The 57,086-nt window shown below is 62.2% G+C and carries 50 protein-coding genes and 1 pseudogene (1 of these 51 running past the window's edge); 34 read left to right on the forward strand and 17 right to left on the reverse strand.

The genetic code is table 11. The features are described from left to right. Window positions 1-154 precede the first annotated feature (154 nt). The 5 genes from BMI01S_RS17120 to BMI01S_RS17140 all read right to left on the reverse strand — a co-directional run bounded on the left by BMI01S_RS17120 (window position 155) and on the right by BMI01S_RS17140 (window position 5,031). A complete protein-coding gene (locus BMI01S_RS17120) occupies window positions 155-481 on the reverse strand; it encodes a cupin domain-containing protein (RefSeq protein ID WP_244145245.1) in 327 nt (108 codons plus the stop codon). Between the two features lie 94 nt (window positions 482-575). Then, entirely contained in the window at window positions 576-1,412 is an 837-nt protein-coding gene (locus BMI01S_RS17125) for an ABC transporter permease (RefSeq protein WP_028231182.1), read from the reverse strand. A 20-nt stretch (window positions 1,413-1,432) separates the two neighbouring features. Further along, window positions 1,433-2,695, reverse strand: coding sequence for an ABC transporter permease (locus BMI01S_RS17130; protein ID WP_028231183.1), 1,263 nt, complete (start codon window positions 2,693-2,695; stop codon window positions 1,433-1,435). Between the two features lie 132 nt (window positions 2,696-2,827). Then, on the reverse strand, window positions 2,828-3,874 hold the full coding sequence (locus BMI01S_RS17135; protein ID WP_028231184.1) for an ABC transporter substrate-binding protein: 1,047 nt from the start codon (window positions 3,872-3,874) through the stop codon (window positions 2,828-2,830). Window positions 3,875-3,936: 62 nt separating this feature from the next. Next, window positions 3,937-5,031 (reverse strand): ABC transporter ATP-binding protein, encoded by a 1,095-nt coding sequence (locus tag BMI01S_RS17140; RefSeq protein WP_028231185.1) that lies wholly within the window; start codon window positions 5,029-5,031, stop codon window positions 3,937-3,939. A 485-nt stretch (window positions 5,032-5,516) separates the two neighbouring features. On the opposite strand from BMI01S_RS17140, the gene BMI01S_RS17145 reads away from it, so the two are divergent. The 4 genes and pseudogenes from BMI01S_RS17145 to BMI01S_RS40860 form a co-directional block, all read left to right on the forward strand. Beyond that, window positions 5,517-6,140, forward strand: coding sequence for a helix-turn-helix domain-containing protein (locus BMI01S_RS17145; RefSeq protein ID WP_028231186.1), 624 nt, complete (start codon window positions 5,517-5,519; stop codon window positions 6,138-6,140). Window positions 6,141-6,499: 359 nt separating this feature from the next. Beyond that, complete coding sequence (locus BMI01S_RS17150) at window positions 6,500-6,853, forward strand: ethanolamine utilization protein EutQ (RefSeq protein WP_028231187.1); 354 nt, start codon at window positions 6,500-6,502, stop codon at window positions 6,851-6,853. 70 nt (window positions 6,854-6,923) lie between these two features. Then, window positions 6,924-8,906: an oxidoreductase gene (locus BMI01S_RS17155; protein WP_028231188.1), complete on the forward strand. Its 1,983-nt coding sequence runs from the start codon at window positions 6,924-6,926 to the stop codon at window positions 8,904-8,906. Window positions 8,907-8,919: 13 nt separating this feature from the next. Beyond that, window positions 8,920-9,027 (forward strand): annotated as a pseudogene (locus BMI01S_RS40860) (electron transfer flavoprotein subunit beta/FixA family protein); the annotation flags it as partial. 113 nt (window positions 9,028-9,140) lie between these two features. On the opposite strand, the gene BMI01S_RS17160 reads toward BMI01S_RS40860, so the two are convergent. Both BMI01S_RS17160 and BMI01S_RS17165 read right to left on the reverse strand, forming a co-directional pair. Next, window positions 9,141-9,686: a hypothetical protein gene (locus BMI01S_RS17160; protein WP_028231189.1), complete on the reverse strand. Its 546-nt coding sequence runs from the start codon at window positions 9,684-9,686 to the stop codon at window positions 9,141-9,143. A gap of 78 nt (window positions 9,687-9,764) precedes the next feature. Then, the gene (locus tag BMI01S_RS17165) at window positions 9,765-10,982 is read right to left on the reverse strand and encodes a hypothetical protein (protein ID WP_028231190.1); all 1,218 of its coding nucleotides are present in this window, start codon (window positions 10,980-10,982) and stop codon (window positions 9,765-9,767) included. A 480-nt stretch (window positions 10,983-11,462) separates the two neighbouring features. On the opposite strand from BMI01S_RS17165, the gene BMI01S_RS43035 reads away from it, so the two are divergent. Then, the gene (locus BMI01S_RS43035) at window positions 11,463-11,900 is read left to right on the forward strand and encodes a helix-turn-helix domain-containing protein (protein WP_028231191.1); all 438 of its coding nucleotides are present in this window, start codon (window positions 11,463-11,465) and stop codon (window positions 11,898-11,900) included. Window positions 11,901-12,054: 154 nt separating this feature from the next. On the opposite strand, the gene BMI01S_RS17175 is transcribed toward BMI01S_RS43035, so the two are convergent. Next, window positions 12,055-12,348, reverse strand: a complete 294-nt coding sequence (locus BMI01S_RS17175; RefSeq protein ID WP_028212329.1) for a BON domain-containing protein — start codon at window positions 12,346-12,348, stop codon at window positions 12,055-12,057. Between the two features lie 771 nt (window positions 12,349-13,119). On the opposite strand from BMI01S_RS17175, the gene BMI01S_RS17180 reads away from it, so the two are divergent. The 7 genes from BMI01S_RS17180 (at window position 13,120) to BMI01S_RS17210 (ending at window position 21,609) form a co-directional block, all read left to right on the forward strand. Then, window positions 13,120-14,274, forward strand: a complete 1,155-nt coding sequence (locus BMI01S_RS17180) for a porin (protein WP_028212330.1) — start codon at window positions 13,120-13,122, stop codon at window positions 14,272-14,274. Between the two features lie 230 nt (window positions 14,275-14,504). After that, window positions 14,505-15,596, forward strand: a complete 1,092-nt coding sequence (locus BMI01S_RS17185) for a LacI family DNA-binding transcriptional regulator (RefSeq protein ID WP_028212331.1) — start codon at window positions 14,505-14,507, stop codon at window positions 15,594-15,596. A 166-nt stretch (window positions 15,597-15,762) separates the two neighbouring features. Then, a complete protein-coding gene (locus BMI01S_RS17190; RefSeq protein WP_028212332.1) occupies window positions 15,763-17,010 on the forward strand; it encodes an ABC transporter substrate-binding protein in 1,248 nt (415 codons plus the stop codon). Window positions 17,011-17,157: 147 nt separating this feature from the next. Continuing rightward, window positions 17,158-18,135, forward strand: a complete 978-nt coding sequence (locus BMI01S_RS17195; protein ID WP_244145247.1) for a carbohydrate ABC transporter permease — start codon at window positions 17,158-17,160, stop codon at window positions 18,133-18,135. Next, a complete protein-coding gene (locus BMI01S_RS17200; protein WP_028212334.1) occupies window positions 18,132-18,962 on the forward strand; it encodes a carbohydrate ABC transporter permease in 831 nt (276 codons plus the stop codon). Before BMI01S_RS17195 ends, BMI01S_RS17200 begins: the two co-directional genes overlap by 4 nt. 66 nt (window positions 18,963-19,028) lie before the next feature. Next, window positions 19,029-20,366, forward strand: a complete 1,338-nt coding sequence (locus tag BMI01S_RS17205) for a GH1 family beta-glucosidase (protein ID WP_028231193.1) — start codon at window positions 19,029-19,031, stop codon at window positions 20,364-20,366. A gap of 112 nt (window positions 20,367-20,478) precedes the next feature. Then, on the forward strand, window positions 20,479-21,609 hold the full coding sequence (locus tag BMI01S_RS17210; RefSeq protein ID WP_028212336.1) for an ABC transporter ATP-binding protein: 1,131 nt from the start codon (window positions 20,479-20,481) through the stop codon (window positions 21,607-21,609). Window positions 21,610-22,431: 822 nt separating this feature from the next. Here the strand turns inward: BMI01S_RS17210 and BMI01S_RS41960 are convergent. Continuing rightward, the gene (locus tag BMI01S_RS41960; protein WP_162175028.1) at window positions 22,432-22,587 is read right to left on the reverse strand and encodes a hypothetical protein; all 156 of its coding nucleotides are present in this window, start codon (window positions 22,585-22,587) and stop codon (window positions 22,432-22,434) included. Here BMI01S_RS41960 and BMI01S_RS17220 point away from each other — a divergent pair. Both BMI01S_RS17220 and BMI01S_RS17225 read left to right on the forward strand, forming a co-directional pair. Beyond that, entirely contained in the window at window positions 22,586-22,816 is a 231-nt protein-coding gene (locus BMI01S_RS17220; protein WP_028212338.1) for a type II toxin-antitoxin system Phd/YefM family antitoxin, read from the forward strand. The genes BMI01S_RS41960 and BMI01S_RS17220 overlap by 2 nt on opposite strands. Then, a complete protein-coding gene (locus BMI01S_RS17225; protein ID WP_028231194.1) occupies window positions 22,816-23,205 on the forward strand; it encodes a type II toxin-antitoxin system VapC family toxin in 390 nt (129 codons plus the stop codon). The genes BMI01S_RS17220 and BMI01S_RS17225 overlap by 1 nt, the downstream gene beginning before the upstream one ends. On the opposite strand, the gene BMI01S_RS17230 is transcribed toward BMI01S_RS17225, so the two are convergent. Continuing rightward, window positions 23,184-24,233 carry a LacI family DNA-binding transcriptional regulator gene (locus BMI01S_RS17230; RefSeq protein WP_028231195.1) on the reverse strand — a complete coding sequence of 350 codons (1,050 nt, stop codon included), beginning with the start codon at window positions 24,231-24,233 and terminating at the stop codon, window positions 23,184-23,186. The genes BMI01S_RS17225 and BMI01S_RS17230 overlap by 22 nt on opposite strands. Window positions 24,234-24,510: 277 nt before the next feature. Between BMI01S_RS17230 and BMI01S_RS17235 the strand changes: the two genes are divergently transcribed. The 7 genes from BMI01S_RS17235 to BMI01S_RS17265 all read left to right on the forward strand — a co-directional run bounded on the left by BMI01S_RS17235 (window position 24,511) and on the right by BMI01S_RS17265 (window position 33,084). Then, on the forward strand, window positions 24,511-25,806 hold the full coding sequence (locus BMI01S_RS17235; RefSeq protein WP_036045132.1) for an extracellular solute-binding protein: 1,296 nt from the start codon (window positions 24,511-24,513) through the stop codon (window positions 25,804-25,806). Window positions 25,807-25,866: 60 nt separating this feature from the next. Next, window positions 25,867-26,784, forward strand: coding sequence for a carbohydrate ABC transporter permease (locus BMI01S_RS17240; RefSeq protein ID WP_028231197.1), 918 nt, complete (start codon window positions 25,867-25,869; stop codon window positions 26,782-26,784). A gap of 3 nt (window positions 26,785-26,787) precedes the next feature. After that, on the forward strand, window positions 26,788-27,618 hold the full coding sequence (locus tag BMI01S_RS17245) for a carbohydrate ABC transporter permease (protein ID WP_028212343.1): 831 nt from the start codon (window positions 26,788-26,790) through the stop codon (window positions 27,616-27,618). An 80-nt stretch (window positions 27,619-27,698) separates the two neighbouring features. Beyond that, window positions 27,699-28,829 (forward strand): ABC transporter ATP-binding protein, encoded by a 1,131-nt coding sequence (locus tag BMI01S_RS17250; RefSeq protein ID WP_028231198.1) that lies wholly within the window; start codon window positions 27,699-27,701, stop codon window positions 28,827-28,829. 109 nt (window positions 28,830-28,938) lie between these two features. Beyond that, window positions 28,939-31,347, forward strand: a complete 2,409-nt coding sequence (locus BMI01S_RS17255) for a glycoside hydrolase family 3 N-terminal domain-containing protein (protein WP_028231199.1) — start codon at window positions 28,939-28,941, stop codon at window positions 31,345-31,347. 82 nt (window positions 31,348-31,429) lie between these two features. Beyond that, the gene (locus BMI01S_RS17260; RefSeq protein WP_028231200.1) at window positions 31,430-32,197 is read left to right on the forward strand and encodes an SDR family NAD(P)-dependent oxidoreductase; all 768 of its coding nucleotides are present in this window, start codon (window positions 31,430-31,432) and stop codon (window positions 32,195-32,197) included. Further along, window positions 32,194-33,084: an SMP-30/gluconolactonase/LRE family protein gene (locus BMI01S_RS17265; protein WP_028231201.1), complete on the forward strand. Its 891-nt coding sequence runs from the start codon at window positions 32,194-32,196 to the stop codon at window positions 33,082-33,084. The genes BMI01S_RS17260 and BMI01S_RS17265 overlap by 4 nt, the downstream gene beginning before the upstream one ends. Before the next feature lie 33 nt (window positions 33,085-33,117). Here the strand turns inward: BMI01S_RS17265 and BMI01S_RS17270 are convergent, their stop codons facing one another. After that, window positions 33,118-33,708 carry a dimethylsulfonioproprionate lyase family protein gene (locus tag BMI01S_RS17270; protein ID WP_028231202.1) on the reverse strand — a complete coding sequence of 197 codons (591 nt, stop codon included), beginning with the start codon at window positions 33,706-33,708 and terminating at the stop codon, window positions 33,118-33,120. Between the two features lie 620 nt (window positions 33,709-34,328). Between BMI01S_RS17270 and BMI01S_RS17275 the strand changes: the two genes are divergently transcribed. From BMI01S_RS17275 to BMI01S_RS17315, 9 genes are all read left to right on the forward strand, one after another. Then, window positions 34,329-35,618 (forward strand): quaternary amine ABC transporter ATP-binding protein, encoded by a 1,290-nt coding sequence (locus tag BMI01S_RS17275; protein WP_028231203.1) that lies wholly within the window; start codon window positions 34,329-34,331, stop codon window positions 35,616-35,618. Then, window positions 35,615-36,496 carry an ABC transporter permease gene (locus BMI01S_RS17280; RefSeq protein WP_028212350.1) on the forward strand — a complete coding sequence of 294 codons (882 nt, stop codon included), beginning with the start codon at window positions 35,615-35,617 and terminating at the stop codon, window positions 36,494-36,496. The genes BMI01S_RS17275 and BMI01S_RS17280 overlap by 4 nt, the downstream gene beginning before the upstream one ends. A gap of 82 nt (window positions 36,497-36,578) precedes the next feature. After that, the gene (locus tag BMI01S_RS17285; protein ID WP_028231204.1) at window positions 36,579-37,460 is read left to right on the forward strand and encodes a glycine betaine ABC transporter substrate-binding protein; all 882 of its coding nucleotides are present in this window, start codon (window positions 36,579-36,581) and stop codon (window positions 37,458-37,460) included. Between the two features lie 98 nt (window positions 37,461-37,558). Next, on the forward strand, window positions 37,559-38,854 hold the full coding sequence (glyA, locus tag BMI01S_RS17290) for a serine hydroxymethyltransferase (RefSeq protein ID WP_028231205.1): 1,296 nt from the start codon (window positions 37,559-37,561) through the stop codon (window positions 38,852-38,854). 74 nt (window positions 38,855-38,928) lie between these two features. Continuing rightward, window positions 38,929-39,816: a dihydrodipicolinate synthase family protein gene (locus BMI01S_RS17295; RefSeq protein WP_028212353.1), complete on the forward strand. Its 888-nt coding sequence runs from the start codon at window positions 38,929-38,931 to the stop codon at window positions 39,814-39,816. Between the two features lie 22 nt (window positions 39,817-39,838). Further along, window positions 39,839-41,170, forward strand: coding sequence for an NAD(P)/FAD-dependent oxidoreductase (locus BMI01S_RS17300; RefSeq protein WP_028231206.1), 1,332 nt, complete (start codon window positions 39,839-39,841; stop codon window positions 41,168-41,170). Between the two features lie 18 nt (window positions 41,171-41,188). Further along, a complete protein-coding gene (locus BMI01S_RS17305; RefSeq protein WP_028231207.1) occupies window positions 41,189-42,682 on the forward strand; it encodes an aldehyde dehydrogenase in 1,494 nt (497 codons plus the stop codon). A 355-nt stretch (window positions 42,683-43,037) separates the two neighbouring features. Continuing rightward, window positions 43,038-44,042 (forward strand): LysR substrate-binding domain-containing protein, encoded by a 1,005-nt coding sequence (locus tag BMI01S_RS17310; RefSeq protein ID WP_028231208.1) that lies wholly within the window; start codon window positions 43,038-43,040, stop codon window positions 44,040-44,042. 63 nt (window positions 44,043-44,105) lie between these two features. Continuing rightward, window positions 44,106-45,212 (forward strand): GlxA family transcriptional regulator, encoded by a 1,107-nt coding sequence (locus BMI01S_RS17315; protein WP_081723428.1) that lies wholly within the window; start codon window positions 44,106-44,108, stop codon window positions 45,210-45,212. Between the two features lie 20 nt (window positions 45,213-45,232). Here the strand turns inward: BMI01S_RS17315 and fghA are convergent, their stop codons facing one another. Genes fghA through frmR form a run of 3 tightly spaced genes read right to left on the reverse strand, consistent with a single transcriptional unit; the run spans window position 45,233 to window position 47,535 of the window. Next, entirely contained in the window at window positions 45,233-46,087 is an 855-nt protein-coding gene (fghA, locus tag BMI01S_RS17320) for an S-formylglutathione hydrolase (RefSeq protein WP_028231209.1), read from the reverse strand. Window positions 46,088-46,115: 28 nt separating this feature from the next. Next, window positions 46,116-47,225: an S-(hydroxymethyl)glutathione dehydrogenase/class III alcohol dehydrogenase gene (locus BMI01S_RS17325; protein WP_028212358.1), complete on the reverse strand. Its 1,110-nt coding sequence runs from the start codon at window positions 47,223-47,225 to the stop codon at window positions 46,116-46,118. Between the two features lie 37 nt (window positions 47,226-47,262). Next, window positions 47,263-47,535, reverse strand: a complete 273-nt coding sequence (gene frmR / locus BMI01S_RS17330; RefSeq protein ID WP_028212359.1) for a formaldehyde-responsive transcriptional repressor FrmR — start codon at window positions 47,533-47,535, stop codon at window positions 47,263-47,265. A gap of 167 nt (window positions 47,536-47,702) precedes the next feature. Between frmR and BMI01S_RS17335 the strand changes: the two genes are divergently transcribed. From BMI01S_RS17335 to BMI01S_RS17345, 3 genes are all read left to right on the forward strand, one after another. Further along, window positions 47,703-51,137 carry an adenylate/guanylate cyclase domain-containing protein gene (locus tag BMI01S_RS17335; RefSeq protein WP_036045136.1) on the forward strand — a complete coding sequence of 1,145 codons (3,435 nt, stop codon included), beginning with the start codon at window positions 47,703-47,705 and terminating at the stop codon, window positions 51,135-51,137. An 87-nt stretch (window positions 51,138-51,224) separates the two neighbouring features. Next, the gene (locus tag BMI01S_RS17340) at window positions 51,225-52,283 is read left to right on the forward strand and encodes a patatin-like phospholipase family protein (protein WP_028231211.1); all 1,059 of its coding nucleotides are present in this window, start codon (window positions 51,225-51,227) and stop codon (window positions 52,281-52,283) included. A 61-nt stretch (window positions 52,284-52,344) separates the two neighbouring features. Further along, entirely contained in the window at window positions 52,345-52,959 is a 615-nt protein-coding gene (locus BMI01S_RS17345) for an HD domain-containing protein (protein WP_028231212.1), read from the forward strand. Window positions 52,960-53,020: 61 nt separating this feature from the next. On the opposite strand, the gene BMI01S_RS17350 is transcribed toward BMI01S_RS17345, so the two are convergent. Together BMI01S_RS17350 and mhpT are read right to left on the reverse strand one after the other, a co-directional pair. Then, window positions 53,021-54,163, reverse strand: coding sequence for a porin (locus BMI01S_RS17350; RefSeq protein ID WP_028212363.1), 1,143 nt, complete (start codon window positions 54,161-54,163; stop codon window positions 53,021-53,023). A gap of 68 nt (window positions 54,164-54,231) precedes the next feature. After that, on the reverse strand, window positions 54,232-55,476 hold the full coding sequence (gene mhpT / locus BMI01S_RS17355; protein WP_028231213.1) for a 3-(3-hydroxy-phenyl)propionate transporter MhpT: 1,245 nt from the start codon (window positions 55,474-55,476) through the stop codon (window positions 54,232-54,234). A 325-nt stretch (window positions 55,477-55,801) separates the two neighbouring features. Here mhpT and BMI01S_RS17360 point away from each other — a divergent pair, with 325 nt between their 5' ends. Further along, on the forward strand, window positions 55,802-56,296 hold the full coding sequence (locus BMI01S_RS17360; protein ID WP_028231214.1) for a MarR family winged helix-turn-helix transcriptional regulator: 495 nt from the start codon (window positions 55,802-55,804) through the stop codon (window positions 56,294-56,296). Between the two features lie 18 nt (window positions 56,297-56,314). Here BMI01S_RS17360 and BMI01S_RS17365 read toward each other — a convergent pair whose 3' ends face one another. After that, on the reverse strand, window positions 56,315-57,086 hold the 3' portion of the coding sequence (locus BMI01S_RS17365; RefSeq protein ID WP_028231215.1) for an amidohydrolase family protein. The gene runs 113 nt beyond the window's last position; 772 of the gene's 885 nt are visible here — the last part of the coding sequence; the start codon falls outside the window, past its right edge; its stop codon occupies window positions 56,315-56,317.

A 57,086-nucleotide genomic window follows, 5' to 3' on the forward strand; every position in this document is an offset into this window, starting at 1 on the left:
TGCGACCGTTCCGGTTGGATCCTCTCCTTTTACGCGAGCGCCCCGCAATGCCCACGGGCTGCCGCAACGGTGCTTCCGCCGCTCGCCAATGAACGGCCGACGCCGCCCGAGCCCGCTTACGGTCGAGCTCTGCCCCCGCGGCCCGGCGCAGCCGTCACGCGCCAAGGCGCGCGCCGTACCGGATCCCTATCTCGACCAGCTTCGAAACGTCGGGTGGCATCGCGGTGACTTCGCGATCGATCGTCGTGAACAGGTTCGCCGCCTGACTGGTGTGACTGGTAATTGACAGCATCTCAACACCGCCGGGGCCGCAGCGGAAGCTGTGAACCGTGCCGGCCGGAACATGAACGAACGAGCCCTTGGTCGCGACCGAGGTAATGCCGTCGTAAGTGATTTCGACGCTGCCGTCGATCACGTAGAATGATTCGTCCCAGTCATGGGCGTGCAGAGGCGGCCCGCTACCTTCCGGACCGTGCTGCAAGGAAGACCTCGTAGACTCGCGTGGTCGCATGGTCGGCAAGGACCGTGACGTTTGCGGGTTTCTCGTTGCTTCCACTTCGACTGCACACACGCAATTATCGCGTTGCTTGCGCCGCATTCCTTCCGCGCAGCCACTCGAGCGCGAGCAGCAGACAGGTGGAGAACACGACCAAAATGGTCGCCAGCGCGGCGATCGTCGGGCTGATGTTCTCGCGAATGCCCGTGAACATCTGACGCGGCAAGGTCGTCTGGTCCGCGCCCGCGAGGAACAACGTGACGACCACTTCATCGAACGAGGTTGCGAACGCGAACAACGCACCCGAGATCACGCCCGGCGCGATCACGGGCAGCGTGATGCTGAAAAACGTCTTCACAGGGTTTGCGCCTAGCGACAGGCTCGCGCGCACGAGGTTGTAGTTGAAGCCCTGCAGCGTGGCCGCGACGGTCGTCACGACGAAGGGCACACCCAGCGACGCATGCGCCATGATCAGCCCGATATAGGTATTGGCGAGGCCCAGCGGCGCAAAGAACAGGTACATGCCGACGCCGACCACCACCACGGGCACGATCATCGGCGAGATCAGGATCGCCATCAGCAGCGCCTTGCCTTTGAAGTTCGCCTTCGTGAGGCCGATCGCCGCAAGCGTGCCGAGCACTGTGGCCAGCACCGTGGCGGACGGCGCGACGATGAAGCTGTTCCTGGCGGCCATCCGCCATTCGTCGGAGGCGATCAGGTTCTGGTACCAGCGCAGCGACCAGCCCGGAATCGGATAGACGAGGAACGTGCTGGACGAAAACGACAGCGGCACGATAGCAAGGACGGGCAGGATCAGATACAGCAGCGTCATCACGGCCATGCCGCGCAACACGAAATACCACACGCGCTCGATCGGCGACGTGTGCGGCGGAAACAGCGGTTCGGCGAATTTCATTCAATAAGCTCCAAACGCGTTCAACCAAGACTCAGTGATGTACGCGTAAAACGCCCGTAGATGATGTACAGCATGATCGTCGCCGCGAGCAGCAGACCGCCGAGCGCGCACGCCATGCCCCAGTTGACCGTCACATTCGTGAAGTAAGCGACGTAATAGCTGATCATCTGGTCGTCGGGTCCGCCAAGGAGCGCCGGCGTGATGTAGTACCCGATCGCAAGGATGAACACGAGCAGCGCGCCCGCGCCGACGCCCGGCCAGGTCTGCGGCACATATACGTGCCAGAACGCCGCGAACGGATGTGAGCCGAGCGAAAGCGCCGCGCTGTGATAGCTGGGCGGAATAGACTTCATCACGCTATACAGCGGCAAAATCATGAACGGCAGCAGAATGTGCGTCATCGAGATATAGACGCCGACCCGATTGAACAGCAACGCCAACGGGTCATGAATCAAACCGGTGCCGAGCAGCGCCTTGTTGACGAGCCCCTCTGTTTGCAGAATCACGATCCACGCGGCGACGCGCACGAGGATCGAGGTCCAGAAAGGAATCAGCACGAGGATCATCACGAGATTCGCGCGCCGTTCGCTCAGCGTCGAGATCCAGTAGGCAAGCGGGTAGCCGAGTAGCAACGCCAACGCCGTCACCGCAAAGCCGATCACGAAGGTGCGGCTGAGGACGGCGAGATAGATCTGCTGATCGGGGTCGGTGGGAATGATGTGACCGAACGCATCCTGCTTGTGATCGAGCGCGGCGAGCAGGTAGAACTGCGAATACGTGCTGCCGTTCTTCGCGATTGCCTGCCAGTACTTCGCGTCGCCCCAGCGTTCGTCCACTTCGAGAATCTTTGCTTTGACCTGCGCGGGCGGCAGCGCGTGGCCCGCGTCGTCGTTCATCGGCATCGCGCGCGCCGTCTTCGCGACGAGCGAGCGATAACCGGGAATTTCCGTATTCAGACGCCGTGCAAGCGCGCCCATCGCTTCACCGTCGGCAACCGCCGTGAGATCGGTGGCGAGCGCAACATAGGTCCCGTCGGATGGCGGGGACTTGCGGTCCCAGTCGCGCAACGCCGTCACGGTATGCGGCAGCGCCGTCGCGATCTCGGGGTTCTGCACAGCGCGCGTGAGCAGCGCGCCGATCGGCAGGACGAAGATCAGCAGCAGAAAAATCGCGAGCGGCGCGATCAGCAGCAGCGCCATCGCGCGCTTCTTCGCTTCCGCAGCCTTCAGTTCGCGCTTGAGTTTGTTGGTCGACTCGGGGGCCGCGTCGGCGGCGATCGTCATCGTTGTCACATCTGTCCCCTGCATTTTGTCCCAACCGCGCGCCGCGTTGAAATGAACGCGCGGGGCTGCACCTCGCTGATGTGGCCTCGTTCCAGAGGCCACACCCATTCAGCCTTCGTCGTCGCGTCGCACTTACTTCGATGCCCACGACGCGAAGCGTTGTTCGAGTTCATCGCCGTGGTCGGTCCAGAAGGTGATGTCCATTTTCAACGCGTTGGTCGCATTCGCTGGCGAGTTGGGCAGCTTCACGAGCGTCTTTGCATCGAGCGACTTGATGGCGGCCTGATTCACCGGCCCGTACGCGATGGTCCTGGCGAAATCACCCTGTGGTTTTGACGACAGCGTAAATGCGATAAATTTTTCCGCCAGTTCCCTGTTCGGGGCACCCTTCGGAATTGCCCACCATTCGACATCGAAAATGTTGCCGTTCCACACGACTTTCAGGTTCTTGCCTTCTTTCTGCGCTGCGTCGATACGTCCGTTGTACACCGTCGACATTGCCACATCACCTGCGACGAGGAACTGCGGCGGCTGCGCACCGGCTTCCCACCACTGGATGTTCGGCTTCAGTTCGGCGAGCTTTCTGAACGCGCGATCCTGGCCTTCCTTTGATGCGAGCACCTTGTAAACATCTTTCGGCGCGACACCGTCAGCCATCAGTGCAATTTCCAGGTTGTAGTGCGCACCCTTGCGCATGCCCCGCTTGCCAGGGAATTTCTTCACGTCCCAGAAGTCGGCCCAGCCCGCCGGCGCCGTCTTCAATTTGTCACCGTTGTAAGCAAGTGCGGTTGACCAGACAAACATGCCAGCGGCGCAGGTCTGCCTCGCATACGGCATCAGGTCACCGCTCTTCGCGATCTTCGACCAGTCGAGTTTTTCATACAAACCTTCATCACAGCCGCGGCCAACATCGCCTGTTTCGGTTTCGACGACGTCCCACGTGACGCGCTTTGCTTCGACCATCGTCTTGATCTTGGCGAGTTCCATGTTGTATTCAACTGGAACGATCTTTGTGCCGGTCTGAGCTTCAAACGGATGGTAAAAGGCGGTCTTCTGGGCATCGCCGTTCGCGCCTCCGGCGTTGGCGACCGTGAGTTCGGCTGCACCGGCCTGGACTGTTGCCAGCGAGAGCGCTAGCGCGGCAATGGTTGGAAAATTTGTCTTCCCGATCTTTCTCATGGCGTGCTCTTCTCCTCGGTGGTGATATGTCGCGTTCAGTCAGAACGTTGTTGCGATGGAATTCATGCAAAGACGCGCAGGTGCTCGGGTTTGAATTCGAGCGCGACGGGCACGCCGGGCGCAAAGGTTTCGAGTGCTTCCGTGCCGAGCGGCACCTTGACGAAGCACTCGTCCTGTTCCGGCAACCCGCAGCGCATGCGCACGTGGTCGCCAAAATAGATGAGACCGCGTGCGCGAGCCGCCAGCGCGTTCCCGCGCGACTTCGACGCGCCCGCCGTGAGTTGCATGCGCTCGGGCCGGATGCACGCGACGGCTGGCGTACCCGCCTTTGCACGACCCATGTGACGCCCGACGAGCCGCGTGCCGTCGGGTAGGTGAAACTGGCAGTAATCGCCATCGACATTCGCGATCGTGCCGCGTAGGCGGTTGCTGTCGCCGATGAAGTTCGCGACGAACTCGTTGCATGGCGACTCATAGAGACTGTCGACGGTATCGAGCTGCTGCACGATGCCCTTATCGAACACGGCGACGCGATCGGACATCGTCAGCGCTTCGCCCTGGTCGTGCGTCACGTAGACGAACGTGACGCCGAGTTTCTCGTGCAGCGATTTGAGTTCGTATTGCATGTGCTCGCGCAACTGTTTGTCGAGCGCGCCGAGTGGCTCGTCCATCAACACGAGCTTGGGCTCGAACACGAGCGCGCGAGCCAGCGCAATGCGCTGCTGCTGGCCGCCCGACAGTTGCGCCGGATAGCGCTGTGCGAAGCCCTCCATGCGCACCATTTTCAACGCGTTGCTCACGCGATACGCGTGTTCGTCGGCGGCAACCTTGCGCACGGTCAGCGGATACCCAACGTTCTGCTCAACCGTGAGATGCGGGAACAGCGCATAGTTCTGAAACACCATGCCGATATTGCGCTTGTGCGGCGGCACGATGTTCAGTAGCTGGCCGTCGAGCCAGATCTCGCCTCCCGTCGGGAACTCGAAGCCCGCAAGCATCATCAGGCAGGTTGTCTTGCCGGAGCCCGACGGTCCGAGCAACGTCAGGAATTCGCCCCGATAGATGTCGAGATCGAGTTGCTTGACGACGAGCGTTTCGCCGTCATAGGTCTTGCGCACGCCGCGAAAACTTACAAGAACACTGTCAGTCTGGCTCATTGATTGGTTGTCCAAAATAAGTGGTCTGTGCTGGACCGCGATGGGTGTCCTGCCTGTCACGTACTGGATGAAGCATCGCCCTTTTCGATGAGGAGCCGATTGTTCGGTGCCTCTTTTTCGAACTTCGCCGCATCGCGAGTCACGTCACGACCGATTCCTGATCGGATGCAACACAGCGTTCAGAAGTCGAAATCGCCGCGCCCAGCGAAAAAGGGTCATCGAGGCCGAGTTGACAGTCGTTGATCTCGTCGTCCGTCGAGGCAAATGTACATCAAACGATTTTTTCCAGGGTAAAAAAAGTGGTCAGCATTTTTACTTATAGTTTAGAAGTCCGGCGGTCTGTGCAACAATGACGATTGCCTGGTATCGACGGGCACAGGGTTGTCCGGCCGGCCTTGCCACGTCACCAAGGGCAGGCGCAGACCCTGTCCGGACAGCTTTTTGTGTCCTCCTGTATCGAATGGTCGAAGGGAGCGATCAATCGTATGACCTATCAGAAGAAAACTCGCGCGATTCCGTCTTCATCTCCCGATGAGGTCGAAAATACGGCGGCAACACCTGTCCTTGGTGACAGGATCCGCGGCTTGCGCAAACGTCGTCAGATGACGCTCATGCAGTTGGCCGACAGCACCAATCTGTCGGCGGGCTATATCAGCCAGCTGGAACGCAACCTTGCTTCGCCGTCGATCGCGGCGTTGGTCAACGTAGCGAAGGCCCTTGGTGTGACCGTGCAGTGGTTTTTTTCAGGCAACACGCCTGTTCCCGCCGCCGAGGAGGGCTTTGTCGTGCGCCGCGGCAACCGCCTGCAGATGCGGTATGAGCAGGGCGTAGTGGACGAGTTGCTGACGGCCCGGATGGACATGCAGCTGGAGATGCTGCATGTGCGCATTCCCCCCGGCGCGGAAAGCCCGAAGAGTTACTCTCACGAGGGAGATGAAGTCGCGTACGTGCAAACCGGGCAGCTGGAAATCTGGATTGGCGACGACAGGCATTTCCTGCTCAGCGAAGGCGACAGTGTCGCCTTTTCGTCCCAGCTTGCACACCGTTACCGCAATCCCGGTGTCGTGGAGACCGTGATCATCTGGGCGATCTCGCCACCGAGTTACTGACGCTCCACGCAACCCGCCCAACAGGGCTTCCTGCCATCGCCCGCCGCCCCGGCGGGTCAGATCCGGACCGGGCAGCGGCCGTCCGTCGTCGCGTCGTACGCCTCCCTCGCTCACATTGCTGGACCGTCTGGCCGCCGGGGCGGCCAGACCCTCATCGCGCCCAGCCCTCTGCTGCCATTGCGCCAGATTACCTCTAAGCCGATTCAACGCGAGCCCATGGTGTCACGCGACCCGGGGAATACTACCTAGTAAAAAAACATTGTTTTTTTTTACTCATGGATAAAAAATGCTCGTGACCCTCCGGATCGTGAGCGATTGGTCGGGACGACTCGTAACAGCACAAAGTGGATGAGGAACCCATGCCTGAAGTCATTCAGTTCAAGCACGACAGGGTGGCGTTTGAGCCATACGGCGACCACGAGACCGGATCGGCTTCGATTGCCCGATTGATTGGTCCGCAGCATAGCCGCACGATGGGGGCGGGCGTGGCACGCTTCGACAATGTCTCGATCGAATGGACCGTGCTCTATGACGAGTTGATCGTCGTGCTGGAGGGCGTGTTCAGGCTTCGGGTCGCCGATAAAGTTTTCGAAGCAATGTCCGGAGAAATCATCTGGATTCCAGAAAATACGCCGCTTCGCTACGAAGGGGAGGGCGCAACCGTGTTCTATGCGCTTGCGCCCGTTGACTGGCAGGAGCGGCAGGCGACGTGACGCGTGTTCGCCGGTACTTGCTTTGAATACTTTCCTTTCGAACGACCAGATTACCTGACCTCACCTCCCCATGAGCGCGACCCTGTTCCCGAAGTTGTTCTCGCCACTGCAGATCCGAGGCGCGACGCTGAAAAACCGGATCATGTCCACTGGACACGACACAACGATGCCGACCGATGGGCGAATCAACGACGCCCTCGTCGCATACCACGAGGCTCGGGCGCGCGGCGGCGCGGGCCTCATCGTGATGCAGGTGGCAGGCGTGCACGAGACGGCCCGCTATACATCGCATCTGCTCATGGCCACGGACGACGACTGCATTCCCGGATACCGGCGCCTTGCCGATGCCGTCCACGCCCACGGCTGCCGGCTGTTCACGCAACTCTTCCATCCCGGGCGTGAACTGATGGAGTCGGCAGACGGCCTGCTCGCGGTGGCTTATGCGCCATCGAGCACACCGAACGAGCGGTTTCATGTGATGCCGCGCGCGCTTACGCACGAGATGATCGGCGAGATCGTCCGGGGATACGGCGACGCGGCGCGCCGCATGAACGAAGCAGGACTCGACGGCGTGGAATTCGTCGCGAGCCACGGTTATCTGCCTTCGCAATTTCTTAACCCGCGGGTCAACCGCCGGACGGATGAATATGGCGGCAGCCTCGACAATCGCCTGCGCTTTCTGCGCGAGGTGCTTGCCGAGATGCGTCGGCAAACGTCAGACTCGTTCGTGATCGGCATGCGCATCAGCGCGGGCGAGCGCGACGCAGAGGGGCTTACGGACGAAGACGCGCTCGAGGCCTGTGCCCGGCTCGAACGGGAACTGGACTACGTGAACATCATCGCGGGCACCTCCGCTTCACTTGGCGGCGCCATTCACATCGTGCCACCGATGTCGTTCAACAACGCCTACGTCGCGCCCGACTCGAAGGCGTTCAAAGAGCGCCTCGCCATTCCGGTATTCGTCGGCGGGCGTATCAATCAGCCGCATGAGGCCGAAGCTGTCATCGTGAACGGTCAGGCCGACGTGTGCGGGATGACGCGCGCGCTGATCTGTGACCCATTGATGCCGGCCAAAGCGCAGGCGGGCAGGACCGACGACATTCGGGCATGTATCGCATGCAATCAGGCTTGTATTGGGCACTTCCATCGTGGCTATCCGATTTCGTGCATTCAGCACCCGGAGACAGGGCGGGAATTGACCTACGGGGAGATGCGACCCGCCGCGCAGCGCCGGAAGGTCATGGTCGTCGGCGGCGGCCCGGCTGGCATGAAGGCGGCGGCCACCGCGGCGCAGCGGGGCCATGACGTGACGCTCTATGAGGCGGCCAGCCAGCCGGGCGGCCAGGCACTGCTCGCGCAGTTGCTGCCGCGTCGCAGCGAATTCGGCGGGATCGTCACGAATCTGACGCGTGAACTCGAACTGTCGGGAGCGCGCGTGGTCACGAATACGCGCGTCGACGAGACGCTGATCCGGTCCGGGAAGCCCGACGTGATCATCCTCGCGACGGGCGCAAAGCCCTATGTGCCCGAGTTCGAACATGGGGGTGGCATTCAGGTCGTCGATGCCTGGCAGATCCTGCGGGGCGAGGTCAAGGTCGGCCATCGTGCTTTGGTGGTGGACTGGCGCTGTGACTGGATCGGACCCGGCATCGCCGAAATGCTGACGCGCGCAGGGTCGGACGTGCAGCTCGCCGTCAATGGCACCCATGCGGGCGAGACTCTGCCGCTGTATGTGCGTGACAACGTGGCAGCCGGACTCCATCGCCAACGGATCACGGTTATTCCGTATGCACGACTCTATGGCTGTGACGGCGACACCGTATTCATGCAACACACAACCAGCGATGAGGCGATCATTTTCGACAATATCGATACGCTCGTGCTATGCCATGGCCATCAACCCGACAACACACTCGAGACCGCATTGCGGTCGTGGATCGATGCAGAACGGGATGCGTCGCCTATGGAACTGATTGCGATTGGTGATTGCATGGCGCCTCGTACCGCCGAAGAGGCCGTCTATGAAGGCCTGAGGGCCGCGTGGCAAATTTAGGAAAGTAAAGATGATGAAGATTCTCGTAGCCGTCAAGCGAGTGGTCGATTACAACGTGAAGGTCCGTGTGAAGTCGGACAACACGGATGTCGACATTGCCAATGTGAAGATGTCGATGAATGCGCGATCCAGCATCTGGCAGGCAAGCCGGTAGAGTCTAAATCGCCGGACTGGCGAGGCTGGTGGGTCTGACTAATGAGCCAAGGAATAAGGCAAGCCAACGCTTCATGGGAATCACCGTGAGTCGTCTGGTGCCGGGCCGGTTCGACCGAGACCGACATTCATGCTTTTCAGCTGGCCGCTTGCCGATTCGACCAGCGCTGTTCGAATCTTGACGCGGGTTGCTTCGTCAGAGATATAGCTCGCGAGCTCGTCTGCCGCGAGTGCAATGAGTGCATCGCGTTTTTCCGGCTGCAGTTGCTGCCAGGCCCCCCATGGACTGACCGGAACCCGCCTTCCGCCAATGATCATCCAGCCGCCCGCGTCATAGGCGACACCACCGAGAAGCGTCCCGACAAGTGCCTGCAACGGTAAGGACCACCAGCTCGGGCCGCCCGAAATGGGCGACAACATGAAAGCCGTCGTGGTGCCGTACAGCGTCCCCCTTCCGATGATTTGCCCGCTGTTATTGATATCGACCGCATCGTCCAGATGCCATCCAGGCTCCGCAACCAGCTTGTCCAGAAGCGTAGTTCTCCCGTTCTGATAGAGGTACGCTGCTTCGCGAAATCCGTTGTTGAATGATAGGGGCGACGTTGTCGGTGTTGTGGAACCGGCCATTCAATCAGCAAGGGCGAAGTGTGGATTGTCGAGTTGTAAACGGCGCGCCGGGATGTGAACTTCCCGGCCGATCCCACATTATTTGGCCGGCCCTGATTGCTGACGTAGCCGACTGCGCATCATGGCAATCACCGGAGGGATAGCGTGCGGCGTATTTTTCACTAGAGGCGTCGTGTAGACCTGCTGGTCTCCTGCATTAAGACGCTGTAGCAGGAAGTTGGCCTGTGTGGAGCTCGAGCCGATCATGTCTCCGTTGTTGTTCAAGTCGGAGATCAAAAACAGGTCTTGTCCCGCTGGAAGATTGACGACCAGATTAGCCAGATTCAGGCGTACGCCTGGACCAGGCACAACGTAACTGACGTTCAATCCAAAGAATTCCGTGATGACGATCAGGTTGTTGTCATTGAAGAGCAGCCGATTGCTTCCGTCGGTCTCCACAAAGTAGCTATAAAAGACGCCATTGGGCCCCCACACCCCGATGCGCTCATGGTAAGGAAGTCCCGGAGTAAACGAGTAGCCGAGAACATTGCCCGCCTGGTTAATAGCCTGACCCCAGGCAAGCGTTTCACTTGGATCCCCCGGGAACGGATTGAGGATCATGGCGTTGCCGTTGCGTGGGTCGAGTCGGAAGCCCCGAGCTCCATTGTAGAGGCCAGGACCTTCAGTTCCCTCAATAATTCCGTTGTTGTTTATGCACCTGCAGACTCCAAAAAGCGTAAAGAAGGGATTCTCAATGTTCGGACCGAAGTTGATCGGTGTTGCCGTGCCGTTGCGGTAAAGCTCATAGGTCGTATTGCCTGAAGCATCGGATGACGCCACCAGAGCGGTGTCGTTATCGTTCAGTGCAAGGACAGAGGCAAACTGCTCTCCAGGCAGCGGCGGAATGAGCTTGACCTGGCCTCCCTTGAATATAGCGGCGCGAAAGATGAAATTGACGGGGTCGACCAGGATGGAACCGCCAATAGTGCCGCTTGCGTTGACCGGACCGGCGAAACTGCCAGGCGGAACCTGCGGAAGAACGGTCAGCGTCCCGTCCTCGATGTAGGCGAATTCAGTGTTGCTGCACGTGGCATCACAGAGGGTGACGTAAACCCGACCGTTATTCAGGATCGCGCTGGGATAAAGCTGGGTAAATCCAGCCGGCAGCGCGATCTGGTCCAGTGAGACATAACGATAGCGAATTTGCTGCGCGTGGGCTTCTACGAGCCAAAAACTGAGGATTAGCGCCAGAATCCAACCGAAGCCACATCTATAAAAGTATGGTTTGAGTTGCACCTTTAGCGAGATGGAACACATGTTAGTTCTCCTGCTAATGTGTCGGTTCTATGTCACGAAGAAGCGGCATGACAGATGGCCGTCAGTAGCCTGACGTCCTCATCCTGGCGTTTGTAGCCGATATCGGGCATCCCGATGGAGCCCGGGCTGAATATGTCTGAATGGACGCGCGATTGTGATGCACTTATGGCTTGCTGCGGATATTCCCATTCCCGTTTTTGAAGGCGTTGCTGGGATCATCGATCGAACGCACAGGCAAGGTGCATGCACGGAAATCGTCATCGCGCGGCAATCGTGCATTAAAAACATAGGCGATTAGCAGACAGAAAGCAAAGCGGCGCACTTGACTTTGCTAACCACACGCCGGACGTTAGATGTTGGTGAGGTTGATTGTGCCCAGGCTGCTCGTGGCATGAAATGAGGGTGGTCAAGTTGATCTGTTGCGCCCACGATCGAAATGCACGGCAACTACGGTAGCTTGGCGCCCCCCAATAGTGGGGCATGTTTGCCAACGAAAATCCCGGGTATTTCCGGACTGTGAGCATCGCCATGGCTACTGCGAACCATCTCTCCAAATTGTCCGCGTTCGAGATGCAGCGCGCTCAGGCGAGGCCGCTCATCAGCTCGCTTCGGATCGCCAATGCGCTCATAGATATAGCGTTCTACGGCGTCGCTGCTTTTCGTCGAGCGATGAAAGGCGATGGTTTGGACGTGACCATCCACAACCCCACCGATTTCTGCGCGCGGTTTGCTCGCGCACTTCAAGTGATCGACCTAAGCGCGTTAGCAAACCCAGAGGGTGCCATCGTTATCGTTGACGCCACCGTGCTGGCGTTTGATCTCGGCTTTTCCGATGCGACCGGATTCTGCCGCGCATTTAAACATTGGACCGGCAGTAGCCCTTCTGACTATCGCAAGGGCACCCGTCAGGGCGAGTGACGAGAAAGCGCTTTCTGACCGCTCCACGGTCAAGCCCTCGCGGCATGCAGCTCCGCCCGCAAGCGCAGGAGCGGCGCGCGGATCAGTCGGACGACGTCCGCGCACCGCTTATATCCGGTCGTACGGATCCAATCGACCATCGACCCCATCGCCCTCAGAGGCCACGCGCAAGCCAGCTGTCCACCGAAGTTACGCCAGGAACCGAAGCCGCGGTGCGCTCGGCCAGCGCGACCTGATCGTGTTCGGGCACCCATCCGAGCAGCGTGACTTTGCCTCCTCTGGCAAAAACAAATACGTGTGAGGTGCTGACGCCAGCGTGCGCGAAGCTGACGCGTACGCTATGTGCGAGTTGCGGGTCGCTTGCACTCGAGTCGGTCTGCGCCTGGACGACCGGGACGATCGCGCCGGAAATCAGGAATACGAGCGTGGCAGTGATGATCGCTTTCACGATACCTCCTTGCAGTGGCAAAGATGCCGGGAACTCCGGCAAATGATCTTCCGGTCCCGGTCAACGCGAGCGTGAAGCCGCGATGCCGTTGCCCGGCGCTAAATGTGCTCGTGGGTGCTGGTGCATTGCGTTCGGACGGGACGTCGCGCGAGCGACGTGGCGGGGAACTGCGGGAGTCGAGGCGCTGGATACGGCGTCGCGCGATATTGCAAGGCCGGAAAGATCGCGGAACAGATTGACGAGCCCGCGCTCAATGTGCTTACCGGCAAAACTCAACTCAGTGCCCGGCAGGGTATACCTTGATGATAGTCGCTATTTCCCGCGCCTGCCGATGACAGCGCTGCCAGGCGACGGCGAAAGCTGCAGGCGCAACGGCCAAATAAATTTCTGTCGTTCGTTGCAAGTTCACAACATCCGAGCACTGCGTTTGAAAGCGCTGTCAAGCGTCACTTCGCCGGAGTAGCACGGATGTTCGACGCATTTCCCGCACCGCGCATATTTTTCCCCACGGAGCGAAATGGATTTGCCGGGCATATGACCATCACGCGATGGTCACAAAGCAGGCGCCTACTTCGGGACCGCTCGACACGCAAGCGTTAGCGGTAACATCGTTTTCCCTGGCCGGTCCGCTCGATACACGGGGCATGGGCATCCCTATAATCGCCTCGAAATGTGATTCGAAACATTTCTGTGAGGCAGCCTGGTAGGGAACGTGTAGAGCGCACGCGACCTGCGCGGTTTGGAGACGCCAAAATATATATAGGATCCCTAATGAAGAAAAAGCTTATTGCATTGTCGGTGATGGCAGCTGCGACGACGATGGCACACGCGCAGAGCAGCGTCACCCTGTACGGCCGTATCGACAACGGCGTCCAGTATGAAACCGGTCTGCCGGGCGGTAGCAGGTTCTCGGCACAGAGCGGCGACTGGGGTTGCTCATGGTTCGGCCTGCTCGGCTCCGAAGACCTGGGCAACGGCACGAAGGCGGTCTTCCAGCTGGAAGGCCAGCTCAACACGATGACGGGCGCTTCGGCGGGCAACCTGTTTGGCCGTCACGCCACCGTGGGCTTCACCAATGACCGTTTCGGTCTGTTCAAGATCGGTAATCTCGGCGCCGGCGAACTTGCGCAGGATAGCTGGGGCACGGACCCGCAGCTGATGCAGCGTTACGCAATCTCGACGCTGGTGCGCGGTCGCAACTGGACGAGCACCAGCAATGGCGCGGAATACAACACGCCGGTGCTGTTCGGCGGCCTCGTGTTCAAGGGCCAGTATTCGCTGACCAACAACACGAGCTGGAACTCGGCGCCGGTCAACGCGCAGGGCGTGCCGACCGGCCAGGGCCGTACGAATGCGGTTGAAGGCATCTATACGTGGGGCAGCGGCGACTTCCGCGTGATCTATGACGAAGTCCGTGGCGCAAACGGTTCGTTCAACAACGTTTATTCGGCCTCGCGCTCGATTCTGGCTGGCGGCACCTATGTGATCGGTCCTGTGAAGCTGTACGCGGGCTACCAGCACCTGAGCGCACCTTCCGCCACCAACGCGAGCATGGGCGTGACCAATGCTTCGCAGCCGGCAGGCGTGAGCGCGCCGACCACGGTGGACCACGAGTGGTTCGGCGCCGCCTGGCAGGTGAACGATGCGTCGGCGATTACCGCCGCGGTCTTCCACGCGAATGCGAACCACGGCAACGGCAACGCCACGCTGTACACGCTCGGCACGACGTACAACCTGTCCAAGCGTACGTTCCTCTACGCGGAAGCCGGTTACGTGCACAACAGCTCGACGTCGAACATCAACCTCGGCAACGGTCCGTACGGCAACAACAATTTCAACGCGGCAACGGGCGCGTCGTCGAACGACAACCCGAACTACGGTCACAGCCAGACCGGCGTCTTCACGGGCATCATGCATATGTTCTGATTTGAGTGTGTCTGAAGTGTAGTGGTTGCGATCTGTTTGTATTTGGTACTGCTTAATTCTCTCCTATAGAGAGGCCGGTGCGATCTCTCCTCCACCCTGGTCGCACCGGCTGCTTTTTCCGCGTTTTGCCCGCGATTCATTCGCGCATTTTTAGTTACTTCGAATTCGTATCCGGAATCGCTTTTCTTTCTGTGTTTGAAAGCGATTCAAAAATTGTTCAGGCGGAGTTCATGAGCGAAGACACCAACGAAGCACCCGGCGCGCCCAATGTCCCGAGCGGTCCCACTGCGGGGCCCAACGTGACGCTCGAGGAAATCGCGCGCGCAGCCGGGGTGTCGCCGAGCACGGTGTCGCGCATCCTGAATGGTTCCGCGCGCGTGCTTCCCGAAAAGCAGCGCGCAGTGGAAGAGGCCATTGCACGGTTCAACTATCGGCCCAACGTGCTGGCGCGCAGTCTTGCGAGCGGCAGGACCGAAACGATCGGCGTGCTCACGCAGGCGGTGTCGAGCCCGTTCTACGCCGAGTGGCTGCGCGGTATCGAAGACGCGCTTGCCGAGCCGGGCTTCACGCCGATCTTCGTTAGCAGCCGCTGGAACGTGGTCGACGAAAAAGCGCGCCTCGAAGAGTTCATCGCGCGCCGCGTCGACGGCATCATCCTGCTGCACGCCCAACTCGATGAAGCAACGCTTGCCGGCTACTCGCGCTACGCGCCGATGCTCGTGCTTGGCCGCTCCGTGCAAAACGGCATGACGCTGGCAGGCCTGCCAATCGACAATCTCCAGGGCGCACGCGACGCGACCCGCCATCTGATCGAACAGGGTCACCGCGAAATTGCCTTCATCGCGGGTCCAAGCAGCCACGAGGATGCCATCGAGCGCCTCGACGGCTATCGCATCGCGCTGGAAGAAGCCGGCATTGGCTTCGACGCCGATCTGGTCGAGCAGGGCGACTATCTCGAGACGGGCGGCCTGGCCGCCATGGAGCGCCTGATGGCGCGCAGGCCGATGTTCACCGCCGTGTTCTGCGCGAACGACCAGACCGCGTACGGCGCACGTCTTGCGATGTTCCGCCGTGGCGTGCGCGTGCCCGAGGACGTTTCGCTGGTGGGCTTCGACGATCTGCCGACGTCTTCGTATATGACACCGCCTTTGACGACGGTGCGTCAGCCGACTTATGAAATTGGCCGCCTTGCCGCGCAGGGCATCGTCCAGATGATCCGCAAACAGCCCGTTGCGCTCAGTCCGATTCCACTCACGCTAGTGACGCGGGAAACCACGCGTCGAATCGGGGCATCGTTGAGCCCGGGAGATGAGCATAGATAGCTGTCGCGTCCCTGGCGGGCGATTTTTTTTAGTCAGACATGAAAGCGCTTTCAAACAAAAGCAAGTCCTGATCCGGGACCGGCAAGCAATACAACAGGGGAAGTAGCAAGAAGCAGCAGAGGAGCAATTGAACGTCACTCACGAACGTATCAACAGGAGACGAGTAATGAAATTCCGTTTTACAGGCGCTGCCGCAGCCGTTCTGCTCAGCCTCGCAGCAGCAGGTGCTCAAGCCAACACCACGTTGTCGGTCGCGGTATTTCCGAAGCTGGATCAGGAGATCAAGGACGCGATTCCCGCGTGGAAGAAGCTTCATCCCGACGTTGACATCAAGGTGTCGTCGCTCGCGATCGCCGATCACCACAACGCCATGACCACCGCGCTCGCCACGAGTTCGGACTTGCCCGACGTGATGGCCGTCGAAGTCGGCTTCATCGGCCGCTTCGCAGCGGGCGGCGGTCTCGAAGACCTGTCGAAGCCACCGTATAGCGCGGGTCAGTACAAGAGCCAGTTCATCAACTACACGTTTGCGCAGGCCACCACGCAAGATGGCGCGATCGTCGGCATGCCGGGCGACATCGGCCCGGGCACGCTGTTCTATCGCAAGGATATTCTCGACAAGGCGGGTGTGACCGAAGCCGATCTGACCAAATCGTGGGACTCGTATCTCGCGGCCGGCCAGAAGATCAAAAAGGCTACGGGCGCGTACCTGATGGCATCGTCGCGCGATATCGAGGATATCTATATTCGTGCCGACCTGAAGGAAGGCGATGGCGTGTACTTCGACAAGAAGGGCAATCCGGTCGTCACGTCGCCGCGTTTCGTGAAGGCCTTCGAGCTTGCGAAGAAGGCGCGCGATCTCGGCCTCGACGCGAAGATCACGCCGTGGTCGAACGAATGGGCCGAGAGCTTCAAGCGCGGCACGGTCGCGACGCAAATGATGGGCGCATGGCTCGGCGGCCACCTCTCTTCGTGGATCGCGCCGGACACCAAGGGACTCTGGCGCGCGACGAATCTCCCCGGTGGCGCGTACGCATCCTTCGGGGGCACGTTCTGGTCGATTCCGGTGAAGGCTACGCAAAAGCCGATGGCGTGGGAGTTCATCAGGTTCCTGACGACGCGCCCGGACACGCAGCTCGCTTCGTTCCGCTCGATCGACGCCTTCCCGGCGCTGCTTTCCGCGCAGAACGATTCGTTCTTCGCCCAGCCCGTGGCGTTCCTCGGCGACGAAAAGGCTCGTCTGATCTGGCGCGATGCGGCTTCGCACATCCCGGCGATCCAGCGCAGCAAGTATGACCAGGTTGCCGAAGAGGCGGTCCACTCGGCGCTCGACAAGGTGGTCGACAGCAACGAGGACATCCACACGGCGCTGCAGGAAGCACAGGATCAGATCGCGCATCGGATCCGCCGTTAAGCGGTTGTGATGAAACGGCGCGGACACGCCCGCGCCCGCCCGCTGCAACAGCGTGGCCGTGCATCTTGCCCGGCCACGCCCGAATGGACGGAACTATTGATGAACTCTCCTCTGCCCACAACTGAACAGGTATCTCGGGAAGCGCGCATGAGCGACACGCTCGTCCCGCTCACCGTACCTCGCGGAAAAAGGCGGCTCGATCCGGTCAAGATCGCGCCGTACGTGTTCCTCGCACCGTTTTTCCTGCTGTTCGCCGTGTTCCTCGCATTCCCACTGCTGTTCTCGCTGTACCTCTCGTTCCAGAGCTGGGACGCGACGGCGGGACTGGCGAGCATGAAGTGGGTGGGACTGTCGAACTTCACGTTCACGCTGACCGACCCGTGGTACTGGAAATCGCTCTACAACACCGCGTCGATGGCGGTCATGTCGGGCGTTCCCCAGCACCTCATCGCGCTGCCGCTCGCCTTCTTTCTGCAAACCGCGTTTCGCCGCTGGCGCAATTTCGTCGTCGGCCTGTATTTCCTGCCCTTCATCACGTCGAGCGTGGCGATCGCATTGATCTTCTCGTCGCTCTATTCGACCGACTTCGGCATGATCAATCTCGCCATTGCCGAAATCGGCAAGATTCCGGGGCTGCACTGGATCGTGCCTTCGAAGCCTGTCGAGTGGCTGTACAACCCGGCCAACGTGAAACCAGCTGTCTCGGTCGTGGTGTTCTGGCGTTACGTGGGTTGGAATACGGTGCTCTATTTGTCGGCATTGCAGACCATTCCAAAGGACATTTACGAGGCGGCCCGCATTGACGGCGCGAACGGCTGGCAGCAGTTCACACGCATCACGATTCCGCTTCTCAAGCCAATGATCTTTTTCGCGGTGACGCTCTCGATCATCGGCGGCCTGCAACTCTTCGAAGAGCCGTTCATCCTGCTCCCGAACGAAGGCATGGGAACGAGCCAGTCCGGCTTGACCACGGCTGTCTATATGTATCGCACGGCATTCCACGACGGCGACTTCGGCACGGCCAGTTCCATTGCGTGGCTGCTCTTTATCACGATTTCCGCGCTGATGTGGCTCAACACGCGCATTTTCCACCGCAGCGGCATGAAAGAGGAGGCACAGCGATGAAGCTGTCGAACAACAAAGCTCGCTATACCGGCTACGCCATCGTTCTGGCCGGCGCCGCGCTGATGTTCGCGCCGTTCTGGTTCATGTTCGTCTTCGCCACGCACACGAGTTCCGAGATTTTCTCGATGCCGCCGCCGCTTTGGTTCGGCAACGCGTTTCTCGACAACATGGCGTCGCTCATGCATCACATTCCGTTCTGGCGCAATCTTGGCTGGAGCTTCTACACCGCCACGATTCAGACCTTGCTGACGCTGCTCGTCACCTCGATGGCCGGCTACGCGTTCGCGATGTACGAGTTCCGTTTCAAGAAGACGCTCTTTGCCGTTGCACTCACGGCCATGCTGGTGCCGCCGTTTCTCAGCATGATTCCGACCTTCATGACGATGAACCTGCTCGGCTGGATCAACGAACCGCGTGCGCTGTACGTGCCCGGTGCGGCCGCTGCGCTCGGCGTGTTCCTGATGCGCCAGTACATTGCCGCTGCCATTCCGACCGACCTGATCGAGGCGGCGCGCATCGACGGCTGCGGCGAGTTCCGCATCTACTGGAGCATCGTGCTGCCGCTGCTCGGCCCGGCGCTGGGCACGCTTGGGCTCATCAGCTTCATTCAGGCGTGGAACAACTTTCTCTCGGCGCTCGTCGTGCTGCGTTCGCCTTCGATGTACACGCTGCCTCTCGCGCTGCGCATTTTGCAAAGCCCGACCAATTCGGACTGGGGCGCGGTGATGGCGGGGTCCGCGGTCGCTGTGCTGCCCTTGCTGGTGCTGTTCGCTTTCACTTCGCGGCGCTTGATCGACGGTTTGACGACCGGCGCTGTGAAGGCCTGAGTTTCTCTTCTTTCAATTGCCGCCCAGTTGCGAAAGCGCTGGCGTGGCTAATCAGGATACCAAATTATGTCGAAATTTCGATTCAAGGAAGACTTCGTCTGGGGCGTTGCCACCAGCTCGTACCAGATCGAAGGTGCAGCGCATGAGGATGGCCGTGGCGAGTCGATCTGGGACACGTTCTGCCGGGTGCCGGGCAAGGTCGTGAAAGGCGAGAGCGGTGATGTGGCGTGCGATCACTACCATCGTTTCGAAGAAGATCTCGATCTGATGGCCGAGCTAGGCGTCAATGCCTATCGTTTCTCGATTGCATGGCCGCGCGTTCAACCCGATGGACGCGGTGCCTTCAACGAAAAAGGCATCGCGTTCTACGAACGTCTGGTAGACGGTTTGCTCAAGCGCGGCATCCAGCCGTTCGCGACGCTGTATCACTGGGACCTGCCGCAAGCGCTGCAGGCGGAACAAAACGGTTGGGAGAGCCGCGACACGGCTTATCGTTTCGCGGACTACGCACGCAAGATCGGCGCCGTGCTGGGCGACCGCGTGGCGTCGATCGCCACGCACAACGAGCCCTGGTGCACCGCGTGGCTCGGCAATGCAACGGGCTATTTCGCACCGGGCAACGCGGACCTGAAGAAAGCGGCCCACGTGGCCCATCATCTGCTGCTCTCGCACGGCCTCGCCGTGCAGGCGCTGCGCGCCGACGGCGTAAAGGCGCCGCTTGGAATCGTGCTCAACCAGTCACCGGCGCATGGCGCGACCGATGCGCCGGAGGACCTGGCCGCTGCGTCGCTCGAATATGCGAAGTTCGTGCGCTGGTACATGGACCCGATCTTCAAGGGTGAATATCCGGACGAAGCGCTCCAGTGGTATGGCGCGAACGGCCCGCAAGAGGTGATCCGCGAAGGCGACTTCGACATCATCGGCACGCCGCTGGACTTCCTCGGCATCAACTATTACACGCGCATTTTCGCGAGCGCTTGCGGCGAAAAGCGTCCGCCGGACGTTCACGGTTTCACGGACATGGACTGGGAAATCTACCCGGAAGGCCTGACCGAACTGCTCACGAAGCTGAATGCCGAGTACGAGCTGCCGCCGATCTTCATCACCGAGAACGGCTGCGCGTCGAAGGACGTGCTCGAAAACGGCCGCGTGCAGGATACCGAACGCATCCGCTTCTACGATCTGCACCTCGCCGCACTGTCCGAGGCGGCGCAAAAGGGTGTCGATGTGGCCGGCTATTTCGCATGGAGCCTGCTCGATAACTTCGAATGGGCGTCCGGTTACGACAAGCGTTTCGGCATGGTGTACGTCGATTACGAGACCCAGCGGCGCACGCTGAAGGACAGCGCGCACTGGTATAGCGAGGTCATCGCGGAGCATGCCGGCGCCGAGGCTTCGCGCTGACGCGCTCACGCACAAAGGCGCACCGTAACCCGCGTGAGGAACGCCGCAGCAGGGCGACCGCACGGCAACCTCGCGCGGGACTGCAAGCAATAGCACTAAGGAGGACGTATCAATGGGCGAACTCGTATTGCGTAACGTCGTCAAGACGTACGGCGAAGGTCCGCAGATCATTCAGGGCATCGACCTGCACATTCCGGACGGTCAGTTCACGGTTTTCGTTGGACCTTCCGGTTGCGGGAAGTCGACCATGCTACGCATGATCGCCGGGCTCGAGGAGGTGAGCGGCGGTGACATCCTGATCGACGGCATCCGCGTCAACGATCTGCAGCCTGTGGATCGCGGCGTGTCGATGGTGTTCCAGAGCTATGCGCTGTATCCGCATATGACGGTTGCGCAAAACATGGGCTTTTCGCTGAAGCTCTCGGGCAAGTCGAAGCGCGAAGTGAGCGAGGTGGTGGGGCGTGCCGCCGAGATCCTGCAAATCACGCACCTGCTCGATCGCAAGCCCAAGGCGCTTTCCGGCGGTCAGCGGCAACGCGTGGCGATCGGCCGTGCGATCGTGCGCAAGCCACGCGTGTTCCTGTTCGACGAACCGCTCTCGAATCTCGATGCGGCGTTGCGCGTGCAGATGCGCATCGAACTCGCGAAACTGCACCGCGAACTGGGTACGACGATGATTTACGTCACGCACGATCAGGTCGAGGCGATGACGCTGGGCGAGCAGATCGTCGTGTTCAACAAGGGCAAGATCGAGCAGACGGGCGCGCCGCTCGACTTGTATGACCGGCCTGCGAACCGCTTCGTAGGCGGCTTTATCGGCTCCCCGCAGATGAACATGCTCGCCGCAACAGTCGTGGCGCACAACGGTGTGCAGACGGTGCTGGCGCTCGCGGGCGTGAGCCACCGCATCGCGCTGACGGGCCGTCCGGATCGCGCGCTCAACGGCGAACTGACGCTAGGCGTGCGCGCCGAACATCTGAGCGTCGGGCCCGTGGACGAAGGCATCGCCGCTCGCGTGGAACTGGTCGAGCATCTGGGCGATGTCTCCATCCTGCACGCGCGGCTCGATGGCATGGCGCACGCCATTGCGCTCAAGCTCGACAAGAAGGACGCGCAGTACGAGCCCGGCGAACGTATTGGCATCAAGGTGCCGTCGTCGTCGGTCACGCTGTTCGACGCGAAGGGCGAAGCGGTGGTGTTCGAGCACCGCGCAGTCGGGGAGAACGTTCGAGCCGTCGTTTGATGGGCCCGATCGCGAAGGGGGAGCGTGCGATGGCGAACAAGGGGTGGACGAAGGACGATTGCGGATCCGCTGGGAAGGCAGGGTCCGCGAACGGCCCGGCGCCGGACGGCGCGATTGCCGCAGCGGACTGGGAGCGTTGCGCTGCTGGGCCCGCGCGGCAAGCGGATGGCAGGGGCGATGGAGAAGTACGGCAAAAACTGCGCGTGCCACTGCACGCGTGCATCGTGCATTTCGACGCCGAGCCTACGTCGGAGCCACCTGTTCTGGATTACCCGGAGCCGCACGCCTGACTAACGCAAATGGGGTACGGCAGGAAATTATGTTCGTCGCGAACGGGGCTTATGAATTTTGTTACCGTCCGTCTAACGTTAGGCGCAACGGCGCTACCCTTCGAGCAGTTCGCCCCATTCTCGTGCCTTGCGGGACGGGCTGCGGGGCGGGATTCGACCGGGTGCCCGGCAATTCGTCGAGCCTGGGTAAACCCCGCATGGCGGCACCGGCAGGCTGCATTTAACATCAAATAACGTTAAGGGTAACGTTATTGTGTTAGTGCTTAATCGGCGGCGCGCAGCGAAAGCAACCCTCCTTGCGGCAGCGACCGGAGCGCCGCGCGGGCCGAACACCGCCATGTAGGCACTCCGCCGGCACTCAACAGACCCGGTTGTCATGCCCCGCGAACCGGCCGACGATCAGCCGGACCGCACACGGGCCTCACAAAATGTAGCAATTATATGAAAGCGCATGGACCGCCGGGGTATCTTCGGACGAAAGATGTTACCGGTAAAAACCCGTACTGCTGAATGCATACGCCACTTGAGTGATTCAGCGGCGCTGGCGTTCCGGGCGCGTTTCAGGCAGCAAACCGTTGGACAAGGTAAGCCAAAGAACCATCTGGCCGCGAAGCGAAAAATTGGTTGTGCACGCAACGACCAGATGCAATAAGATTCCGTTTGATTTTTGATGGGTGGAGAGCGTCATGGAAAAGCGAGTATCGAAGGCCATTTTCAAGTCCCGGGCGTGCGAGCTGTTCCGCCAGGTCGAAACACTGGGCGAAACGGTCATCGTGACGGACCGGGGGCAACCCACCATTGAGATCCGACCCTACCGTAGCAAGGACGAGAATCCGCTCGAATTGCTGCGTGCGTCGATCACGCATTTCAATTTCAAGCATGCGCTTGCACGGGTAGCGGCTGAGCAGGAAGAGTAATGATCACGCTGGACACGCTTGCACTGGTGTGCTGGCTCGGCAGGCAAAAAGCGCTGAGTCAGGCTGCACACGATGCGATCGACCGGGAGCTGGACGGCGGCGAGATTCTCATCTCGGCGATCAGCGCGCTCGAAATCGCGGAGTTCGTGAAGGCCGGCAGCCTCGGGCTCTCAATGGACGCGCGAAGCTGGCTCTCCACCTTTTTGAAACTGGACGGTGTGCGCCTGATTCCAGTCGATCTGGAAATTGCGTTCAGAGCGGCAACGTTGCCGCCGGTGCTCACGTCGCATCAAAGGCTGATCGTCGCGACGGCCCGCACGCATGGCGGCGCGCTCGTGACCTCCGACGCGAAGGTGCGCGCTTCGACTTACGTCGAAACGATCTGGTGACGTGAGCGGCGGTGACGCGTCTTGACCGGCCCGGTCGAGTCGCGCACCACCAGCTCCGCCGGCAGTGTGATGCGCTGCGAGGCGGCGTCGATGCCGGCGATTTGCGCGAGCAGCGTATTGACCGCGGAGCGCGCCATTTGCTGGAACGGCTGACGAATGGTAGTGAGTGCAGGATGAAACTGCTCGGACATGGGAATGTCGTCGAAACCGATCACGGAAATGTCGTCGGGCACGCGCAGGCCCGCTTCCCTGATTGCGGCGATCACGCCGAATGCGCTTTGGTCGTTGGCCGTGAATATTGCGGTGGGCGGGTCGGCGAGATTGAGCAGGTCGAACGTGACGTCGAACGCCATCATTTGCGAAAGATCGCCCGCGGCCACCAGCGCGTCTTCGCGGGGGAGGCCGAGCCGGGCCAGCGTGTCGCGATAGCCGCGTTGACGGTCGCGCACGCCTTCGATCGTTTCGTCGCCCGCGAGAAACGCGATGCGTTTGTGGCCGAGTTCCGCGAGATGCTCGACCGCGAGACAGGCGCCGCCGTAATTGTCGACCGACACCGACGGAAAGCCCGTGAGCGTGCCGCGTTGATCGACTACCACCACCGGGACCTTGGCCGTGGCGAGCGCTTCGAGGCAGAGCGATTCGCGCGGCAGGATGGCGAGAATGCCGTCCGAGAATTGCTGGATCAAGCCGAGCAGGTCGTGATGCGTATGGCGGTCTTCGTCGAACACGGTGTACACCAGCATTTCCATGCCCGCGCCGCGCGCCGCACGGCCCGCGCCGAGCACCAGCTCACTCGAGAACTGCGTGTCGAGCGTGGGCGTGATGATGCCGATGATGCCGTTGCGTCCGCCGGAAAGTTTTTGCGCGGTGCGGTTGACGACGTAACCGATGTCCGAAGCGATTCGCAGCACCTCGTCGCGCGTCTCGCGGGATACGCCCGGGCGTCCGTTGAGCGCGCGCGACGCGGTCATCTGCGATACCCCCGCAAGCTTGGCGACGTGCTCAAGCGTGGGAGTTTGCCTTGCCATGCGTGGTGTGGGCTTACGAGAAGTCATGTCTGCGAGGGCTCGAATGACGTTAGCGATACCGTTTACATGCCGGCTATTCTATCAGAAGCGCGTTCGTTCGACCGCCTGAGAGCGAGCCGACTTTGCGCGTGACGCAAGCTCCGGCGCGGTGCGCACCAGGAAAATCCCGCATAGCCGGAGTTCAGATGCGGGATTAACATCACTTAACGTTAAGGCTAACGTTAAACCGTCGGATAGTTCAGGTAGCTCTCAAATATTCAGAAGAGGGGACACAAACATGGCGTACCCAGGTTTCTCCAAGGCGCGTGCGATTGCCGGCGCCGCGGCACTGTTGTTTTCGGTTTCTGTGGTCGTTTCGAACGCCGTAGCGGCGGAGGCCAGGACGATCACGGTCTGGGATCAGCAGACCAATGCGTCGTCGAGCAAGATCATTCGCGACGCTTCGGACCGGTTCGAAAAATCGGTGCCGGGTTACAAGGTCGAGAATTCGCACGTCCTGAACGAGGCCTACAAGACGAAGCTGAAGGTTGCATTCGGTGCCAACCAGCCGCCGTGCGTGTTCGAGAACTGGGGCGGCGGCGGCCTGCACGAATACGTGAAATCAGGCCAGATCGTCGATCTCACGCCGTACCTCAGCAAGGATCCGGCGTATCGCAACCGCTTCATGCAGTCGTCGTGGAATGTCACGACGTTCGACGGCAAGACCTACGGTGTGGCTGCCGAAAACGCAGCGGCCGCGGTGATCTTCTACAACAAGGAAGTTTTCAAAAAGTACGGCATCACGCCGCCGAAGACGTGGGATGAACTGATGCACGTCGTCGACGTGCTCAAGCAGCACAACGTGGCAGCGTTCTCGCTTGCGAACAAGAACAAATGGACCGGTTCGATGTACTACATGTACCTCGTCGACCGTATCGGCGGTCCGCAGGTCGTGAGCGACGCGATCGCAGGCAAGGGCAAGGGCTTCGAAGATCCGGCGTTCATCGAAGCCGGCAAGCGCATTCAGGAACTCGTGAAGGCTGGCGCGTTCGCGCCGGGCATCAACGGTCTCGATTACGACTCGGGCGCGTCGCGCCGTCTGCTGTACTCGGGCAAGGCTGCAATGGAGCTGATGGGCGCCTGGGAGGCTTCGACGATCGCCAACGAAAATCCGGGCTTCTCGAAGGATCTCGACTTCTTCCCGTTCCCGAGCGTGCCGGGTGGCAAGGGCGACCCGCGCGACCTGATCGGCACGGTGGGCGATGGCTTCCTGAGCATCTCGGCCGAGTGCAAGACGCCGGACGCCGCGTTCAAACTGATCCAGGCACTCACCGACGACCAGGCCATGCAGGCACGCGCTTCGGATGACCATAAGCTTCCGCCGGTCAACAACGTCAAGATCGCCGATCCGTTCACGCAGCGTCTGCAGCAAATGCTCGCCGCCGCTCCGAGCGTGCAGCTCTGGTACGACCAGGCGCTGCCGCCGGCGCTCGGCGAACTGCACAAGGACACGACGCAGGCGCTGTTCGGTCTGTCGCTGACGCCCGAAGCCGCCGCGCAGCAAATGGAAGCCGCTTCGAAGAAGGGCGGTTAATCTCCAGTCCTAAGGAAATGTCAGGGCGGCGCCGCGAGGTGCCGCCCGGCATAAAAGCTCGTGAATATCGCACTTTCCGCTACACCCGAACGCCGGCTGAAGCTTTCATCGCAAACGCTCGTGACGGTCGTGTTCCTTGCGCCTGCGCTGCTGCTGCTGGCCATATTTCTGCTCTATCCGCTCGTCTCCAGCCTGCGGCTGTCGCTGCTCGACTGGAATGGCCTCGGCAACACCGCGCGCTATACCGGGCTCGCGAACTGGGCGCGGCTCGCCCACGACACGGTGTTCTGGCAATCGCTCAAGAACAACGTGATTCTTGCCGTCGCCTCGATCGTCATCCAGCTTCCTGTCGCGCTCGCGCTCGCCGTGCTGCTCGAAAAGGCCGGCCGTGGATCGCGCGTGCTCAAGGTGCTTTATTTCCTGCCGCTGCTCATGTCGAGCGTGGCCATCGGCGTACTGTTCAAGCAAATCTACGATCCCAATTTCGGTCCGCTCAACGTCGCGCTGCAGGCATTCGGGCTCGATGGCATCGCGAAGGACTGGCTGGGCGACCCGCATTTTTCGCTGGGTGCGACCATTGCCGTGATCATCTGGCAGAATGCGCCTTTCTACATGATCCTGTTCCTCGCGGGGCTCTCGTCGATGCCGGCCGAAGTCAACGAGGCGGCGCTGCTCGACGGCGCTTCGGAGTGGACCATTTTCTGGCGCATCAAGCTGCCGCATCTGCAAGGCACGGTGCGCACCGCGGTGATCCTTTCCGTGCTCGGTTCGCTGCGTTACTTCGATCTCGTCTTCGTCATGACCGGAGGCGGCCCCGAGGGTTCGTCCGAGGTGATGGCCACCTACATGTATCGCACGGTGTTCAGTTCGTTCCAGCTCGGCTACGGCAGCACCATCGGCTCGGCGATGTTCCTGATCGTCATCACGGTCGCGGCGGTGTCGATGTATTTCACCCGTCGTTATGCAACCGAGGTCTGAACCATGAACAAGAAATTCCGCTTCCCGCGCGTGGGCATTCCGCTCCTGGCACTGATCTGGCTGGCTGTCACGACGGTCCCGTTCATCTTCATGGTCGTATCGAGCTTCAAGAGCCAGGAAGAGACCTTCGCGTCGTCCGTGTGGGCCCCGCCGAGCCATCTCTATTGGGGCAATTACGCGGCGGTGCTGCAAGGGCCGTTTTTCACGTATTTCCGTAACAGCGTGTTCACGGTGGGCGTGTCGGTGGCGCTCATCGTCATCATCAGCGCGATGGCGGCTTATGTGTTTGCGCGCATGCGCTTCACGCTGAACAAGACGCTCTTCGGCCTCGTGATTGCCGGCATGATCGTGCCGCTGCATGCGACCCTCGTGCCGATTTACCTGCTCACGCGCAACCTCGGTCTTTACGACACGCCGTTCGCGCTGCTCGGACCTTATGTGGCGCTCAGCCTGCCGGTGTCGATCTTCATCCTGACCGAGTTCATGCGCCAGATTCCGCGCGAGCTGGAAGAAGCCGCGCAACTCGACGGCTGCAGCCCGTTCCGCATTTTCTGGCGGATCTTCTTCCCGCTTTCGGGACCGGGGCTCGCCACGGTGGCGATCTTCAACGGCATCGGTCTCTGGAACGAGTTCATCTTTGCGTACATGCTCACGTCGACCTCCGAGCACCGCACGCTGCCGCTCGCGATCTGGGATTTCATGGGGCAATACGCGTCGAACATACCCTCGATGCTGTCCGTTCTCGTACTCACGTCGTTGCCGCTGATCGTTGCCTACGCGTTCGGTCAGGAGCGCGTGATCAAGGGGATGATGGCCGGCTCCCTCAAGGGCTGATCCGCATCGCACACCGCCTCGAATCGTGCGGGCCGAAGTGTCATCGATTGGCCAGCACACCGAACTTTGCATAAAACGATATGGCAAGCATCTCCCTCAATAACGTACAGAAGGCCTACGCGAGTGGCAACGCGGTGATCCGCGACGCCAACCTCGAGGTCGGCAAGAACGAGTTCTGCGTGTTCCTCGGGCCATCGGGCTGCGGCAAGTCCACGCTGCTGCGCATGATCGCCGGTCTCGAATCGATCACCGACGGCGAGCTGCGCATCGACGGTGAACGGATGAACGAGGTCGAACCCGCGAAACGCAAGGTTGCGATGGTGTTCCAGAACTACGCGCTCTATCCGCATATGAGCGTGTACGAGAACATGGCGTTCGGTCTGCGTCAGGCGAAAGTCGACAAGGCCGTCATCGACAAGAAGGTGCGCAGCGCCGCTGCCGCCCTGCAACTCGATATCTATCTTGAACGCCGCCCCGCAGCGCTCTCCGGCGGCCAGCGCCAGCGCGTCGCGATCGGGCGCGCGATCGTGCGCGAGCCGGGTGTCTTCCTGTTCGACGAGCCGCTGTCGAATCTCGACGCCGCGCTGCGCGTACAGACCCGTACCGAAATCGCGCGTCTGCATCGCGAGTTCAGCGAGGCGAGCGCCGTGTATGTGACGCACGATCAGGTCGAAGCGATGGCACTGGCCGACCGCATCGTGCTCCTGCAGGCCGGCGCTCATATGGAGAAGCATGGCAGCATCGCCCAGGTCGGGGCACCGCTCGATCTGTATCACCATCCCAGGAGCCGGTTCGTCGCGGGCTTCATCGGCTCGCCGAAGATGAACTTCTTCGCAGGCACGGTGACGGGCGGCGACGACGGCGGCGTGGTCATCGACCTGGCAAGTGGCGAGCGCGTGCGTGCGCGCGTGGACGGCTCGCGTGCGCGCGCCGGCATGAAGGTGACGCTCGGTGTGCGTCCCGAGCATCTGCGCGTGGCCGTGGATGCACGAAACGAGCAGACGCTGGCGTGCCGCGTGAAGCTCGTCGAGCACATGGGCGAGCACAGCTATATCCATGCGACGCAGAAGGGCGCGGGCGCGGCGACAGTGATCGCAAAAGTGCCTGGTGACAGTGCGTTGACACACGACGAACTCGTCAACCTTTCCCTGCCGCCCGAGGCGTGCCACGTTTTCGACGACCACGATATGGCGCTGCGCCGCCTCATTTAAGTCCAGCGCGGCTTTCGCCGCGCGGCCAGGCAACGCCTGGTTCGAGAAGCACTACTAAATAGACGGCGATCAACCAATGCCGTCTCCTGCAATTCCAGGGAGTGAATCGATGTCGCTTGAACACACCACTGAGGTTCCGCTTTATCGCCGGTCCGATGCGCCGACCGGGCAGCGCGTTGCCGACCTGCTCGCACGCATGACGCTGGACGAGAAAATAGCGCAGCTTCATGCCGCGTGGTTGAGACTGTCGGCCGACGGCAAGCACATGGCTCGCAGCATCGATTTTGCGAGCAGTGCGGACGAGCTGACCGTCGACGAAATCCTGCAGCACGGTCTTGGACAGATCACGCGTCCGCTCGGAACCCATACGGTCGAACCGAAAGAGGGCGTGCGCGCGCTCAACGAACTGCAGCGCAAGATGGTCGAGGACACGCGCCTGGGTATTCCGGTCATGTCGCACGAGGAATGCCTCGTGGGCCTGATGATCAAGGACGCCACGCTGTTCCCGTCGCCGCTGAATTACGCGGCGACGTGGAATCCCGGCCTCGTGGGCGAAGTGGGGCAGATCATCGGCGAGCAGGCGCGCTCCATCGGTTGCCACCAGGGGCTCGCTCCGGTGCTCGACGTGTCGCGCGATCCGCGTTGGGGCCGCACCGAGGAAACGCTCGGCGAAGATCCCTATCTGGTCGGCGTGCTTGCTTGCCACTACGTCAATGGTCTGCAAGGCGAGCGGCGCGATATCCTTGCCACGCTCAAGCACTTCGTGGGCCATTCGGCGAGCGAAGGCGCACGCAATCATGCGCCCGTGCATGTGGGACCGCGCGAACTCAGCGACGTATTTCTGCTGCCCTTCGAAATGGCGGTCAAGCTCGCGAAAGCGGGCTCGATCATGCCGGCCTACCACGACATCGACGGCGTGCCCTGCCATGCCGATCGCACGCTGCTGCACGACACGTTGCGGGAAAAGTGGGGCTTTGAAGGTCTCGTCGTGGCGGACTACGCCGCGGTCGACCTGCTCTACAGCCACCATGCGGTGGCGCGCGACAGCGCTTCGGCGGCGGCGCTCGCGTTCAATTCCGGACTCGACGTCGAGCTTCCCGGACACGAGTGCGCGATCCATCTGAAAGAGGCACTCGATCGCGGTGAAATTACTCAAGCGACCATCGATACCGCCGTTTCGCGCGTGCTGCGCACGAAATTCCGTCTGGGACTGTTCGAGAACCCGTACGTCGACCCGGAACGCGTCGATGTGAAGAGCGCAACGGCGGGCGACACCGCCTATGAAGTCGCGCTCCAATCGGCCGTTTTGCTGCGCAACGAAGGCGGTGTGCTGCCGTTGAAGGCCAACGGCGCGGAGAAAATCGCGGTGATCGGTCCCACGGCCGACGATCCGCTTGCGCTGCTCGCCGGCTACAGCTTCCCGGTGCACCTCATCAACTCGGGCGAGCAATCTGTCGCCACTATGGCCACGCCGTTGGGCGCGCTGCGCGCGCTGCTGGGCGAGGAGCGCGTGCTTCACGCGAAGGGCTGCGACATCATCAAGGAGCGCCGTGCAGGCGCGCCCGTTTTCCCGGGCGACGTCTCGCTCGACCTGAGCACCTTCACGAACCGCGATGAGCTGATCAGCAAGGATACCGAAGGAATTGCGGCTGCCGTGGATGCGGCGCGCGAGGCAGGCGTAGCAGTGGTATTCGTGGGCGATCTCGCAGGACTGTTCCAGTCCGGCACGGTAGGCGAAGGTTCCGATACGGACAGCCTCGAGCTGCCTGGCGTGCAGCTGCAGTTGCTCAACGCCGTGGTCGAGAGCGGCACGCCAACCGTCGTGGTGATGACGGGCGGCCGCCCGTACAACCTCGGCGGTCTCGAAGATCGCATCGCCGGACAGGTCATGGCCTTCGCACCGGGCGAGCGCGGTGCCGAGGCGCTGGCCGACCTGCTTGTCGGTCGCGCTAATTTCAGCGGGCGGCTGCCGCTATCGGTGCCGAAAAGCGCGGGGGCCGTGCCGTACGTGTACAACCATCGCCTCAAGAGTGCGGGCACGCCGGTTGCCTATCACTTCGGTTCGCGCTACCCGTTCGGTTTCGGTCTTGCCTACACGCAGTTCCGTTACAGCGAGCTTGCGGTTGCACAGCGCGAGATCCCGATCGAAGACGGCACCGTCGAACTGAGCTTCACCGTCGAGAACGTGGGCGAGCGCGAGGGCACGGAAGTCGTGCAGATCTATGTGCGCGACCGGCACGCGTCGTCGGCCCGGCCCGTGCGTGAGCTGAAGGCGTTCGCCCGCGTACCGCTCGCGGCTGGCGCGAGCGCGCGCGTGCGCGTGGAGCTGCCCGTCGACATGCTCAATTTCACCGACGGGCGTGGTGAGCGCATCGTCGAGCCGGGCGACTTCGATCTGATGGTCGGCAGTTCGAGCCGCGACATCGCGCTCAACGGCACCGTAACGGTGATGGGCGATGCCGTGCGAACGTTGCCGCGCGACTGGCGCATGCTGAGCGCCGTCGAGGTCGTGTCGTAAGTGCTGGACAAGCAACAGGTCAGCGTGCCTTCATGGCTCGCCGCCCTGTTTGGGCTTTGAAAAGTCATAACTGGAATATGTGATGTCGTACGCAATCTATCCGAGCCTGGCGGACAAAACCGTCGTAATCACCGGTGGCGGCAGCGGTATTGGCGCCGCGATCGTCGAGGCATTTGCGCAACAAGGCGCGCGCGTGTTCTTCCTCGACGTTGCCGAGCAGGATTCGCTCGCACTTCAGGAAACGCTTCGCAATGCGAAGTATCCACCTCAGTTCCGGCGATGCGATCTGCGCAGTGTGGAGGCGATCGATGGCACGTTCACGTCGATCGTCGATGCCGTGGGTCCAATCGACGTGCTCGTGAACAACGCCGGCAACGATGACCGCCACGAAATCGGCGAACTGACGGCGAGCTACTGGGACGAGCGCATCGCCGTGAACCTGCGTCACCAGTTCTTCTGCGCGCAAGCCGCTGCGAAAGGCATGCGCGAAGCGGGACGCGGCGTGATCCTCAACTTCGGCTCGGTGTCCTGGCACGTCGCGTTGCCGAGCCTGCCGATCTATTTGACTGCGAAGGCCGGCATCGAAGGGCTCACGCGCGGTCTTGCGCGCGATCTGGGCCGCGCCGGCATCCGCGTGAACTGCATCATCCCCGGCGCGGTGAAGACGTCGCGGCAGATGAACCTGTGGCAAACGGCCGAGAGCGAGGCGAAGGTCGTCGCGGGGCAATGCCTGCAACTGCGCATCGAGCCGGAGCACGTCGCGCGCATGGCGCTGTTTCTCGCGTCCGACGATGCCGCGCGCTGCTCCGGTCGCGATTATTTCGTCGATGCAGGATGGTACGGAGAATGAACGTGCGTGTACCCGTGTGCGTATGGCCGGTCGGCGCGGAACTCGCGGAAGGGCCGCTGTGGCAGGCCGAGGAAAACGCGGTCTATTTCGTCGATATCAAGGGCCGCCAGATTCATCGCCTCGTGGTCACGACTGGACAGCGCACGACATGGTATGCGCCCGACCAGCCCGGCTTCATCGCGCCGCTCGGGGATCGGGTTTTCGTGTGCGGCCTGCCTGACGGGCTGTATCGTTTCGATGCCGTGGGCGGGCAGTTCGACAAGCTGATGGACATCGAGTCGCATCTGCCCGGCAACCGCCTCAACGACGGTTTCGTCGATGCGCGCGGCCGCCTGTGGTTTGGCTCGATGGACGACGCCGAAGAAGCGCCGAGCGGCACGCTCTATCGTGTGGACCAGGACGGCACGGCGAACCCGCAGGACAGCGGCTATGTGATCACCAACGGACCGGCCATGAGTCCGGACGGCGGCACGCTCTATCACAACGACACGATGCGCCGCGTCGTGTACGCGTTCGATGTGGCAGAGGACGGTACGTTGTCGCGCAAGCGTGTCTTCGCGGCAATTTCCGGCGACGGCCACCCGGACGGGATGGCGGTCGATGCCGATGGTTACGTGTGGGTTGCGTTGTTTGGCGGCTGGAGGATCGAGCGTTACTCGCCCACGGGAGACCTTGTCAAACAGGTTGCGTTTCCTTGCGCGAACATCACGAAGCTTGCGTTTGGCGGGGACGATCTGCAGACGGTCTATGTTTCCACCGCGTGGAAGGGTCTTACGCGCGCCGAGCGGGAGAAACAGCCGCAAGCGGGCGGTCTGTTTTCCTTTCGCGCGCCGGTACCGGGGCAGGTTCAGGCGCGATGCACAGCATTCGCGCGGCGTGAAGACTAATCATCCTGGATGTAGGCGGCGCCTCTGGCGGCGCTATATCAGCAGACACCAAAGCGCCAGAAGCGGGGTCGTTCCCGACCGCATCGCATGTACGGCGTTGCGGGGATTGTGCAGCCCGCCGCCGAGGCCCGGATCGAACCAGTCCCCGTCATGTTGGCGAAACTCCCCTGCGCTCAGAAGTACATAGGCCTCTTCCGGCGGGTGCTGATGATCGGGGTACCGGGTGGCCGGCGCGAGCAATGAAAACCCGAGCTGGACGTCGTAACGGCTTTCCATCCCGCCGGGGCCGCAAATCATGCCATGCACGTGGTTCTCGACATAATCTTTGCTTCCGTACATTCCGGACGTTCGCCGTTGCCATCCAATGGCAGGTTCGAGTAGCTTGATCGTGCGAGCAGCCTCCCCGAGACCGGAGGAGTCCCCAAGAAGCGGGGCAAGAGCAGAATCGAGAAGGTCACAGGCCGGATAGCGTTCGTTGTTTCGCTTTCCGTCGTCGGATGGCTGATCGAGACGTTCGAATACCGCCACGGCCAACTGGCGGGCAGCATCGGGGAGCGCTCGCGCCCGAAAAAGATTTCGCGCGACGCGGATGAAATGCTCGAGGTTCTGGTGTCGCTGATACATGGGTGCTCCATAGCCCGGTTGTGGCATTTGTAGCAGAGCGACTGCAGGGCCGGGACGGCCTCAGTCGTTGTTCATCTGGCTTGAACGAATTGATGCCCCGTCCTGGCGCGCAAGGCGTTGCGCACCAGGACGGGGCATTTGCCTTTCGTCGTCTGAACTTTGCGCCTGGATTTGTGCGGCCGGCAAGCCATTCAGCGATTTACCAGTAATTTCCCTTACTCATCCCGACCAGGGCTTTCCCTTGGCGCAAGCGGATTTCGCCGATCCGTGAGCCGTGGCCGAACAAGCCCAATTCCCTTCATTCATTCACCCGCAAAGCCCCGCCTGGCTTGGATTCCGCGCCGCACTCGCGGATTCGCTGAACGTTTCCCTGCCCATGAAGCGTTTCCCATGCATTACCAAAGGTATGGAAAAGGGCCGAGAAAATGTAGCTGGAGCGCGCAATTTGGATTGCTACGCTGCGATCACAGCATCACCTGCCGCATCGGAATGGAATTCACCTGTGCATTGGATTCAAAGCCGGGTGAGTACCGGTGCTAGCTGAATCGCCACGCGAGAACTTCTGGTCATTGCGAAGTTCACCAGCGTCAATTTTTGATCCTGCCAGTTGGGAAGACCGAATGAGCCCAAATCTGACGTTCGCGCCGGAAGACGTGATACCTCCAGGCGCAATCCACACCGCAGCCGCGCAGTCGGTGGCCCGGCCCGTCGCCATCTCGGGAACCGACATTTTGACGGTCCGTAACCTGTCGAAGATCTTTGGCCCGAAGCCCGAGGTTGCCGCGCAACTGGTCAAGCAGGGCCTGGGGCGCGGCGAAGTATTCAAGCGCACGGGCAACATGGTGGCGGTCAACGACGTCAGCCTCAACGTCAAGGCCGGCGAGATCTTCGTCATCATGGGCCTTTCGGGTTCCGGCAAGTCGACGCTCGTGCGGCTGCTCAACCGCCTGATCGAGCCGACGTCCGGTCAGGTGGTACTCGAAGGCCGCGACATTGCACCGATGTCCACCGTCGAGTTGCGCGAAGTGCGCCGCAAGAAGATGGCGATGGTATTCCAGTCGTTCGCGCTCCTACCTAACCGCACGGTGCTCGACAATATCTCGTACGGCCTGGAAGTTGCGGGCATGAAGAAGGCCGAGCGTTACGAAATCGCCCGTGCGGCACTCGAGCGCGTCGGTCTCGGCTCGTACGAAAAGCTACTGCCCGGCGAACTCTCTGGCGGCATGCAGCAGCGGGTCGGACTTGCGCGCGCCCTGGCGGTCAATCCTGCGGTGCTGCTGATGGACGAGGCCTTCTCCGCGCTCGATCCGCTGATCCGCTTCGAAATGCAGAGTGAACTGCTGCGGCTGCAGAAGGAAGAGCAGCGAACCATCGTCTTCATTTCGCACGATATCGAAGAGGCGATCAAGATCGGCGGCCGCATCGGCATCATGAAGGACGGCTGCCTGATCCAGGTCGGCACGCCGGCCGAACTGATCCAGTCGCCGGCGGACGATTACGTGCGGGACTTCTTCCGCCACGTCGACGTCTCGCGTTTCCTCAAGGCCGAGAGCCTGCTGACCCGCGTCGAGCGCGGACTGATTGCCGGTGACGTCGGCGCGCCTGCGGAGCGTTACCTCAATCAACTGATCGATAGCGGCGCCGAGTGCGGTTACGTGTGCGATCAAGCCGGCCGCTACCAGGGCTGCGTCACGCCCGCTTCGCTGCACAAGGCGGGCGCCCAACCCCTGCGCGAAGCGTTGCTCAAGGACTTGAGCACGGTCTCGCTGGACACCGACCTGCACGAACTTTCCGCGATCGCGCTGAGCCAGCAACACGACGTGCCGGTCACGGACGCTGCGGGCAAGCTCGCGGGCGTCGTGTCGTGCCGAACGATACTCAAGCAGGTCATGGAGCGGAGGGCAGCATGAATTCGTCAGTCATCGGCAAGTTCGCAGAGAACGCCGTCAATTTCCTTTTCAATCACTTCCAGGGCGGCTTCAACGCGTTTTCCGCGGCGCTGGGTGCGGTCGTCAAGCTGCTCGAAGTCGGTCTTGGGGCGATTCCCTTCGTCGCGATGCTCGTCTTTCTCGTGGCGTTCGCGTTGTGGCGCCGCGGGATCGCCTTCGCAGTATTCGTCGGCATCGCGCTGCTGCTCATTCACTACATGGGGCTGTGGCCGCAAACGGTCTCGACGCTGGCCCTTGTCGTTGCCGCGACGGTGTTCAGCCTCGTCGTCGGCGTGCCGCTCGGCATCTGGGGTGCCCGCAACAAGCGGGTGGAAATCATCCTGCGCTCGCTGCTCGATTTCATGCAGACCATGCCCGCATTCGTCTATCTGATTCCCGCCGTGATCCTGTTCGGGTTGGGCCGAGTCCCCGCTGTGATCGCAACCGTCGTGTTCGCCATGCCGCCTGTGGTGCGGCTAACTACGCTGGGCATCCGCCAGGTTCGCGAGGAACTGCTCGAAGCGGGCCGCTCGTTCGGCAGCACGGACGCGCAGCTGCTCTGGAAAATCCAGTTGCCGAACGCGTTGCCTTCCATCATGGCCGGCGTGAACCAGACCATCATGATGTCGCTTTCGATGGTCGTGATCGCCTCGATGATCGGCGCAGGCGGCCTCGGCGAATACGTGCTGAGCGGCATCCAGCGCCTCGATATCGGCATTGGCTTCGAAGGCGGTCTCGGGGTCGTGCTGCTGGCTATCGTGCTGGACCGCCTGACGGAAACGTTCGGCGTGAAGTCGAAGAAGAGGAGAACCGTCACGAAAGCGGGCAAGGCTGGCGCCGCCGAAGCAGCGCATAGCTGAGAAACCGGACGGCCGCCCGACATCATGGGCGGGAGGTCGAACGACGGAACTGGTGATGTCAACATACCTACGGAGTACTAACATGATTAGCAATATCTTCAAATCGCTCGCGGCGAAGGTCGCGATATCGACGGTCGTCGCTCTCGGTGTCGGCACGGGGTCGGCAGCGGCGGCGGAACCGCTCAAGATGGCGGTCACCGACTGGGCCGACGTTCTCGCCACGGCCAATGTCGCCAAATACGTGCTCGAAACGAAACTGAACCAGCCGGTCAAGTTCGTCAATGCGGACATCGGCATTCAGTTCCAGGGTGTCGCGCGCGGCGACCTCGACATCATGGTGGGGGGCTGGCTGCCGGTGACGCATGCCGTGTACTACGCCAAGTACAAGAACGATCTGGATGACGTCGGCGTCATCTACACGGGCGGCAGAAATGGCTGGGCCGTGCCCGCCTATATTCCGGAGTCCGAGGTATCGTCGATTACGGACCTGAGCAAGCCGGAAGTCAAAAGCAAGCTCGACGGCACGATTCAGGGCATTGGTCCGGGCTCCGGTCTGATGCAGGCCTCCGCGAAGTCGGTGCAGGCTTACGGCCTCGACGGCTACAACCTGCAGTCGTCGAGCGAAGCCGGAATGCTGGCCGCCGTGTCCCGTGCGTATCAGACGAAGCAGTGGGTGGTCGCCACCGTCTGGAGTCCGCACTGGCTCTGGCAGAAATGGCAGATGCGCTATCTGAAAGACCCCAAGGGCACCCTGGGTGGCGAGGAACAGGTCCACGCGTTCGCGTCCAAACAGTTTGCCGGCAAGTTTCCCCGCGCCGATGTGTTCTTCAAGCATTTCAAGCTGACGCTGGCCGACGTCGAAGCCATCGAACTCGAAGGCAACGCGACGAACGACTACGCGGGCGCCGCGAAGAAGTTCGTCGATGCGCACCCTGACAAGCTGAACGCCTGGCTGCAAAAGTAGCGGGAAGGGTCGTACCGACCGGGGCAGGAATGGCCCGCTGCCCCAGGATTCTTGTCCTTTCAGGGCCTGCTTGACACGATTACTTCCTGGAGTGACCTGTGAGCGAAAACTCGTGCTTCTTTTCTGAAACGCTCCAGAGCCGTGACCCGGTCATTGCATCGGAGATCGCGCTCGAATTGCGCCGGCAGCAAACGCAGATCGAATTGATCGCTTCCGAAAACATCGTTTCGGCCGCAGTGATGGAAGCGCAAGGAACGGTGCTGACCAACAAGTACGCCGAGGGCTACCCATCGAAGCGCTACTACGGCGGCTGCGAGCACGTGGACCGGATCGAGGCGCTCGCCATCGATCGCGTGAAGGCGCTGTTCGATGCCGAATATGCCAACGTCCAGCCGCATTCCGGCGCACAGGCGAACGGCACGGTCATGCTCGCGCTGGTCAAGCCGGGCGACACGGTCATGGGCATGTCGCTCGACGCCGGCGGCCACCTCACGCACGGCGCGCGGCCGGCGCTCTCGGGCAAGTGGTTCAACGCCGTGCAATATGGCGTGAGCCCGCAGACGTACAGGATCGACTACGACGCCGTGCGGCGCCTCGCAATGGAGCACCGGCCGAAGCTCATCATCGCGGGGTATTCGGCCTATCCGCGGGCACTCGACTTTGCGGCTTTCCGTGACATCGCGGACAGCGTGGGCGCGATGCTGATGGTAGACATGGCGCATATCGCGGGCATCGTCGCGGCCGGCCGCCACGAGAACCCGATCAAGTACGCTGATGTAGTGACGTCCACCACGCACAAGACGCTTCGTGGCCCGCGTGGCGGCTTCATCCTCACCAACAACGGCGACATCGCGAAGAAGATCAATTCCGCTGTTTTCCCCGGCTTGCAGGGCGGCCCGCTCATGCATGTCATCGCGGGCAAGGCGGTGGCGTTTGGCGAAGCGCTGCGTCCGGAGTTCTCGGGCTATATCGATCGCGTGCTGCGTAACGCCGAGGCGCTGGGCACCGTCCTGCAAGCGGGCGGTCTTTCCCTCGTCACGGGCGGGACCGACAACCACCTGCTGCTCGTCGATCTGCGTTCCAGACACATTACGGGGACACAGGCGGAGAAGGCGCTCGAACGCGCGGGCATCACCTGCAACAAGAACGGCATTCCGTTCGACACCGAAAATCCGACCGTGACCTCCGGCATCCGGCTTGGCACACCGGCGGGTACGACGCGCGGATTCGGCACCGCTCAGTTCGAGCAGATCGGCGAAATGATCCTCGAGGTGCTGGCGGGACTCGCGCGCGAGCCCGGCGGCGACGACCACGTCGAGCGCGCGGTGCGTAGCCGTGTGCGGGATCTGTGCAACCAGTTTCCGGTTTACGCGCCCGCGGATGCCATGGCGTAAGCCACGCGCCGACTCGGCGAGTGCACGGAAGTTCAGATTATCTGTTTGAAGATCGAATGAAGAGAGGAATCCAAATGAGCTTCGAGGGCGTACATACTCCGCTGGTCACACCGTTCAAGGAAAACGGTGAAATCGATCATGCCTTGCTCGGCAAGCACGCAGCGAATCTCGCGGGCCGCGTGTCGGGACTCGGGATCGGCGGCACCACGGGCGAATACTACGCGTTGAGTTTCGAGGAACGCGTGAAGACATTCAACACCGTTGCCGAGGCGGCCGGTGGAAAGACGTATCTGACCGCGGGCATCAATGCGACGACGACGAAGGAAGTGATTCGCCTGGGGCTGGAGGCGAAGCGCGCGGGGCTGTCGTCGCTGCTGGTCGCCGCGCCGTACTATGCCCAGCCGACGCAGGAGGAATTGCTCAGCCACATGCTGAAGGTCGACGACGCGCTCGACATGCCGATCATGCTGTACAACTTTCCGGCTCGCACGGGGACTGAAATTAGCGACGGCGTGCTGGCAACGCTGCTCGAGCGGCCGAACTTCATCGCCATGAAGGAAAGCACGGGCGATATTTCGCATTTGCACCACCTCGTCACGCACTTCAAGGACCGTCTCGTGCTCAGTTGCGGCATGGACGACCAGGCGCTCGAATTCTTCGCGTGGGGTGCGAAGAGCTGGGTGGGCGGCGCCTCCAACTTCCTGCCCGAAGCCCATACGGCACTCTTCGATGCGTGCGTCAAGCAAAACGATTTCGTTCTCGGCCGCAAGCTGATGGCGCAATTGCTACCGGTGCTCGAACTGCTCGAACGCAGCGGTAAATTCATCCAGTACGTCCGCTACGGTTGCGAACTGGTGGGGCTGCCCGTCGGCGCCGCGCGTGCGCCGCTTGGCGCGCTGTCGGAAGCGGAGCGCAGTGCGTTTGCGCAGCTCGTGCAACCGCTGATTCGCAACGCCCAGTAACAACAGCCGGCAACGACAGAACATGGTCTCGAATCTGGAATTCGCACGGTTTCCCGCGCCCGATGGCGTGAACGGATGGTGGGAGAGTCTGCCGCCCGCGGCGCCGGCCCGCAGCGTGTCGTCCGATCATCGATACGACTGGGTCGTGGTCGGCGGCGGCATTACCGGGCTATGCGCCGCCCGGCGGCTTGCCGAACTCGCGCCCGATGCGTCGATCGCGCTCGTCGAGGCCGATCGCATTGGACGCACGACGGCTGGGCGCAATTCCGGATTCTTCGTCGATTTGCCGCACGACATCAGCAGCGAAAGCTATTCGCGCAGCGTGGCGGAGGACAAGGCCGACGTGCGATTCCAGCGGCACGGCATCGACTACGTACGCTCAATCGTTCGCGAGCACGGCATCGATTGCGATTGGCGCGATGAAGGCAAGTTCCACGCGTCGGTCAACAGGAAGGGGCTCGACGCGCTCACGCATTTTGCGCAGGGCTTGTCGCGTATCGACGAAGCATTCGAATGGCTCGATCAAGCCGCCATTCGCGCGGTGACGGGTACGGACTTTTATCAAGGCGCGCTGTTCACACCGGGTTGCAGCACGGTGCAGCCAGCGGCGCTCATGCGCGGCCTGGCGGCCACGCAGCCTCCCAACGTCACGGTCTTCGAGCAGAGCGCGGTGGCCGGAATCGAACATCGCAGGAACGAGAAAGTCCTGCGCTTCGCCGGCGGAAAGATCGTCGCCAAACAGGTGATTCTCTGCACGAACGCTTACGCGGCGACGTTCGGCATGCATCCCAACGGCCTGCTGCCGGTCTACACGTTCGCATCGATGACTCGCGTCCTGAATGCGAAAGAGGTTGAAAGACTGGGCGGAACGCCGTCGTGGTCGCTGATTCCCGCCGACCCGATGGGCACGACCGTGCGCCGTCTCGCGACGAACCGTATTTGCGTGCGCAACCATTTTGCGTTTCGGCCCGGGCTGCAGGTCTCCGATGCCGATCTCGCGAAGGCGAAAGCACTGCATCAGCGCTCGTTCGACCGCCGGTTTCCCATGCTGGAAGGCGTCGAACTCGAGTACACGTGGGGCGGTCCGCTGTGCCTCTCCGCGAACAATGGGGCGCTGTTCGGCCGCCGCGACGACGGCATCCTGGAAGCGGTGGGGTGCAATGGGCTCGGGCTGAGCAGGGGCTCCTCGTCGGGCAAGTTGATCGCCGAATACGCGCTGGGACAGACCGGTGAACTCGTGCGGCAACTTCTGAACCAGCCGCATCCGCGCTCACTGCCGGTCCGGCCGATCGTGGACATGGCAGTGTCGGCGACGATCTGGGCGAAGGAAATGTCGGCTGGGGCCGAACTTTAATCTAACCAAGGACACGAGATGACGACGCATCAGGAATGGAAGCACAAAGCCGCGGAATTGCCGCTCGACGGCCGCGCATTGATGGCTGGCGAGCGGTGCCGGGCGGCGTCGGGCGAAACGTTCGCCACGCTCAATCCGACCTCGGGCCAGGTACTGGCGCAGGTGGCGAAATGCGGTGACAAGGATGTCGACCGCGCGGTCGCGGCCGCACGCAGTGCGTTCGAATCCGGCGTGTGGTCGAAGGCAGCGCCGGCTCATCGCAAGGCCGTTCTGCTTCGCCTCGCGCAATTGATCGACGAGCATGCGGACGAATTGGCCCTGCTCGAAGCGCTCGAAGCGGGCAAGCCGATCGGCGAATGCCTCGGGCTCGATATTCCCGAATCGGCGGCTTGTATTCGCTGGCACGCGGAGGTGACCGACAAGCGCTACGACGCCCTTTCGCCTTCGGGCGCGGAGGTGGTCAGCATGATTACGCGCGAACCGATTGGCGTGGTGGGCGCCGTGCTGCCGTGGAATTTCCCGGCGCTGATGCTGGCGTGGAAGATCGGGCCGGCCTTGTCGGTCGGCAATAGCGTGATCGTCAAGCCCGCGGAGCAGACGTCGCTTTCGACCTTGCGCATTGCCGATCTCGCTTTGGAAGCGGGCGTGCCAGCGGGTGTGTTCAGCGTCGTCACCGGCTTTGGCGAGACCGCGGGACAGGCGTTGGGCCGCCATGCCGATGTCGACCTCGTTGCGTTCACCGGCTCGACCGAAACCGGCAAGCGCTTTCTGCACTATTCCGCGGATACCAACCTCAAACGCGTGGTGCTCGAATGCGGCGGCAAGAACCCGCAGGTGATCCTTCCCGATGTCGCGAATCTCGATGCGGTCGCCGAACAGGCCGTCGCCGCGGCGTTCTGGAACATGGGCGAAAACTGCAGCGCGGGCTCGCGCATTCTCGTTCCTTCGAGCAAGCGTGCGGAACTGGTCGCGAAAATGCAGGCGGTGCTCGTGGGCTGGAAGACGGGTGATCCGCTCGACCCCGACGTGAAACTCGGCGCGCTGATCGAGCAGAAGCACTACGAGAAGGTGCTCGCGCACATCGAGAAGGCGAAGGCGCAGGGCGCGCGCGTGGTTTGCGGGGGACGCGCCGCCCTGACCGAGACTGGCGGATGGTTCGTCGAGCCCACGATCTTCGATCAGGTCACGCCCGACATGGCCATCGCACAGGAAGAGGTGTTCGGGCCGGTCGTGTGCGTGATCGAATACGAAGACGTGGAGGACGCCATCCGGATCGCGAACGACACGTGCTACGGGCTGGCGGCATCGTTGTGGACGGATAACGTGAACAGCGCACACAAGGTCGCTGCGCGCATCCGCGCGGGCACCGTCACGGTAAACTGCTTCGGCGAGGGCGACCTTTCGACGCCATTCGGCGGCTTCAAGCAATCGGGGTTTGGCGGGCGCGATAAATCTGTCTACGCCCACGATCAGTATTGCGAGTTGAAGACCACCTGGTTGAAGCTCGCTTGAACCGGTTGCGGCAAAAAAATGCGCACGGGCCGAGCGCGCTTGGCTCGCCTGAATTGCGCGTTGGGTGAGGCCGTCGAAATCGAGGAAGAAACGCCAGCTCAACGCAATTTCGGCCGCCGTTCGGTGCTGTCGGCGCGATGTAAGCCTCAAGGCGCAGCCGGGGGGCGTCACCGCACTATATTGGACCCTTATACTGGATCGCCTCACTTGCCAGCGGGCAGACGGGCTCGCAAACTCATCTCATTCGAATCCCTTTATGGTTCGTGGCGTGCAAGTCGCTCCCCGCCATCCCCGGCCCGGCCGGGCGAGCGACACTTCGATGCGCCCTGCGAGCAGCGTGTAGAGAGTGCAATCCATGTTGAAGAAGCAGCTATTCGCAGACCGACTCCTCGCCCAGATGCCCTCGCTGCGCGCACTCAGATGTTTCGTGACAGCGGCCAGATACGAGAGCTTCACTCAGGCGGCCGAAGTGCTGTGCGTGACGCAGGCCGCAATCAGCAGACAAATCAAGGAGCTCGAAGACTCGCTCGATGTCGCGCTGTTCGAGCGCACCGGACGCCATATCGCGCTGACCGATGCCGGCCGCATTCTGTACAACGCGTCGTATCTCTCCATCATGAATATCGCCGAGGCGGCGGAGGCGGTGCGCCGTACGGACAGGCACGCGTTGACCCTTTGTGTTTCGCACACCTTTTCGGCGTTGTGGTTGTCGTCGCGTCTGCCCGCGTTTCGCGCGCGATATCCGGACATCCGGCTGCATGTGATGGTCACCGAGCACTTCATGGAGCTGGACGAGCTCATGGAGCCGGACATCATCATCACGAAGAATCCGCCGCGCGAGCCGGAATACGAGGTCGAACCGTTGTTTCATGACGTGGTGTATCCGGTCTGCAGCCCGACGTTTTACGACCGGCATTTTCGCGGCAAGAAGCTCAAGCCGCTCGACCTGCTATCGCACCCCACCTTGAATCTCTCGTTGCTAGGGCGTGCCCAGGTTTGCGAGCACGTGGATTGGCGAGTGTGGCGCAACTGGTTCCAGCAGGGCGACGGCACGGACGCACTGGCGGACAACAGGCATCTGGAGAGCAACGACTATCGGCTTCTCGTCGCGCAGGCGGAGGCCGGCGAAGGGACGCTGCTTGGCTGGCATCATCTCGTTCATCGTCAGGTCGAGCAGGGGCGTCTGATGCGGCCTGTTCCCGATGCGCTCGTCTTCAAGGACCGCCACCACTATTTGATCACGCACCGCAACGCGCGGCCTCGCACCGAGTATCTGCAGTTCCGGAACTGGCTGAGCGAAGAAGCCGGCGCCATGATGCACGACTGGCTCGATGCCGGTGTTGCCGTTGCGAGCCAGTGAGCAACGGGCAGCGCGCTTTCCACCATATCGGTTGTCTGGATGGCATTGAAACAGGCGGTCCCCATGGTTCATCACTCGATCGATAGCGAACCCGCGGCGGCGATGCGGCTGCGCTTCGGGATCGTCCTGTTGCCCAACTTCACGTTGACGGCGTTCTCGGGCTTCGTCGACCTGCTCAGGCTTGCGAGCGATGAAGGCGACATGAGCAGGCCGGTGCGGTGCTCGTGGACCATCGTCGGCGAAACTCTCGTTCCGGTTCGGGCCAGTTGTGGAATCCAGATCACACCGTGGACAACATTCGATGAGGCCGAGCGATTCGACTATGTGGTGATCGTTGGCGGGCTGTTGCATTCGGGGCCGCCGGCCAGCGACGCGACACTCGCCTTCATTCGCGCCATGGCCGATACGCCCGCCACGCTCGTCGGACTCTGCACGGGTGCGTTCGCGCTCGCACGGGCCGGTGTGATGAGCGGATACCGGATTTGCGTGAGCTGGTTCCACTACTGGGATTTCGTCGAGCGGTTCCCGCACGTCGACGAGCGCGATCTCGTTGCCGACCGGCTCTTCGTGATCGATAGAAGGCGCATTACGTGTTCCGGCGGCCGTGCGTCGATCGACGTCGCCGCGGCTATCCTGCTGCGCCACGTCGAGGCCACGATCGTCCGCAAGGCGCTGCGCATCCTGCTCGTGGACGATGCGCAGAAAGGCAACGCGCCGCAGCCGCATCCCCCGGGGCTCGAGCCCGCTACGCATCCCAAGGTCCGGCGCGCCATTCTGCTGATGGAGCAGCACGTAGGCCAGCCGCTGAGTCTGCCGGACATGGCCCACCGGCTCGATGTTTCGGTCCGCCAGCTCGAACGCCTCTTCACGACGGAAACCGGCAAGTCGCCGGGCGCGTACGCGAGACAGATCCGCATTCGCATGGCGTCGTGGCTGTTGACGAGTTCGGACCGCACAGTCGCCGATATTGCTTCGTCATGCGGCTTTTCCGATGCCTCGCATCTCGGCCGCGAGTTCCGCAAGGAGTTTGGCGCGTCGCCCAACGAATATCGCTCGACGAGACTGCCCCATGCCGATGCGGTATTGGGCGGCACGACCGAGCCGGACATGCCGCCGCCGGACGAATATGTCGATCTACCCGTTGCGCAACTGCCCAGCGCAGCCGAATAGATCGCGCTAGCGGCACGGCGTCACGCGAGCGCTTTCGCGTGGAAGGCCATGTGTTCGCCGATGAAGCTGGCGATGAAGTAATAGCTGTGGTCGTAGCCTTCGCGCAGATTGAGCTGCAGTGGATATCCTGCTTTTTCGCAAGCCGCCTGCAGCAGTTGCGGACGGAGCTGCGTGTCCAGGAAATCGTCGGCATCGCCCTGATCCACGAGCAGCGGCAACTGTTCGCTCACGCTTTTGCCCCCGCTTTTGCCCCCGTTGGCGACCAGCGCCACGGCGTCATATTGCTTCCATGCCTCGCGATCATCGCCGAGGTAGGCGGCGAGCGCCTTCTCTCCCCACGGCACCTGGCTGGGCGCGACGATCGGCGAGAACGCCGATACGCTGCGGTAGCGGCCCGGATTGCGCAGCGCAACGACCAGCGCGCCGTGGCCGCCCATCGAGTGCCCGCTGATCGAGCGCGCGTCGCTGGCCGGGAATCCGCCTTCGATGAGCGTGGGCAGTTCGGAGACCACGTAGTCGTACATGCGGAAATGCCTGGCCCACGGATCCCGCGTGGCGTTCACGTAGAAGCCCGCGCCCTGGCCGAGATCGTAGTCGGGGGAATCGGGCACCGTGTCGCCGCGCGGACTGGTGTCCGGCGCGACCACGATGATGCCGTGCTCCGCCGCGTAGCGCTGCGCGCCCGCCTTGGTGATGAAGTTCTGCTCGGTGCAGGTCAGTCCCGAAAGCCAGTACAGCACCGGACATTGCTGCCCGCGCAATGCGGCCTCGGGCAGATAGATGCCGAACTTCATTTCGCCGCCGACGACGGAAGAGGCATGTTTCCAGACCTCCTGGCTTCCGCCGTGGCTCGCGTGCCGTTCGATTCGTTCCATAAGGATCAGGCCTCGCGGTAGTTCGGTTTCAGTAATGAACGACGCTGCGGATCGATTTGCCCTCGTGCATCAAGTCGAAGGCCTCGTTGATGCCTGTGAGCGGCATCGTGTGAGTGACGAACGGCGCGAGCTGGATCTTGCCCTCCATCGCGTCTTCGACCATACCCGGCAGTTGCGAGCGGCCCTTCACACCGCCGAAGGCCGTGCCCAGCCAGCGCCGGCCGGTCACGAGCTGGAACGGGCGCGTGGAAATTTCCTGTCCCGCGCCAGCCACGCCGATGATCACCGATTGCCCCCAGCCGCGATGTGCGCATTCGAGTGCCGCACGCATCACGTTCACGTTGCCGATACATTCGAAGCTGTGGTCCACGCCCCAGCCCGTCATGTCGACGATCACCTGCTGGATGGGCTTTTCGTGATCGTTGGGGTTGACGCAGTCCGTGGCGCCGAAGGCCCGCGCGAGGTCGAACTTGCCCGGGTTGGTGTCGACGGCGATGATGCGGCCCGCCTTGGCGAGCTTCGCGCCCTGGATCACGGCGAGGCCGATGCCGCCCAGACCGAACACGGCGACGGTATCGCCTTCCTGGACCTTGGCGGTGTTCTTCACCGCGCCCAGACCCGTCGTCACACCGCAGCCCAGCAGGCACACCTGCTCGGGATTGGCCTGCGGGTTGATTTTCGCGAGCGACACTTCCGCCACCACGGTGTACTCGCTGAACGTGGAGCAGCCCATGTAGTGATAAATGGGCTGGCCGTTGTAGCTGAAACGGGTCGTGCCGTCGGGCATCACACCCTTGCCCTGGGTGGCGCGCACGGACACGCACAGATTGGTCTTGCCGCTCTTGCAGAACAGACACTCGCCGCATTCCGCGGTGTAGAGCGGGATCACGTGATCGCCGGGCTTTACGCTCGTCACGCCTTCACCTACTTCCACGACGATCCCGGCGCCCTCGTGGCCGAGCACGGCGGGGAAGAGGCCTTCGGGGTCGTCGCCCGAGAGCGTGAAGGCATCGGTATGGCAAACGCCGGTATGCGTGATCTTCACCAGCACCTCGCCCTTGCGGGGCGGTTCGACGTCGATCTCGACGATCTCGAGGGGCTTACCCGGCGCAAACGCAACAGCAGCACGCGATTTCATGGCAGTCCTGTTAAAAAGCGGGCGAACCCGCGGTGAGCTAGCGTAAATAGGTTCGGACGAGTGTCACGACATCTTCGATCGATCCCGGCGAGTCCTCCGATCCCGCGAGGTGGGTGAACTCTTCGCGCAAATGGCTTTCGAGCACCCCGGCCATTACGCCGTTGATCGCGCCGCGGATAGCCGCGAGCTGCTGGAGCACGGGCGCGCAGTCGGCACCTTCCTCCAGCGCGCGCTCGAGCGCGTCCAGCTGGCCGCGAACCTTGCGCACGCGCGTGAGCACGCGTTTTTTTTCTTCGGGGGAATGAGGCATGACGGCATCGATTCATGGATACTGCCCGGCAGTATAGGCGAATACTGGCTGGGAGTATAGGTTTGCAGCGCTCCGAAAGCGCGATGCCAGGTGAATATCGGGGCTGTTCCCTCGGTGCATGCGGCGCATAATGACCCCATGTTGGTCCCTGGCCGCGACGAGGTTGTATGCGCTGCACAAACTGCGGATTCGAGAATCTCTCCGGGGCTGGAGTCTGCGGGGCGTGCGGTGCCCGGTTGGCTCGCATGTGTCCCCGCTGCGGAAGCGAGGTCGCCGTGGCCGCCCGATTTTGCAGCGAGTGCGGGGCTTCGCTCGCCGAGGCGCAGCAGGCGCCGCGATCCATGCCGGAGCCGCCGCCCGCGCCGGTCCATTACACGCCGCATCATCTTGCCGAGCGCATCCGTGCCGAGCACGTCGCCATGGAAGCGCGAGGCGAGACCGCCGGCGAGCGCAAGACCATCACGGCCCTGTTCGCGGACATGGCCGGCTCCACGACCTTGATCCATGGCCTCGATCCTGAAGAGGCTCACCACCTCATCGAGCCCGTCGTCGCGCTGATGATGGAAGCGGTCCACTATTACGAGGGCTACGTCGCAAAGTCGCTCGGCGACGGCATCCTCGCGCTCTTTGGTGCACCGATCGCCCACGAAGATCATCCGCAGCGCGCGCTCTTCGCGGCGCTAAGGATGCAACAGGCAATGCGCAGGCATGGCGATCGCATTCGCCTTGAAAAAGGCATTCCGCTGCAGATTCGCGTGGGCGTTCACACCGGCGAGGTGGTCGTGCGCTCGATTCGCACCGACGATCTGCACACCGACTATGACCCCGTCGGCCATACGATTCACATCGCGTCGCGGATGGAGGGCATCGCCATGCCTACGTCGATCCTGGCGAGCGAGTCGACTCATAAACTGGCCGAGGGCTATTTCGAGTTCAAGGCGCTGGGGGCCGCCCAGGTCAAGGGCATCCCCGAGCCACTTCCGGTGTACGAGGTGCTCGGCCCGGGTGCGCTGCGCACGCGTTTGCAGCTGGCGGCGCACCGCGGCCTTGCGCGGTTCGTCGGCCGGGAAGCCGAAATGGCGCACCTGAACCGGGCGCTGGAAGCGGCGCGTGCAGGGCACGGGCAAGTCGTCGGGGTGGTCGGCGAAGCGGGCGTCGGTAAGTCGCGGCTCTTTCACGAGTTCAAGGAGCGTTCGCGGCGAGGCTGTCTGGTGCTGGAAACGTTTTCCGTCTCGCACGGCAAGGCGTTTGCCAACTTGCCGCTGATCGAGCTCATGAAGAGCTATTTTCAGATCACGGCCCGGGACGATGAGCGGCGCTGCCGTGAAAAAGTCGTCGGCAAGGTGTTGACGCTCGAGCGCGGTTTCGAGGACTTCGTGCCCTACCTGCTGTATCTGCTTGGCACGGGCGAGTCCGCTCCCGCGCTGGCGGACATGGATCCCAGGGTGCGGCGCGACCGGACGTTCGACGCCATTGCGCAGCTCTTGAGGCGTGAGAGCCGCGACCAGCCGATCGAACTGCTGTTCGAAGACCTGCAATGGCTGGACCGTGAGACAGAGGCGTTCCTCGTCTACCTTGTCGAGCGCGTGCCGGGCTCCCGTATCCTGCTGCTCGTGAACTATCGGCCCGAGTATCGACCTGCCTGGGATTGCAGCCAGTTGCGGCTCGAAGCGCTCGGTCCGCGAGAAGCCCAGGGACTCCTGACTGCTTTGCTGGGCGACGATCCCTCGCTCCTGCCGCTCAAGCAGCGCATCCTCGAAAAGACCGAGGGCAATCCGTTCTTCATGGAAGAAGTGGTGCAGACGCTCGCCGAAGAGCGCTCCGTGCTCGGCGAGCCAGGGCGCTACCGGATCGGACGGACACCCGCCGAGCTGCACATCCCGACCACGGTGCAAGGCGTGCTCGCCGCACGTATCGACCGGCTTGCGCGTGCGGAGAAGGAGTTGCTGCAAACGCTCGCGGTCATCGGCAAGGAGTTTCCGTTCAGCTTGATCCAGCGTATCTGCGGAGGCCAGCTCGCCCGCACCGACGACGATCTGCGCGAACTGCTCGCCCACCTGGAAGCCGCGGAGTTCATTTATGAGCGGCCCGCTTTTCCGGAGGTCGAGTATTCGTTCAAACACGCGCTGACGCAGGAAGTGGCGGGCCACTCGCTGCTCACGGAGCGGCGCAGCGCGTTGCACGAACGCACGGCGAAGGCCATCGAGGCGCTGTTCCCCACGCGCATCGCGGACTACTGCAGCGAGCTGGCGCATCACTACAGCCTGAGCGGCAATATTCCCAAGGCGGTGGAATACCTGCACCGCGCCGGGCAGCAGGCGCTCAGGCATGCCGCCCATCCGGATGCGATGCATCACCTCGGCGCGGCACTGGGACTGCTGGACCGGTTGCCCGATACGCCTGCGCGAGCGTCACACGAGTTGGCGCTGCTGCTTTCGCTCGGGCCGGCCCTGATGGACGTGCGCGGCTATGGCGCGCCGGAGGTGGGCGCGACCTATACGCGGGCACGGGAGTTGTGCGAGCAGCTCGGTCAGACGTCGCAACGTTTCTCGACGCTGCTCGGTTTGAGAATCCACAACATGACGCGCGCGCAGTACGCTGCCGCGCACGAACTGGCCGAGCAGATGCTTCGCATGGCGAAGGAGGCAAACGATACCGATTGGCTCCTGGAAGCACACGGCGCACTCGGTGTATGCGGATTCCTCGAGGGCGAGCTGGCCGATGCCGTCACGCACCTGGAACTCGCACGCGGCCTTTACGATGCCGAGCGGCATCAGGCCCATGTCTTCGCTCATGGCGTGGACCCCGGCATTCGGGCCTTGAACTTTCTGGCGCTGGTCCTGTGGCTCCAGGGCTACCCCGATCAGGCGCAGCAACGCAGCGTGGAGGCCCTGGCGCTCGCGCAAAAGCTCGCCTACGGGCCAACGCTCGCATTCGCGCTGGCTTATGCCGCCGAGCTGCATCAGTTTCGAGGCGAAGCTGGGCTGGTGCGGGAACGCGCGGAGGCCGTCATCACCGTTGCGAGCGAGCAGGCGCTGCCTTACTGGCTCCCTTGGGGAAACATATTGTGGGGCTGGGCGCTCAGCGAGCTGTTAAGTCCGCAGGACGGCATTGCGCCGTTGCGCGAGGGCCTGAGTACCGAACAATCCGCTGGCGGTGCGGAACATCGCTCGTACTTCTTGACCCTGTTTGCCGAGTGCCAGTGGAAGGCCGGCGACGCGGAGGGCGGCCTGCGCACGATCGAGGAGGCCATGGCTTTCGTGGCGACGACCGGCGAGCGTTTCTACGAGGCCGAAGTGCATCGTGTGAAGGGAGCCATTCTCCTAGGCGCATCGGGTGACGGCGGGCGCACACACGCGTGCAGCGACGAGGCACAAGCGTGTTTTCTCAAGGCGATTGCGGTGGCGCGCGCTCAGGGCGCGAGGTCGCTGGAGCTACGCGCGGCGTCGAGCCTCGCCCGCTTGTGGCAGCGCGCAGGAAAGACAGGCGAGGCGAGGCAAGTGTTGTCCGAGGTTTTTGACACGTTCACGGAGGGTTTCGATACCCGCGACGTGCGAGAGGCAAGGGAATTGCTCGACGCGCTCGCGTCGAGCGGCGCGTGAGCGATCTATGATGGTTGCGAATAACGGCTGTCCGGTTGACTGTCGCGCCCGCCCGCTGTGGAAGCGGAGCGGCCGGGGAGGCGCCCTATGGTGACGACGCAAACAAGGCAAGCAAAGCGAGACGACTCAGCAGCGCCACGGCAGATCGCGCTGGCTTTGCAGGGCGGCGGCATGCACGGCGCGTTCACATGGGGCGTGCTCGACCGGTTGCTCGAAGACCGGCGGCTCGCCATCGAAGGCGTGAGCGCGACCAGTGCCGGCGCAATGAACGCCGCGGTGCTCGCATATGGGCTCATGAAGGGAGGCGAGGCGGGGGCGCGCCAGGCGCTGCACGACTTCTGGCATGCGGTGGCAGAGTCGGCCGAGCGCTACAACCCGTTTCGCTGGGCACCGTGGCTCAAGGGCTCGCACAGCTTCGGACTCGATCATTCACCGCTCTATGCGTTCGCGGACATGTTGCTGCGCGTGTTTTCGCCGTACCAGTTCAATCCGCACAACCTCAATCCGCTGCGTGAAGTGCTCGAAAGTCAGGTCGACTTCGCCGCGCTGCGCAACGCGTGCCCGATCCTGCTGTACTTGTGCGCGACCAATGTCGAGACAGGGAAGATACGCATCTTCACGGGCGAAGACGTCTGCGCGGACGCCGTGCTCGCCTCCGCATGCGTGCCCACGCTGTTCCAGGCAGTGACGATCGCAGGCGAGCACTACTGGGATGGCGGCTATATGGGCAATCCGGCCATCTATCCGCTGATCTACCACTGTGAAACGCGCGACGTGGTGATCGTGCATATCAACCCGCTCGTGCGCAAGGGCGTGCCGGTCACGGCAGCCGAAATTCTGAATCGCATCAACGAAATCAGCTTCAACTCGTCGCTAATGCGCGAAATGCGCGCGGTGGCGTTCGTCACCGATCTGATCCAGCAAGGCAAGATCGCACGAGAAGAGATGAAGGAAATGCTGATCCATTCGATCCGCTCCGACGACGCGATGTGCGCGCTCAGCGTATCGAGCAAGTACAACGCGGACTGGGGGTTCCTGTGCGAACTGCGCGACAACGGCCGAAGGGAGGCCGACGCGTGGCTCGACCAGCATTACGCCGATATCGGTGAGCGTTCGAGCATCGACATTCGAAAGGAATTTCTGTGAGCATCGCGCCGCTGGCGGCATCGGTCAGCCGGCGGCGCGCGCAGTGCGCAAAGGAGCAGCGATGACCCGCACGCAGGGACGCTTCGTCGAGCTATGGTCGCGCAACGGGGGAGTGCGCGCCGAAGCCGTCTTTGCGGATCTGGCGCGCTGTTATGGGGAACCGGTTCGCCACTATCACACGTTGCGTCACGTTCGCCGCTGCCTGCGCTACTTCGATCTGGCGCGCGATGTCATTCCCCAACCGGATCGGGTGGAGCTTGCGCTGTGGTGCCACGACGTGATCTATGTTCCGGGTGCGCGAGACAACGAGGCGCGCAGCGCCGACTGGTTCCGCCGCTGGGCCGACGATCGCATCGCGTTGGGTGAGCTTGTCTGTGAAATGATCCTCGCGACCCGGCACACGCGCGCGCCGGACGAACTCGACGCGCGCTTCGCGTGCGACATCGATCTCGCGATGCTCGGCGCGCCGCGCCGCCAGTTCCGCGAGAACGGCGTGCGCCTGCGCGCCGAGCGCCCCGACCTCGACGACAGTGCCTATGACCTGCACGAAAGGATGCTCCTGGGGCGCCTGCTTGCCCGGCCGCGAATCTATCTCACCGACTATTTCCTTGATCGATGCGAGGCGCGTGCGCGCCGGAATCTATCGTGGCGGCTCGGGTTGCAGACGCCACGATAACCGAGCCCACACTCATAGTCCTTTGCTGCTGTCAGGCCATGCAAGCTTCATTCGCGCGCGCCTAGAACATGTGCTTGATGCCAACCATTACGCCGGTCTGACCCATTCCCGCGCCCGGCGTCGTGCCACCGCCGCCGCCGCTCACCGAATAGCGGGCCTTCGTGCTGTTCGCGAGATACGCAGCCTGCGCATAGACCGACGACCGCTTGCTGAGCAGGTAGGTCGTGCGCAGCGTGCCCATCGTGGCGCGCGTGTCGTGGTCGGAATTGATGATGCGGAACACCTCGCCATCGAGGATGAAAGCGGGCGTGAACGAGTACGAAGCGCCCATGAAGAAGAGGTCGGAGCGCACGTTGGGAACCGCCGGCGACTCCGTGACCACGCGGCGACCAATCCAGCCCGCGCCGATCTTGGCGCCCGCGTATTGCCCGTAGGCGCTCAGCTGTGTGCGCGCGTCCTTGTCGGCGGCGCTGGTGAGGGGGATGGGCGCCACGCCGTCGAAGAAGTTGGCGGCTGCCGTCGCGCCGCCGCGCTCTTCTTCGTACGAAGCCGCCGCCCCGAAGTACTGCGAATCGTACTTGAGCATGACCGACCAGTCGCGGCATTCGGTGGCGTGCCCCGGCACGGAACCCGCACAGGTGCCTTGCCCCGGCGAGTTGCCGGTGCCCGCTGCATCGCGGCCGAACGAGTAGCCCGCGCCGAGCGTGAAGCCCTTGTACGAACCGATGTAAGTGACGGCGTTGTCGGTGCGCGCGTTGGGCACGTAGGCGTCGAGCGAGCCCATGCCGTAGATGTCGGGCCCGATGATGTCCGCGCCCTGCACCGCGAGATACGTCATGGTGTACTGGCGGCCGAACGCGAGCGTGCCATAAGGGCTCTTGATGCCGACGAACGCCTGGCGCCCGAAGAGTCGTCCGCCCTGGCCCGAACTGCCGTCGCGCACGTTAAAGCCGCTTTCGAGCGTGAACACCGCGCTGTAGCCGGCGCCCAGGTCTTCGTTGCCGCGCAGCCCCCAGCGCGACGGAAATTCGCCGGTCACGGCCGGCATGCGAAACACGTGATCGCCCTTGGCATTGGCGTGCGAGACGAATTCGATGCCAGTGTCCACGATGCCGTACAGCGTTACGCTCGATTGCGCGAAAGCTCCGGTGCTCAACGCGCACAGCGCGCCGCACATGAGGACGTAAGTCGACTTCGATTGCATGGTGTTATCTCCAAACCTGTTGTGTGTTTTGTTTTGAACCGCAACGACGTAGCGTGGGATGCGCGCGCTCAGTCGTTCGCGCGCGGCCGGCGCAGCAGCATCAGCGCAGCGATGGCGGCGACGAGCGTGACCGGAATGCTGGCGCCGATCACCGTGGAGCCGCTGCGTCCCATGGCCAGCAACTGTCCCGCGGCGAGCGGCCCGATTACGGAGCCGAGGCGGCCGACTGCCACGGCTGCGCCTACGCCCGTGCCGCGCATGTTGGTGGGATAAAACGCGGCGGAAAGCGCGTAGAGCACCGATTGCCCGCCGGCCACGAACATGCCCGCGCAGAATGCCGACACGATGAGCGAGCCGAGGCCCGTCGCGCCCGACAGTCCGGCAAGCGACGCGATGATGCCGATATACATGCCAGCCACCACGACGCTGCCGCGCAAACGGTCCATCAGCATGCCGATGAAGAGCGCGCCAAGACCCCCGCCGATATTGAAGAAGGTCTGTACGAGGCCAATGTCGCCACGGCCCAGGCCCCGCGCGGCCATCAGCGAAGGCAACCAGTTGAGGAGGAAATAGAGGACGATGAGCGTGCAGAAGTAGCTGATCCAGATCTGCAGCGTCGAGAGCCTGCGATTCGCGCCGAACAGAACCTCGCCGACGGGTGCGGGCGTGAGCGTTGCACCGGTTGCCGCCGAGCGAAATGCTTTGGATTCCGGAAGAAACGACATAAGAAGCGGGATCATGATGATCGGTCCGACGCCGCCGACATAGAAAATATGTCGCCATTCGGTGTCGCCCACACTGAACATGCCGATGAGCGAAGCGATGACGCCGCCGAACGGAATGCCGCAATACATCACGCTTACCGCGGTGTTGCGCGCCTTCGGCGAAACGGCCTCGGACGACAGCGCGATCAGGTTCGGCAACGCGCCGCCGAGGCCGATGCCGGTCAGCACGCGCACCAGCACCAGCATGCTGAAGCTGCTGACGAGTGCGGTGGCGATGGAAAGCACCCCGAAAACAGCCGCGGAGAGAATCAGCACGCGCTTGCGCCCAATACGGTCGGCGAGCCGGCCGCCGAACAGCGCGCCCGGCAGCAGGCCGAACGTGCCGGCGCTGAACGCGAGTCCCATCTGCGATACGGAGAGGCCGAACTCGCGCGCCATGCGCGGTGCGGCGACGCCCACGGACTGCAGATCGAGTCCCTCGAGCAGAGCCACCGCAAAACAAAGGGCCAAGGTCGTGGCGATGCCGCTACCCGCTACGGGTTGCTTTGCCACGTCGTCTCCTGATAGTGCCGTTCTCGTCGATCTCATGTCTAACGCCTGGTGGTAGTTTTGATTCTGGAAGTCACGCTCGGTGTCGCAAACCCGAACTGCTATCTCAATATCAGGGAGCCTGATATTGAGGGCAAATAAAAGCGCGTTTCGGGAAAACGCGCCTGCCTGCTGTGACTAGCGGTATTTCATATCAGGCGCCCTGACAGCGCAAGCTGATTGTCTTCGGTGAATACCCCAGGCGACCGAGGTTTCACGGAGTCTTAAGCGGTTACTGGGCGCGGGTTGCGGCCTCATGCGCACCATGCGCTGCGGCGCGTTGCGGTAACATTGCGCATTCCATCCAGAGTGTTCGACCGATCCAATGACCGGCAAGGTTTCCACGACAACGACGACATCGGCGGCCAAGGCGCGCACCGCCGGCAAGGGGCGCAAGGCCGCGACGCCCCGGTTGACTTACCTCATCGGCAGCCTCGACCGCATCCTGCACCGCGAGCTGACAGCGGCACTCGCGCCGCTCGGGCTCACGCTGTCCCAGTTCACTGCGCTATCGGTGCTCCAGGCGCGGGGAGAAGCGTCGAACGCCCAGCTTGCGGAGCGTTCGTTCATCACGCCGCAGTCGGCCAATGAAGTGATCAGGTCGATGGTGTCGCGCAACTGGATTGGCCGCGAGCCCGATCCCAACCACGGGCGCATCGTCGTCCTGCGGCTCACCGAAGAGGGACGCGACGTGCTGTTCCAGGGCATGAAGCTTGTGCAGGCCGTAGAGGACCGGATGCTGGGCGGCGTGGATGCGCAGTCCGCCGCTGCCGCGCGCGAGAGCCTCGAACGCTTCGTGCACAACCTGCGCCAGGGCTAAAACGCGCTCACGCCACACTTACGTCGCGCCGTGCAATCCGAGCAGACGGATCGCATTTTCCTTGAGCACCAACGGACGAACATCGGGCTTGATGTCCAATGTGGCGAAGTCTTCCAGCCAGCGGTCGGGACGGATCAGCGGGAAGTCCGAAGCGAACAGCACCTTGTGGCGCAGCAGCGTGTTCGTATATTTCACGAGCTCCGGCGAAAAGTATTTCGGCGACCAGCCTGAAAGATCGATATACACGTTCGGTTTGTGCAGCGCGATCGAGAGCGCCTGCTCCTGCCACGGCCACGACGGATGCGCGATGACGATCTTCATATCGGGAAAGTCGGCGGCCACATCGTCGAGATGGATGGGCTCGGAATATTTCAGGCGCAACCCGCCGCCGCCGCGCATGCCGGAACCCATGCCCGAATGGCCGCTATGAAACACCGCCGGCAACCCGTGTTCGGCGATCACCTCGTATAGCGGATACGCGAGCCGGTCGTTCGCGAAAAAGCCCTGCATGGTGGGGTGGAACTTGAAGCCGCGCACGCCGTGCTCCTCGATCAGCCGCCGCGCTTCGCGCGCGCCGAACTTGCCCTTGTGCGGGTCGATGCTCGCAAAGGCGATCATGATGTCGGAATGCTTTTGCGCGAATTCCGCGACTTCCTCGTTTGGAATGCGGCGCCGGCCGATGTTCGCCTCGCAATCCACCGTAAACATCACGAAGCCGATATTGCGCTCGCGGTAGTGCTCGATCGTTTCGGCAATGGTGGGACGCCTGCCTTGCTTGAGCACGGTGCCG

It is taken from the genome of Paraburkholderia mimosarum LMG 23256 = NBRC 106338 (assembly GCF_000739815.1).
GTDB lineage: Bacteria > Pseudomonadota > Gammaproteobacteria > Burkholderiales > Burkholderiaceae > Paraburkholderia > Paraburkholderia mimosarum.

Bases quoted from the DNA above. Each gene is read 5' to 3' on its own strand.
- BMI01S_RS17125 (WP_028231182.1), bottom strand. From the start codon at position 1,412: ATGAAATTCGCCGAACCGCTGTTTCCGCCGCACACGTCGCCGATCGAG.
- BMI01S_RS17130 (WP_028231183.1), bottom strand. From the start codon at position 2,695: ATGACGATCGCCGCCGACGCGGCCCCCGAGTCGACCAACAAACTCAAG.
- BMI01S_RS17135 (WP_028231184.1), bottom strand. From the start codon at position 3,874: ATGAGAAAGATCGGGAAGACAAATTTTCCAACCATTGCCGCGCTAGCG.
- BMI01S_RS17140 (WP_028231185.1), bottom strand. From the start codon at position 5,031: ATGAGCCAGACTGACAGTGTTCTTGTAAGTTTTCGCGGCGTGCGCAAG.
- BMI01S_RS17145 (WP_028231186.1), top strand. From the start codon at position 5,517: ATGACCTATCAGAAGAAAACTCGCGCGATTCCGTCTTCATCTCCCGAT.
- BMI01S_RS17150 (WP_028231187.1), top strand. From the start codon at position 6,500: ATGCCTGAAGTCATTCAGTTCAAGCACGACAGGGTGGCGTTTGAGCCA.
- BMI01S_RS17155 (WP_028231188.1), top strand. From the start codon at position 6,924: ATGAGCGCGACCCTGTTCCCGAAGTTGTTCTCGCCACTGCAGATCCGA.
- BMI01S_RS17160 (WP_028231189.1), bottom strand. From the start codon at position 9,686: ATGGCCGGTTCCACAACACCGACAACGTCGCCCCTATCATTCAACAAC.
- BMI01S_RS17165 (WP_028231190.1), bottom strand. From the start codon at position 10,982: ATGTGTTCCATCTCGCTAAAGGTGCAACTCAAACCATACTTTTATAGA.
- BMI01S_RS43035 (WP_028231191.1), top strand. From the start codon at position 11,463: ATGTTTGCCAACGAAAATCCCGGGTATTTCCGGACTGTGAGCATCGCC.
- BMI01S_RS17180 (WP_028212330.1), top strand. From the start codon at position 13,120: ATGAAGAAAAAGCTTATTGCATTGTCGGTGATGGCAGCTGCGACGACG.
- BMI01S_RS17185 (WP_028212331.1), top strand. From the start codon at position 14,505: ATGAGCGAAGACACCAACGAAGCACCCGGCGCGCCCAATGTCCCGAGC.
- BMI01S_RS17190 (WP_028212332.1), top strand. From the start codon at position 15,763: ATGAAATTCCGTTTTACAGGCGCTGCCGCAGCCGTTCTGCTCAGCCTC.
- BMI01S_RS17195 (WP_244145247.1), top strand. From the start codon at position 17,158: ATGAGCGACACGCTCGTCCCGCTCACCGTACCTCGCGGAAAAAGGCGG.
- BMI01S_RS17200 (WP_028212334.1), top strand. From the start codon at position 18,132: ATGAAGCTGTCGAACAACAAAGCTCGCTATACCGGCTACGCCATCGTT.
- BMI01S_RS17205 (WP_028231193.1), top strand. From the start codon at position 19,029: ATGTCGAAATTTCGATTCAAGGAAGACTTCGTCTGGGGCGTTGCCACC.
- BMI01S_RS17210 (WP_028212336.1), top strand. From the start codon at position 20,479: ATGGGCGAACTCGTATTGCGTAACGTCGTCAAGACGTACGGCGAAGGT.
- BMI01S_RS17220 (WP_028212338.1), top strand. From the start codon at position 22,586: ATGGAAAAGCGAGTATCGAAGGCCATTTTCAAGTCCCGGGCGTGCGAG.
- BMI01S_RS41960 (WP_162175028.1), bottom strand. From the start codon at position 22,587: ATGACGCTCTCCACCCATCAAAAATCAAACGGAATCTTATTGCATCTG.
- BMI01S_RS17225 (WP_028231194.1), top strand. From the start codon at position 22,816: ATGATCACGCTGGACACGCTTGCACTGGTGTGCTGGCTCGGCAGGCAA.
- BMI01S_RS17230 (WP_028231195.1), bottom strand. From the start codon at position 24,233: ATGGCAAGGCAAACTCCCACGCTTGAGCACGTCGCCAAGCTTGCGGGG.
- BMI01S_RS17235 (WP_036045132.1), top strand. From the start codon at position 24,511: ATGGCGTACCCAGGTTTCTCCAAGGCGCGTGCGATTGCCGGCGCCGCG.
- BMI01S_RS17245 (WP_028212343.1), top strand. From the start codon at position 26,788: ATGAACAAGAAATTCCGCTTCCCGCGCGTGGGCATTCCGCTCCTGGCA.
- BMI01S_RS17250 (WP_028231198.1), top strand. From the start codon at position 27,699: ATGGCAAGCATCTCCCTCAATAACGTACAGAAGGCCTACGCGAGTGGC.
- BMI01S_RS17255 (WP_028231199.1), top strand. From the start codon at position 28,939: ATGTCGCTTGAACACACCACTGAGGTTCCGCTTTATCGCCGGTCCGAT.
- BMI01S_RS17260 (WP_028231200.1), top strand. From the start codon at position 31,430: ATGTCGTACGCAATCTATCCGAGCCTGGCGGACAAAACCGTCGTAATC.
- BMI01S_RS17265 (WP_028231201.1), top strand. From the start codon at position 32,194: ATGAACGTGCGTGTACCCGTGTGCGTATGGCCGGTCGGCGCGGAACTC.
- BMI01S_RS17270 (WP_028231202.1), bottom strand. From the start codon at position 33,708: ATGTATCAGCGACACCAGAACCTCGAGCATTTCATCCGCGTCGCGCGA.
- BMI01S_RS17275 (WP_028231203.1), top strand. From the start codon at position 34,329: ATGAGCCCAAATCTGACGTTCGCGCCGGAAGACGTGATACCTCCAGGC.
- BMI01S_RS17280 (WP_028212350.1), top strand. From the start codon at position 35,615: ATGAATTCGTCAGTCATCGGCAAGTTCGCAGAGAACGCCGTCAATTTC.
- BMI01S_RS17285 (WP_028231204.1), top strand. From the start codon at position 36,579: ATGATTAGCAATATCTTCAAATCGCTCGCGGCGAAGGTCGCGATATCG.
- BMI01S_RS17295 (WP_028212353.1), top strand. From the start codon at position 38,929: ATGAGCTTCGAGGGCGTACATACTCCGCTGGTCACACCGTTCAAGGAA.
- BMI01S_RS17300 (WP_028231206.1), top strand. From the start codon at position 39,839: ATGGTCTCGAATCTGGAATTCGCACGGTTTCCCGCGCCCGATGGCGTG.
- BMI01S_RS17305 (WP_028231207.1), top strand. From the start codon at position 41,189: ATGACGACGCATCAGGAATGGAAGCACAAAGCCGCGGAATTGCCGCTC.
- BMI01S_RS17310 (WP_028231208.1), top strand. From the start codon at position 43,038: ATGTTGAAGAAGCAGCTATTCGCAGACCGACTCCTCGCCCAGATGCCC.
- BMI01S_RS17315 (WP_081723428.1), top strand. From the start codon at position 44,106: ATGGTTCATCACTCGATCGATAGCGAACCCGCGGCGGCGATGCGGCTG.
- fghA (WP_028231209.1), bottom strand. From the start codon at position 46,087: ATGGAACGAATCGAACGGCACGCGAGCCACGGCGGAAGCCAGGAGGTC.
- BMI01S_RS17325 (WP_028212358.1), bottom strand. From the start codon at position 47,225: ATGAAATCGCGTGCTGCTGTTGCGTTTGCGCCGGGTAAGCCCCTCGAG.
- frmR (WP_028212359.1), bottom strand. From the start codon at position 47,535: ATGCCTCATTCCCCCGAAGAAAAAAAACGCGTGCTCACGCGCGTGCGC.
- BMI01S_RS17335 (WP_036045136.1), top strand. From the start codon at position 47,703: ATGCGCTGCACAAACTGCGGATTCGAGAATCTCTCCGGGGCTGGAGTC.
- BMI01S_RS17340 (WP_028231211.1), top strand. From the start codon at position 51,225: ATGGTGACGACGCAAACAAGGCAAGCAAAGCGAGACGACTCAGCAGCG.
- BMI01S_RS17345 (WP_028231212.1), top strand. From the start codon at position 52,345: ATGACCCGCACGCAGGGACGCTTCGTCGAGCTATGGTCGCGCAACGGG.
- BMI01S_RS17350 (WP_028212363.1), bottom strand. From the start codon at position 54,163: ATGCAATCGAAGTCGACTTACGTCCTCATGTGCGGCGCGCTGTGCGCG.
- mhpT (WP_028231213.1), bottom strand. From the start codon at position 55,476: ATGAGATCGACGAGAACGGCACTATCAGGAGACGACGTGGCAAAGCAA.
- BMI01S_RS17360 (WP_028231214.1), top strand. From the start codon at position 55,802: ATGACCGGCAAGGTTTCCACGACAACGACGACATCGGCGGCCAAGGCG.